Below are 55632 nucleotides of genomic sequence, written 5' to 3'. Positions count from 1 at the left end.
TTCCCTAGCCGGGGGCCTCGCGCATGAAAGCTGTGCCCGTCAGGGCTCCACCTGGGGTGGTGGCCGGGAGACGGGTGGGCGAGACAAACCGACTGGAGGGTTGCCGGGGCTTCAACGGGCCGTTTCCCTCTGCCCCTCTGGATGAGCGGTATTCGATTGTGAAGCGCGGTGGACTTTCGTTCCTGCGCTCCGACGCGGGCGGCACCCCGACGTGCATCGGGCATCCGCGTTGTTCAAGACTGTAACCGAAGGCCCGGACGCTTGGACCGGCCGTCCGAACCGCGAGATGGAGATCACGTGCTGGAAGAGGTGGAGCGCTGGCTGGACCGGCGGTCCTGGTCCGTGGCGGACCGGCCGCTGGAGCGGATCCTCGCCGCGAAGCGGAACACGAAGGTCAGCGTCGTCCTGCCGGCGCTGAACGAGGAGGCGACGGTGGGTGACATCGTCGCCGTGATCCGGCGCGAGCTCATGTCGGAGGCGGTACCGCTCGTCGACGAGCTGGTGGTGATCGACTCGGGCTCCACGGACCGTACGGCGGTGGTGGCGGCGGCGGCCGGGGCGCGGGTGGTCGCGCGGGACGCGATACTCCCCCGGATACCGGCCGTGCCGGGCAAGGGCGAGGTCCTGTGGCGGTCGCTGATGGTGACCACGGGGGACGTGGTGTGCTTCGTCGACGCGGACCTGCGGGACTTCTCGGCGGACTTCGTGTCGGGGATCGTGGGCCCGCTGCTCACCGACCCGGACGTGGACTTCGTGAAGGCGATGTACGACCGCCCGTTCGGAGACACCCCTGGTCAAGGGGGTCGGGTGACGGAGCTCGTGGCCCGCCCTCTGCTCAATCTGCACTGGCCGCAGCTGGCCGGCCTCGTACAGCCGCTGGGCGGCGAGTACGCGGCGCGCCGGTCCCTGCTCGAACGGCTGCCCTTCCCGGTCGGTTACGGGGTGGAGCTCGGGCTGCTCGTGGACGCGCTGCACACGGTGGGTCTGGACGCGCTCGCGCAGGTGGACGTGGGGGTGCGCAAGCACCGGCACCAGGACGGGCAGGCGCTGGGCCGGATGGCGGCGGCGATCTACCGGACGGCGCAGCTGCGGCTCTCGCGGGGACATCTGGTGCGGCCTCTGCTGACGCAGTTCGAGCGGGGCGAGAAGGGCTTCGAGCCGCGGACGTACGCGGTGGACACGGAGGAGCGGCCACCGATGGCCGACATCGTGGAGTACGCCCGCCGCCGCGTGGCGTAACGCCCCATGATGATCTGTTTTGCCTACATTGCCCTTTTATGCGCTTCAGACAACATCACCTGGGCAGGGTGCTCGCGGCCGTCGTGGCCGTCGGACTGACGGCGGGCTCGCTCGCGTTCACCGCGGCGGGGCCGGCCGCGGCGGACGTGGTCGAGCCGTTCGGCAAGCGGTACGGCGAATCGCTGTACGGCGACTTCACGACCATCGGGAACACGGTCATGGGCTGTCCGACCGCCCCCGCCGACCTGGCCGCCCGCTGTGCGCTCGCGGCGACCGGCCAGGGCGCGGACAACGACGACACCTTCGTGATGCGGCGGCTCGACGCCGGCGCCCTGGGGAGCGCGTACGGCTCCAGCACCGGCCGGGTGCGGATCCCGGCGGGCGCGGAGGTGGCGTACGCCCGGCTCTTCTGGGGCGGCAACGACGGCACGTACAAGGGCCCGAGCGGGGCGCAGCTGAAGCGCTGCGACATCTCCGGCGCCGACGTCGAGCGCTCGCCCGGCGACCCCACGACGACCGCCCCGGTGATCAGGGTCGGCACCGGCGCCGCGACCCCGGTCTCGATCGACAGCATGGTCGCCGACCCGGCCGACACCGACGGCCCGCACTACTACACGGGCGAGTCGGACGTGACGGCGGCGTTCGCGGGCACCTCGGGGACGGACGCACAGGTGGCCGTCGGCAACATCTGGGCGCCCGGCGGCAAGGGCTGCGTGGCGGGTTGGTCGCTGACCGTCGTCCACCGGTTCCCGGGCCCCGACCCGGTCCGCGCGCCCGAGCGGCGGAACGTGTACGTGTACGGCGGGCACGTCCTCCAGCGCTCCTCCTCCCCCGCGACCACGATCACCGTGGACGGCTTCCGCCGGAGCGGCGGCAAGGCGCGGGCGAGCGTCACCGCGTACGAGGGCGACCGGAACACCCCGGGTGACACCTTCCTCGTCGACGGCAGGAACGTCACCGAGGCCCACACGGGCAGCACCGGCAACTTCTTCATCAGCGGGGACGACGGTGCCGTCGCCCCCGACCTGGTCGACAACCTGAGCATCGACGCGAAGGCCTTCGACATCCCCGACGGCGCCGTCCCGCAGGGCGCCACCTCGGCCGATCTGACCTTCTCGACGCGCGGCGACACCTACGTGCCCTCCGCGCTGGCCTTCTCCGTGCCGGTCCCCGACCTGGAGATCACCAAGACGGCGAGCCCGCGCACGGTGAAGCCGGGCGACACGCTCACCTACACGATCACCGCGAAGAACGTCAGCGCGCACGACTACCCGAACGCCAGGTTCAGCGACGACCTGACCGGGAACCTCGACGACGCCGACTACCGGGGCGACGTGCGGACGGACCTGGGCACGGCGACCTACCAGGCGCCGAGGATCGGGTACGTCGGGACCGTCCCGGCCGGGAAGACGGCGACCGTCACCTACTCGGTGAAGATCAAGAACCCGCCGGCCGGGGACGGGCGGCTCCGCGACCGCGTGGTGGTCGAGACCCCCCGCTCCAACTGCGCGGCCGGCAGCGAGGACCCGGCCTGCGGGGCCGCCCCGGAGATCCGGAAGCCGAAGCCGAAGCCGAAGCCGACCCCCACGCCGACACCGACCCCGGTGGATCCGACCCCGACGCCGGCGGACCCCACGCCCACTCCCGTGGACCCGACACCGACCCCGGTCGAGCCCACGCCGCCCCCGGCCCCCGCCGATTCCGCCCCCGCGCCCCCGGCCCCGGGACCGCGCGGGAACGGCGGCGGCTCGATGGCCGAGACCGGCGGCAACGGCGAACGGCTGTGGCTGCTGGGCGCCCTGGGCCTCGCCCTCGCGGCGACGGGCCTGGTCGCGAAGGCGGCGATGCGCGGCCGGCGCGAGAACTGACGGCCGTCCGGAGGTCCGGCCACCCTCCGTGGCCGGATCCACCCGTCTCGTATACGTACGTTTGAGCGTTTACCGGACGGGCTAGGTTCGCCCCATGGCATCTGTGCTCGTGGCATCCAACCGGGGACCCGTCTCGTACGTGCGCGGGGAGGACGGTGAGCTCGACGCCCGCAGGGGCGGCGGCGGCCTGGTCTCCGGGCTGAGCGCCGTCTCCTCGCAGGACAGCCTGTGGGTGTGCGCGGCGCTCGGCGAGGGCGACCGGGAGGCCGTCCGGCGCGGCATCGCCGAGCCGGGCGTCCGGATGCTGGACATCGACCCGGAGGTGTACGCCGACGCGTACAACGGCATCGCGAACTCGGTGCTGTGGTTCCTCCACCACCACCTGTACGACACCCCCCGCGAGCCCGTCTTCGACGCGGAGTTCCGCCGCCTCTGGGAGTCGTACCGCGCCTACAACCGCGCCTTCGCCGAGGCCCTGGCCGCCGAGGCGGACGACGGCGCGGCGGTCCTGGTGCAGGACTACCACCTGGCGCTCGTCCCCGGGATGCTGCGGGAGCTCCGCCCCGACCTGCGGATCGGACACTTCACGCACACACCGTGGGTGTCCTCCGAGTACCTGCGCATGGTGCCGGACGACATCGTCGAGGAGCTCCTGTGGGGCATGCTCGGCGCCGACGAGCTGGGCTTCCACACCTGGGGATGGGCGTCGGCGTTCATCAGCTGCTGCTCCCAGCGCGACGACCCGACCGGGACGGCCCGGGGCGTGTGGCCGAGCGGCGACCCCTGGCACGGGGTGGAGTGGCGCCGCCACGGCGCGGGGAAGGGCCGCACCCGGGTCCGGGCGTACCCGCTGGGCGTCGACGGCGACGAGCTGCGGGCCCTGGCCCACCGCCCCGAGGTGGACGAGGCCCTCGCCCGGCTCCGCGCCGAGGTGGGCGGGCGCAGCACCGTCGTCCGCGTCGACCGCACGGAGCTCTCGAAGAACATCCTGCGCGGCCTCCTCGCCTACCGGGAGCTGCTCACCGTCCACCCCGAGTGGCGGGACCGGGTGGTCCACCTGGCCTCGGCGTACCCCTCCCGGCAGGACCTGCAGTCGTACCGCGCGTACACGGCCTCGGTGGCGGAACTGGCCGCCGAGATCAACGCGGAGTTCGGCACGGCGGACTGGCAGCCGGTGATCGTGTCCGTGGAGGACGACTTCACCCGCTCCCTCGCCGCGTACCGCCTGGCGGACGTGGCCCTGGTCAACCCGGTGCGCGACGGCATGAACCTGGTGGCGAAGGAGATACCGGTGGTCTCGGACGCGGGCTGCGCGCTCGTCCTGTCCACGGGCGCGGGCGCGTACAAGGAACTGCGGGAGGACGTCCTGGCGGTGAACCCCTTCGACGTGTCGGAGACCGCCGACGCCCTCCACACCGCTCTGACGATGCCCCTGCCGGAACGCGCCGACCGCACGAAGCGCCTCGCCGCGAAGGCGACGGCCCTGCCCCCGCAGCGCTGGTTCCTGAACCAGCTCGACGCGCTGCGGGAGGAGAGCTAGGAGCCGCCCCGCTCCGGGGCGGCGGCCCGCTCCGGGGAGGCGACCAGCCCGGTGGACCTGCTCGTACGGAAGGGCTGACGGGCCCGGCCCCGGCTCAGGCCTCCCCCCGTACCGCCGCCGCCAGCGCCCCCAGGAACTCCACCACCCCCGGCGGGCCCGGCACCGCCAGGTCCCCGCGGTCGGCCAGCTCCGGGACCTCCGTCGAGCCGCTGCAGACCAGCAGGCCCGGGGTGCCGTCGGAGCGGAGCTTCTCGACGGCGGCGAAGGCCGGCAGGTCACCCAGGTCGTCGCCCGCGTAGAGCACGGACCCGGCGCCCACCTCCCGTACGTACTCCGCGAGCGCGACGCCCTTGTCCATGCCCGGCGGACGCAGCTCCAGGACCATGCGGCCGGGCTCCAGGACGAGGCCGTGGTGGGTGGCGAGGTCGCTCAGCGGGCCCTTGAGGGCCTCGAAGGCGCCCTCCGGGTCGAGGGCGCGGCGGGTGTGGACGGCGACCGCGCGGCCCTTCTCCTCGATCCAGACGCCCGGCCAGGCGCCGGCCCGGTCGAGGAAGCCGGGGAGCTCGGCGCGGACGGAGGCGACGCCCGGGTGCGGGGCGGCGGCCCGGACGGTGCCGGTGACCGCGTCCCAGCGTTCGGCGCCGTAGTGGCCGAGGACGACGAGGTGCTCCAGGCCGGGGACGCCGGCGAAGCCGCCGTACCGGACGGCGACCCCGGCGGGGCGACCGGTCACGACGGCGACGGAGGCGACCTCGGGCGCGAGCGCGGCGAGCGCCTCGACGGCGCCGGGGTGGGCGCGGGCCCGTTCGGGGTCGGGGACGATCTCGGCGAGGGTGCCGTCGAAGTCGAGGGCGACGACGGCCTTCTCGGGCCGCGCGAGCAGCGCGGCCAGACCGTCGCGGCCGGCGGATGTGGTCGGATGCGGGAGACTGACCATACTCCCGACCCTACCCACGCACGCCGCCCACGTCAGGGCCGCGAACAAGACGGGAGCGCTACCGCCTCTTCCGCTTCTCGTCCCGCACCCGTCGCAGCCGGTTCACCGTCACCGGATCGTGGGCGAGGGCCCTGGGGTCGTCCAGGAGGGCGTTGAGCACCTGGTAGTAGCGGGTCGGGGAGAGTCCGAGGGTCTCGCGGACCGCACGCTCCTTGGCGCCGGGCCCCGGCCAGGAGCGGCGCTCCACGGCGAGGAGGGCCCGCTCGCGCTCACCGAGCCCGCCCTCGTCACCGCTGTCCGCCGCTTCCCGCTCCTCGGTCATGCGACCAACCTATTATCCAGCGCTCCTCGACGCCGTGGCCGCCCGGTCGCGCGAACGCCTACTCGGCGCTCTCCGCCGCCGTCGCCGCGCGTCCGATCGCGCCGAGGACCTCGGCGGGGACCCCGGCCGGGGTGACGGCCTTGCCGATGTTCTGCTTGACGTTCTCGCTGACCTTGGCCCAGGACGTCTTGCCGACCGGCGGGAGCTGGCTCTCCGGGAGCGTCTTGAGGAAGACGCGCAGGTTGGCGTGCTCGGGCTCGGTCTCCATGCGGGTGGAGGCGGTGACGGTGACCGGCAGGAGGTCGTTGTCGCCGGCGAACTTCAGGACGTTCTCGTCGCTGAAGACGAAGTTGAGGAAGTCGCCGATCTCCTTGCGGTGACCGTTCTGCTTGAAGCCCATGATCCAGTCGGCCACGCCCATGGCGGCCTCGGCGTGGCCGTCGGCGCCCGGGAGCGGGACCTGGCCCACCTCGACGCCCTTCTTGGCGGCTTCCTTGAGGAGCGAGGGGTGGCCGTTGAGCATGCCGACCTCGCCGTTCGCGAAGGCGGCGAAGGCGGCCTTGCGGTTGAGCTTGCCGGGGGCGACGGGCCCGGTGAGGCCCTTGCCGACCAGCTTGTTCTTGAGCCAGTCGAAGGTCTTGATGTTGGCGTCGGAGTCGACCGCGTAGTGGTCGGTGCCGTCGGTCCAGCCACCGCCGCCGCTGAGCATCCACATCAGGGCCTCGGCCTGGGCCTCCTCGGGGCCGAGGGGCAGCGCGAAGGGGGTGCGGACACCGTTGTCCTTCAGCTTCTCGGCGGCCTCGGCGAGCTCGTCCCAGGTGGTGGGGGCCTTGGCGCCGGCCTCGTCGAAGAGGGACTTGTTGTAGAACAGCGGCCGGGTGGAGGCGACGAAGGGCAGCCCGTACTGGATCCGCTTGTGCTCCCCGGCGTCGACGAGCGGCGCGAGGAAGTTGGACTGGACGGGTATGGAGAGCAGCTCGTCGGCGGCGTAGAGCTGGTCGGCGGCGGCGTAGTCGGCGTAGGCGCCGATCTGCGCGATGTCGGGGGCCTTGTCGGCCGCGACCATCTCGGCGACCTTGCGGTCGACGTCGTCCCAGGACTCGACCTGCACCTCGACCTTGACGCCGGGGTGGCCGGCCTCGAAGGCGGTGACGAGGTCGGCCCAGTACTTCTTGGTGGTGTCGCCGCCGGTGAGGTCGTAGTCGGCCGCGACCAGTCTCAGGGTCACGTCGCCGGAGTCGCCTCCGAGCGAGCCACAGCCGGCGACCGTGGCGGTCAGTCCGAGTGCGGCGACGGCCGCGGTCAATCCAAGGAATCGTCGCCGCTCCACGGCTTCATCCACCTTTTGCTCGTCGTTGAGCTGCATCGAGCCGCACGTTTGCTCTGCGCAGGGCCGTAAGTCTCTCGCGTGCGCGGGTATGAGGTCTACACCACTCGGGTATCACTTCCGCAACGTCACCGGGACGATGGGCCCCATGACGGGACCCGAATTTGTATCCGTACGCAACAATCCTCGGCAGTGGACTAGACCTTTTGGGTCCCCCAGGGCCAAACTGTCACCCGTGAGACACGTCATCGCCCTGGATGTGGGCGGCACCGGCATGAAGGCCGCCCTCGTCGGGGCGGACGGCACCCTGCTCCACGAAGCCCGCCGCGCCACCGGACGCGACCGCGGCCCCGAGGCCGTCGTGGAGACGATCCTCGGCTTCGCAGCCGAGCTCCGCGCCCTCGGCCAGGAGCGCTACGGCGAGCCCGCGGCGGCCGCCGGAGTCGCCGTCCCCGGCATCGTCGACGCGGAGAACGGCATCGCCGTCTACGCCGCCAACCTCGGCTGGCACGACGTTCCCATGCGCGAACTCCTCAGCGGCAGACTCGACGGCATCCCCGTCGCCCTCGGCCACGACGTCCGCACCGGCGGCCTCGCCGAAGGCCGCATCGGCGCGGGCAACGGAGCCGACCGCTTCCTCTTCGTGCCCCTCGGCACCGGCATCGCCGGCGCCATCGGCATCGGCGACCGCATCGAGGCCGGCGCCCACGGCTACGCCGGCGAGATCGGCCACATCGTCGTCCGCCCCGGCGGCACCGTCTGCGGCTGCGGCCAGCGCGGCTGCCTGGAGCGGTACGCCTCCGCCTCCGCCGTCTCCCAGGCCTGGGCCGAGGCGAGCGGCGACCCGAAGGCCGACGCGGCCGACTGCGCCAAGGCCGTCGAGTCCGGCGACGCCGCCGCCCTCCGGATCTGGCAGGACGCCGTCGACGCCCTCGCGGACGGCCTGGTCACGGCCCTCACCCTGCTGGACCCCCGCACGCTCATCATCGGTGGCGGACTCGCCGAGGCCGGGGAAACCTTGTTCACACCACTTCGGGCCGCGGTGGAGGAGCGAGTCACGTTCCAGAAGCTGCCCGCCATCGTCCCGGCGGCCCTCGGGGACACCGCCGGATGCCTGGGCGCGGGCCTCCTCGCCTGGGACCTGCTCGCCGACCGGCGCCCCCAGCGCCCCACCGACTCGGAGGTTTCCGCCTGATGGCCGATCACCAGGTTCTCGCCGGCGCACACGTCGTGCTGCCCACCGGAATCGTCGAGAACGGACGTGTGATCGTCGACGGCGAGCGCATCGTCGGGGCCGTCCCCGAAGGCGCCGAGACCCTCGACCTGACCGGGCACTGGCTCGTCCCCGGCTTCGTCGACATGCACAACCACGGCGGCGGCGGCGCGTCCTTCACCTCCGGCAGCGTCGACGAGGTCCTCAAGGGCGTCCACACCCACCGGCTGCACGGCACGACCACCGTCGTCGCCTCCTTCGTCACCGGCGAGATGGACTTCCTCACCCAGCGGGCCGGGCTGCTCTCCGAGCTCGCCGAACAGGGCGAGATCGCCGGCCTCCACTTCGAGGGCCCGTTCATCTCCCCCTGCCGCAAGGGCGCCCACGACGAGACGCTGCTCCGCGACCCCGACCCGGCCGACGTCCGCAAGCTGATCGACGCCGCCCGCGGCCAGGCCAAGATGGTCACCCTCGCCACCGAACTGCCCGGCGGCATCGACTCCGTACGCCTGCTCGCCGAGCACGGCGTGATCGCCGCCATCGGCCACACCGACGCCAGCTACGAGCAGACCGTCGAGGCCATCGACGCCGGCGCCACCGTCGCCACCCACCTCTACAACGCGATGCCCGCCCTCGGCCACCGCGCGCCCGGCCCGATCGCCGCCCTCCTGGAGGACGAGCGGATCACCGTCGAGCTCATCAACGACGGCACCCACCTCCACCCCGCCGCCCTGGAGCTCGCCTTCCACCACGCGGGCCCCGAGCGCGTCGCCCTCATCACCGACGCCATGGACGCCGCCGGGTTCGGCGACGGCCGCTACATGCTCGGCCCCCTGGAGGTCGAGGTGAAGGACAGCGTCGCCCGCCTCGTCGAGGGCGGCTCCATCGCCGGCTCCACCCTCACCCTGGACCGCGCCTTCAAGCGCGCCGCCACCATCGACGGCCTCCCCGTCGAGTCCGTCGTCCAGGCGATCTCCGCCAACCCGGCCCGACTGCTCGGCGTGTACGACCGCGTCGGCTCCCTCGACCCCGGCAAGGACGCCGACATCGTGGTCCTGGACGCCGAGTTCAACCTCAAGGGCGTCATGCGCAAGGGCGAGTGGATCGTCGACCCGAAGGCCTGAGCACGCTTCTGATCAGGAGTCACACGGAACGGCGGTGGGCCGGGGGTCTGGGCCAACCGCCTTTCGTTTGGCATGATCAGTGCCCGTCGGAGCGCGCGTTCCGCAGGACTTCACACGGAGTACGGGGGTTGGTCGGATGATCCTCACGGTCACCCTCAACACAGCGATGGACCTGACCTACCGGGTCCCCGCCCTCACCCCGCACGCCTCCCACCGGGTCACCCAGGTCATCGAGCGCCCCGGCGGCAAGGGCCTCAACGTCGCCCGGGTGCTGGCCGCGCTCGGCCACGAGACCGTCGCCACCGGCTTCGCGGGCGGCGCCACCGGTGCCGTGCTCCGCGAGCAGCTGGCCGCGACCCCGGTCCGCGACGAGCTCGTCGAGACCGCGGGACCCACCCGCCGTACCGTCGCCATCGTCGACACCGCGAGCGGCGACACCACCCAGCTCAACGAACCGGGCCCCACCGTCACCGCCGCCGAGTGGACCGTCTTCCGCACCCGCTTCACCGCGCTCCTCGACGGCGCCACGGCGGTCGCCCTCTGCGGCAGCCTCCCGCCGGGCATCCATGTGGGGGCGTACGCGGAACTCGTCCGCCTCGCCCGTACGGCCGGAGTCCCCGTCCTCCTCGACACCAGCGGCGAACCCCTCCGGCGCGGCATCGCCGCCCGCCCCGACCTCGTCAAGCCCAACGCGGACGAACTCGCCCAGCTCACCGGCACCCGCGACCCGCTGCGCGCGACCCGCGAGGCACGGGGCCGCGGCGCCCGTACGGTCGTCTCCTCGCTCGGCCCCGACGGCCTGCTCGCCGCGACCCCGGAGGGCCTGTGGCGCGCGGCCCCGCCGGCAGCCGTGAAGGGCAACCCGACGGGCGCGGGCGACTCGGCCGTCGCCGGCCTGCTGTCGGGCCTGGCCGACGACGCCCCCTGGCCCGACCGCCTCTCCCGCGCGGTCGCCCTATCGGCGGCGACGGTGCTCTCCCCGGTGGCCGGCGAGTTCGACCCGACGGCCTACGAGGAGCTGCTGGCGCAGGTCCGCGTCACGGCAGTCACGGCCTGAGGACCCTGCCATTCGAGCCAGACACCGGCCTCTTCCTGCCGACATGACTACCTATCGCGGCCGACGCGCATTCGTTCGAACGTGTGAGCGAGGATCACGAGAAATCGTTCGCACTACACCAGGAATGCGCATGCCAAAGAAGGCCATGACCACTGCGGGAGTCCTCGTTTCGGCACTCGCACTATCTCTGTCGACGGCCGGGTCGGCTCACGCCGCCGACGGCTTCACCGTCGTCCGCGGCTGCGGCACGACCGGCGCATACGGGGACATGTCCGCGACCAACTGGCACGGACCCGACGCCACGATTCCCATCAAGTTCACTCTGACCGACACGGTCGGCGACGGAAACAGCGTCCGGATCCGCCTGGTCTCGAAGGACGTCTGGGGCAAGATCCACTACTGGCCATGGCGTACCAACTCCCAGGGCCAGGGCAGGACCACCACCTGGAACACCACGGCCTCGCACCAGAACGGCCTCTTCGACATCGGGATCCAGGTGGCCCGCGTCAACAGTGACGGCAGCACGAAGAACCACTGCACCGACTGGTAGGCGTCCGAGCCCTGTCACCCGCGTGACCCAGGACTACGCCCGAGAGGCCGCCGGACCCGTGCGGGCCGGCGGCTGCGGCGGCCCGGCGGTCACCGACCGGTCTTCCCCGCCTCCAGGTAGACCTGGTCCAGGATCGCGTCGCAGGAGTTCCCGGTCTCGCAGGAGATCTTCAGGGCGTTGTTCCCCTTGTCGAGGTCCACGTAGGCGTACGTGTACGTCCAGCCCTTCTCCCAGTCGCCTTCGGCGGCCTTGGCAAAGTTGGACATGTTCACCTCGCGCGGCGGCGCGCCGTTGACCGTAAGGGAGGTCTTGGCGTCCTTGCCGGGCACGCTGTAGATGATGCGCAGGGTGTACGCGCCGGACTTCGGCACCTCGACGGACCAGCTCGCCGAGCCGCCCTCGCCGTTGAAGGCCACGTAGGACCCGCCCGGGCCCTTCGCGCCCTTCACGGTCGTAGCGAGTGCCGCCGGGCCGCCCAGCTTCAGCGTCGCCGCGTCCTGCTTCGGGAGTTCGGCCGGGGTCTCGTCCGCGCTCGGCTCGGTGCTGGGCTCGTCGGACGGCTTCGCCGGCGCCGTCGCGGTGGTGCCGCCGGTGTTCGCCTGGTTGTTCTTGTCGTCGTCCTTGCCCGAGTTCGTGATCACCGCGGCCGCGATGCCCACCACGACGACCGCGACGACCGCGACCGCGCCGATGAGGATGCCCCGGGTGTTGGGGCCGCGACCGGAGCCACCCCCGTGGTGGTGCTGCGGCGGGGGTCCCTGCCGGGTCGGCGGGCCGCCGTAGGTCTCCGGGGCGGCGTACTGCGCCTGCGGCTGGCCGTACGGGGCCTGCTGCTGCGGCGGTACGTAGGGCTGCGCGTGCTGCTGGCCGCCGTGCCCGCCGTACTGGCGCTCGCCGACCGTCCTGACCTGGTTGTACGAGGTCCGGGGCACACCGGGCTGAGCCGCGGCGGGGCCGGGATAGCCGTAGCCGCCCCCGCCCGGGGGCTGGGCGCCCGCGGCCTGACCGTCCTCGTACAGGTAGCCGAACGGGTCGTCGTTCTCGGGCTTGTTCGCGCCGTCGTTACCGGCAGCCATCCGGGTTCCTCTCCATGCTCGCCAGCCGTCGCCGACCGGCCGAGCCTACCCCGAACGGACCAGCCCCCGAAGCGGCCCCGGGCGAGTCAGGAGCCTCAGCCGGCGCGCCGGTGGACCTTGGCGCGGGAGCGTTTCTCCACGTACATCCGCTGGTCGGCGGAGTTCAGGACCTCTTCCACGGTCATCCCGCATTCGGCCCATCCGATGCCGAAACTCGCCCCGACCCGAACCGCCCGACCGTCCACCCGGATCGGCGGAATGATCGCGTTGCGCAGGCGTACGGCCAGGTCGGCGGCGTCGGCCGCGCCGAGACCGTCGGCGAGGACGACGAACTCGTCACCGCCGAGCCGGGCGACCGTGTCACCGTCGCGGACCCCGGTCGTGAGCCGGCGCGCGACCTCGATGAGCACCGCGTCCCCGGTGTGGTGCCCGAAGCGGTCGTTGATCGACTTGAAGCCGTCGAGGTCGCAGAAGAGGACGGCGAGGCCCTTGGTGCCGTCGTCGATGTCACCGCCCGAGGGCGCCACCATGTGGACGTGGTGGTCGTACGGGCCGACGCCCGCCGGCTCGAAACCGAAGCCGTGCTCGTGTTCGTGCTCGTACGGCGACTCGTAGCCCGAGTGACCCGGGCCCCCCGAGCCGCCCGAGCCGGTGGAGTCGTATCCGGCGCCGTGCGCGGGGTGGCCGGGCTGATCGGCGTTCCCCTGGCCGTACCCCGACTCGTACCCCGTCCCGTAGCCGCCGTCCCGCCCCGACTCGTACACCCCGCCGTACCCCGCGGCCTGGTCGACCGACACGTGCGCCGCCGGGCGCTCGCACAGCCGGGCGGAGAGCCGGGAGCGCAGCTCGGCGCTGTTGGGGAGGCCGGTGAGGGCGTCGTGCGATGCACGGTGGGCGAGCTGGAGCTCGTGCCGCTTGCGCTCCTCGATGTCCTCGACGTGGGTGAGGAGGAATCGGGGGCCGTCGGCGGCGTCGGCGACGACCGAGTTCCGCAGGGACACCCACACGTAGGTGCCGTCGCGCCGCCCGAGCCGCAGCTCGGCCCTGCCGCCCTCGGCGGAGGTCCGCAGCAGCGTCCCTATGTCCTCGGGGTGGACGAGGTCGGCGAAGGAGTAGCGCCGCATGGCGGCGGCGGGCCGGCCGAGGAGCCGGCACAGGGCGTCGTTCGTGCGCAGGAGCCGGCCGTGCTGGTCGCCGCCCATCTCGGCGATGGCCATGCCGGAGGGGGCGTACTCGAAGGCCTGACGGAAGGACTCCTCGCTGGCGCGGAGCGCCTGCTGCTCCCGCTCCAGGCGGACGAGGGCACGCTGCATGTTGGAGCGGAGCCGGGCGTTGCTGATGGCGATCGCCGACTGGGAGGCGTACATCTGGAGCGCCTCCTGGCCCCAGGGGCCGGGGTGCCGGCCGTTGCGCGGACGGTCGACGGATATGACCCCGAGGAGCTCACGGCCGGAGCCGGGCGGGGGTCCCCCCGGGCGGGCGGAGCCGAGTCTGGGCGAGTACATGGGGGCGTAGAGGCGGTCGTGCGGGTGCCACTCGTCCTCGAAGCGGGGCGCGGGGCCGTCGGTGTGCCACTGGGGGACGTCGTCCTCCATCAGCACCCAGCCCTCGGTGTGCGGGATGAACCGCAGGTCGCCCCAGGCGGTCGCCATGGACAGGCGGCGGTCCCAGGAGGCGCGGGAGCCGACCCGGCCGGTGATCAGGGCCTCGGCGGCGGAGCTGCCGGCGAAGGCGGCGACGACGAGGTCACCGTCGGGGCGTACGAGGTTGACGCAGGCAAGCTCGTAGTTGAGACCGGCGACCACGCCGTCGGCGACGGTCTGCAGGGTGTCCGCCAGGCTGCGCGCAGTGTTGAGGTCCGCCACGACCTGATGCAGCTGCCGCAGGGTCGAGAGACGGACGTACGGCTCCGACTCGGTCTCCATCGCTCGCTCTCCCCGAGACCTCGACAGCAACTCCAGGGTTCTCATCGGCTTCGTGTTGCACAGTCACCGTTCGTATTGCACTGTCACTGCCACTGAATCACAGCGAGCTGCGCACCCGGTACACAGGGTCAGCAAATACTGGTCGCTGTGACTCAAGTCACAGCAGGTCATCGCGGGTCGCCGCCGGGCCGCCCCCGCCCCGGGCCCCGGGTCCTAGGACCGGCGGGGGTGGCGGCCTGGTCCCCGGGCCCGATGCGGCACCCGAACGGCCGGGACTAGCGTGCGAACGTGCTGCAGACGACCCCGACCTCGCCCCCCGTGTCCGATCTGGCCATCCCTCATGCTGAGGGGGTGAGCAACGACGAGTTCCGGGCGGCGATGTCCCGCCTCGCGGCCGGTGTGGTCCTGGTGACCGCGCACGACCCCGACGACGGCCCGCGCGGCGAGGACGTCGGCATGACCGCCACGGCCTTCGTGTCGGTCTCCCTCGACCCGCCCCTGGTCCTGGTCAGCCTGCGCAACGGCTCCCGCATGGACGACCTGCTCACCGACGTCCCCGTCTGGGCGGTGTCGATCCTCGGCGAGAACCAGCGGCACATCGCCGGGCGCTTCGCCATGAAGAACCGCGTCAGCGACCGGCTCCTCTTCGCCGACCTGCCCTACACCCGCGGCGAGGAGAGCGGCGCCCCGCTCATGGGCGGCGCGCTGGCGACCCTGGAATGCCGCACGGAGAGCCGGGTCGTGGCCGGTGACCACACGCTCGTGGTGGGCCGGGTCCTGACGGTGGACGCCGGGGCGGCGGGCGGCGGACCGCTGACGTACTACCAGGGGAAGTACCGGAGCCTGTCCTGAACCGCGACGGCACCGGCCTGCCGCCCCACGCCCGGACCGTGGCGCCCGGGCCCACGGCGGTACGGGGCGGGCTCAGCCCCAGTCGCCGGACCGGCGCGTCCGCTTCGTCTCCGAGCGCTGCTTCTTCTCACGCAGCCGCCGCTCGTTGATGCCGCGGGGGATCTTCGTCGGACGGCGGGGCTTCGGCGGCGGGGCCGTCGCCTCGGCGAGCAGCGCGGCGAGCCGCACCGCCGCCGTCTCGCGGTTGCGCCACTGGGAGCGGTGCTCCGAGGCGCGGACCGTCACGACGCCGTTCACCAGGCGGGTGGCGAGGCGCTCCAGGGCGCGGGCCTTCCACACCTCGGGCAGCGCGTCGGTGGCCGCGAGGTCGAAGCGCAGCTCGACCTGGGAATCGCTGGTGTTCACATGCTGACCGCCCGGGCCCGAGGAACGCGAGAAACGCCACTGGAGCTCGGCCTCGGGGAGCGAGACGGAGCCGCGGATGGGATACGGACCGGACATGCCCTCCATGTTCCCCGCAGGGGGCCATCGGAGTCATCCTGTTTTCGCCGGGAGCGCGCCGGGAACCGTCCGGGGGCACCACGCGTTTCACCAGGCGAAGACACCACGATGAAAGGGACTTTCCATGGCTGTGAGCCTGTCCAAGGGCGGCAACGTCTCTCTGACCAAGGAGGCCCCGGGCCTCGCCGCCGTCACCGTGGGCCTCGGCTGGGACGTCCGCACCACCACCGGCACCGACTTCGACCTGGACGCCTCGGCGATCGGCGTGGACGCCGCCGGCAAGGTCGCCTCCGACGCCCACTTCGTCTTCTTCAACAACAAGTCGACGCCGGACCAGACCATCGTCCACACCGGTGACAACCGCACCGGCGAGGGCGGCGGCGACGACGAGCAGATCAACGTCAACCTCGCGGCCCTCCCGCCGACCGTCGACAAGATCGTCTTCCCGGTCTCCATCTACGACGCGGTCAACCGCTCGCAGAACTTCGGCCAGGTGCGCAACGCCTACATCCGCATCGTGAACCAGGCCGGCGGCGCCGAGCTCGCCCGCTACGACCTCTCCGAGGACGCCGCCGTCGAGACCGCCATGGTCTTCGGCGAGCTGTACCGCAACGGCGCCGAGTGGAAGTTCCGCGCGGTCGGCCAGGGCTACGCCTCGGGCCTCGAGGGCATCGCCCGCGACTTCGGCGTCAACCTCTGACCGACGCCCCGCAGCACCCTTGAGCCCCGGCCGGGTTTCCCCGCCGGGGCTCTACCCTTGCGGCGTGATCGTCGAAGCCCTCACGCCCAAGGCCCTGGAGGACGGTGCGGCCCTCCCCGGCCCGCTGCTCACCGAACTCACCGCGCTGTACGCCTCGAACGAGGAGTTCCAGCACCTGAGCGGCGACTTCCCGGACCCGTCCGACATCCGGCCCGAGCAGGTCGCGGCCGCCCTCGCCGACGAACTCGCGCAGCCCACCGCCGAGGTCCTGCTCGCCCGCTCCGAGGGCCGGCTCGTCGCCGTCGCCGTCACCCTCGGCCGCCACCCCGACCCGGCGGAACCCGAACCGTGGCTCGGACTGCTCATGGTCCACGGGGACGAACGGCGCGCCGGCCACGGCCGCCGGCTCGCCGCGTACGTCGAGGACCGCTTCCGCACCGAGGGCCGTACGGGCCTGCGGCTCGCCGTCCTGGAGAGCAATCCGAAGGCCCTCGCCTTCTGGACCTCCCTCGGCTACGAGGAGACCGACCGCCGCCCGGACCTCGCCCACGGCCGCGCGTGCGTGGTCATGCGGAAGGCCCTGACCTGACCCCCGCCAGGGAGGGCGCGTGGGCCGCCGCCGGGCCCGTGGGCCGCCGCCGCTAAGGCTTCGCCGGCTTGCCGTCGCCGTACAGCCACACGTCCCACAGCTCGTCCAGATCGCGGCCCGCGACGCTCTCCACGTAGGCGGTGAAGTCGTCCGTGGAGGCGTTGGCGTGACGGTACTTCGCGGGCCAGCCGCGCAGGATCTCGCCGAAGGTCTCGTCCCCGACCGTCTCGCGGAGCTTGTGCAGCACCATCGCGCCCCGCTGGTACACGGGCGGGTCGAAGAGGTTCTCGGCGGTGGGCGGGGCGGCCGGCGGGAAGGCCCAGTTGGCCTCCTGGGCGAAGGCCCGCTCGAAGTGCGTCCGCGCGGGGACGTGCTCGTGGTCCTCCGTGTACAGCCACTCGGCGTACGTCGCGAAGCCCTCGTTCAGCCACAGGTCCCGCCAGCTCGCGGGCGACACCGAGTTGCCGAACCACTGGTGGGCCAGCTCGTGCACCAGGGTCGTCCGGTCGAAGGCGGCGGCCGGGAAGACGGGCCGCGTCTGCGTCTCCAGGGCGTACCCGAGCGTCCCGTCCTCGGTGACGATCGCACCGGCCGTGGAGAAGGGGTACGGCCCGAAGCGCCGCTCCTGCCGGGCGATGATCTCGGGGATCTCACCGCGCAGCGGGGCGGTCGCGGCGGCGATCGGGTGTTCGGCGGCCGTGAGCACGGGGACGGTGCCGGAGCCGGGTGCGGCGGTCGCCGTCTCGTACCGGCCGATCGCGACCGTCGCGAGATAGCTCGCCATCGGCTCGGCCGCGCGCCACTCGGTCGTCACCCGGCCGTCCGCCTCCGTCCGGCGGGCCGTCCTGACCCCGTTGGAGAGCCCTTCGAGTCCGGCCGGGACGGTGAGCGCCAGCTCGTACGAGGCCTTGTCGGAAGGGTGGTGGTTGCCCGGGAACCAGGTCATCGAGCCCGCCGGTTCGCCCACCGCCACGGCACCGTCGTCGGTGCGCAGCCAGCCCTCCTGGGAGCCGTCGGCGTCCGTGACCGGCTCGGGCACGCCCCCGTACGCGACGGTGGTCCGGAACTCCGCGCCCTCGCGGATCTCCTCGCGCGGCCTGAGCGTCAGCTCGTTCCCGGCGCGGTTGACCGCGGCGGGCGCGTCGTCGACGGACGCCCCCTCGACGGCGAGCCCGGCGAGGTCGAGGTTGAAGGCGCTGAGGTCCTGGGTGGCGCGGGCGGTGATCTCCGCCGTGCCGTCGAGCCGCCCGGACCGGGGGTCGTACGCGAGGGTGAGGGCGTAGTGGCTGACGTCGTAGCCGCCGTTGCCCAGCTTCGGGAAGTACGGGTCGCGCAGCCCGGCGGCCCCAGGCGTCCCCCGGACGCCGCCGGTGGCCTCCGTACAGCCGCCCGCGAGGAGTGCGAGGGCGGTGAGGGCGGCGGCGAGGCCGCCCGCGGCTGCTCCGGTCCGGTGGTGCCGGTCCGTCCGGTTGCGCTGGGTCACGTACCGATCCTAAGCAGGGCCGACACGGAAAGGGCGACGGCGCCCGGCGGGGGATCCGGGCGCCGTCGCCGGCTGGGACCGCTGCGGCGGTTACTTGCCGAGGGCGGCGACGCCGGCCTGGGCGAACTTCTCGTCGAGGTCGCCCGAGGGGGCGCCCGCGACACCGATGCCCGCGATGGGCGCGCCCTTGGCGGTCACCGGGGCGCCGCCGGCGAGGAAGAGGGTGCCGGGGATGTCCTTGAGGGTCGGGGCGTTGGTGAGGCGCTTGGCCAGCTCGGAGGTCGGGGCGTTCCAGGAGACGGCGGTGAACGCCTTCTTCTCGGCCGACTCGTAGGACTGCGGGCCCGCGCCGTCGCCGCGGAGGGTGACGAGGGTGTTGCCGTTGCGGTCGACGACGGCGACGGAGACGCGCTGGTTCTCCTTCTCGGCGGCGTCGAGCGTCGCCTGCGCGGCCTTGGTCGCGGCCTCGATCGTCAGGTGCGTCGACTGCTGGAGGTTGTCGTTGCCGGCGTCGGCGCGGACCACGGCGGCGGGGGCGGCGGCCGGGGCGGAGGCGTTCGCGGAGACCGCGCCGAAGGTACCGGCGGCGACGACAGCGGCGGCGGCGGCACCGAAGAGGATCTTCTTCATGAGGAACTCCGTGAGGGTGGGGAGGGAGGGACTGCGAGGAGAAGGGAGCGAGCCGAGGTGAACCGTGTGGGTGGTCCGTTCCTTCGCTCTGCAACCCATCCTGTGGCCGGAACCCGGGCCGCACGGTCCACGGTCCGGCTGCCCTCCTCACGCACACTGGAGGACGGCCGGGTCAGCCGATCGGCTGATGCCCCCGTGGTCCCCCCGGGCCAGGATGGACAGATACCCACAGGTCAGGAAGGTGAGAACGTGGCACGGCCGACGGAGACCGAGCAGGACCCCGACGCCACCTGGCTGGCGCGGGTCATGCACATCGCCTTCTTCCTCCTCCTCGGCGCCTCGCTCGCCCGCTTCCTGCTGCGCCACCCCTGGGAGGACCGCAGCCCCTGGATCGTCGCCCTCTCCGGCGCCCTCGCCTCCCTCTACCTCCTCGGCCCCGTCGTCGGGACCCGCGCCGCGCCCCGCCGGATCGCCTGGCTGAGCACCGTCGTCGCCGTCTGGATCGTGCTCGTCGTCCTCGCGCCGAGCTTCGCCTGGTGCGCGGTGCCGCTCTTCTACACGGGCCTGCGCACCCTTCCGGCGCGGGCCGCGCTCGGCCTGGTCACGCTGCTCACCGCGTTCGTCGTGTTCGCGCAGGTGCAGCTCGCGCACGGGGGCTGGGACCCGAACCTGATCGTCGCCCCGCCGGCCGTCGCCGCCATCGCCACCGGCGTCTTCGTGTACTCGGACCGGCAGGCGGCCCGCCAGCGGGCGCTCATCGACGACCTCATCCGCACCCGGCGCGAACTCGCCGCGATCGAGCGCCGCGAGGGCACCCTCGCCGAGCGCCAGCGGCTGTCGATGGAGATCCACGACACCCTGGCGCAGGGCCTGTCCAGCCAGCAGATGCTGCTGCAGGCCGCCGACCGCACCTGGGACAGCGACCCGGGCACCGCCCGCCGCCATGTCCGTACGGCCGAGTCGATCGCCGAACGCAACCTCGCCGAGGCCCGCCGCTTCGTGCACGACCTGGCGCCCGCCGACCTCGCCGAGGGCGGCGGTCTCGAAGAGGCGCTGCGCGGCCTGGCGGCCCGCGAGTCGACGGCGTTCCGGGTCGACGGGACCGCCGTCCCGCTCCCCGAACGGGTGCAGTCGGCGCTCCTGCGGATCGCGCAGGGCGCCCTCGCCAACATCCGCGAGCACGCCGGCGCCGACTCCGCCGCGCTGACCCTCACCTACCTCGACGACCAGGTGGTCCTGGACATCGCCGACGACGGCCGCGGCTTCGACCCGGCCGACAGGCCCGGCGGGGTACGGGGCCACGGGCTGCCCGCGATGCGCGTGCGGGCCCAGCAGCTGGGCGGCACGCTGACCGTCGAGTCCACCCCGGGCGAGGGCACGGTGCTCTCGGCCGCGATCCCGCTCCCGAGCACCCCACCGAACCGGCACGCGAACCCGACCCCGGACCCGCACGCGGACCCGGCCCCGGACCCGCATGCGGACCCGACCCCGGACCCTCGCCCGCACGCGGACCCGCCGCCGAACCCTCCCTCGAACCCGCCCTCCCAGGAGTCGTGATGTCCGTACGGATCCTCCTCTGCGACGACCACGTCGTCGTCCGCGCCGGCCTGCTCGCCCTGCTGGGCAGCACCCCCGACATCGAGGTCGTCGGAGAGGCCGGCAGCGGCGAGGAGGCCGTCGCGATGGCGGCCAAGCTGAAGCCGGACGTCGTCCTGATGGACCTCCAGCTGGGCGCGGGCATCGACGGCGTGGAGGCGACCCGCCTGATCGCCCCCACCGGCGTCCACGTCCTCGTCCTCACCACGTACGACACGGACGCGGACATCACCCGCGCCATCGAGGCCGGCGCCACCGGCTACCTCCTGAAGGCCGAGCGGCCGGAGGAGCTGTTCGCCGCCATCCACGCGGCCGCCCAGGGCCGCACCGCCCTCTCCCCGCCGGTCGCCAGCCGGGTCATGGACCGGATGCGCGGCGCGGCGGGCCCGAGCCTCACGGACCGGGAGCGGGACATCCTGGGCCAGCTCGGGCGGGGCCTCGGCAACCGCGAGATCGCGCGGGCGCTGTTCATCAGCGAGGCGACGGTGAAGACGCACCTCGGCCGCATCTACGCGAAGCTCGGCGTCGACACGCGCGCGGGCGCCGTCGCGGTGGCGAAGGAACGGCGCCTGCTGCCGTAGGCCGCGCTTCGTGCGCACCCGGGGGCCCACCACTGCTACTGTGCGTTGCCGTTCGACAGCACGGTGTCATGCCTCAGGCCCGGTCAGTCCAGTGGGAGCGCACGTGAAGCTCGCGATCGTCGGCGGCGGACCCGCCGGCCTCTACCTCTCGATCCTGCTGAAGCGGCAGGACCCCGCCCATGAGATCACCGTGTACGAGCGGAACCCCGAGGGTTCCACGTACGGCTGGGGTGTGACGTACTGGGCCGGGCTCCTCGACAAGCTGCGCGCGGGCGACCCCGAGTCGGCGGCCGCCGTCGCCGAGGCCTCGGTGACCTGGACCGACGGGGTCGCGATCGTCCGCGACGAGCGCACCGTCCACCGGGGCGACGCGGGCTTCGGCATCGGGCGGCGCCGGATGCTGGCGCTGCTCGCCGACCGCGCCGCAGAGCTCGGCGTGCGCGTCGAGTTCGAGCACGACATCGCGGGCCCGGACGCGCCCGAGCTGGCCGGCGCGGACCTGGTGGTCGCCGCCGACGGCGTCAACAGCGTGCTCCGCGAGGCCCACCCCGAGCACTTCGGCAGCGCGGTCACCAGCGGCCGCAACCAGTACATCTGGCTCGGCACCACCAAGGTCTTCGACTCCTTCAGCTTCGCCTTCAAGGAGACCGAACACGGCTGGGTCTGGTGCTACGCCTACGGGTTCAGCGGCGAGCGTTCGACCTGCGTCGTCGAGTGCTCCCGGGAGACGTGGACCGGCCTCGGCCTCGACACGCTCGGCGAGGCCGACAGTCTCCACCTCCTGGAGAAGCTGTTCCACGACCTCCTCGACGGGCACGAGCTGATCGGCCGCGACCGGGCCGACGACGCCGCCCAGTGGCTCACCTTCCGCACCCTCACCAACCGGGTCTGGCACCACGGCAACGTCGTCCTCCTCGGCGACGCCGCCCACACCACGCACTACTCGATCGGCGCGGGCACGACCCTGGCCCTGGAGGACGCGCTGGCCCTGGCGGACGCGCTGCGCGCGCACCCCGACCTGGACACGGCGCTCACCACGTACGGGAAGCGCCGCCGCGCCGAGCTCGTGTCCGCGCAGAGCGCCGCGCGCTACAGCGCCCAGTGGTACGAGAACCTCCCCCGGTACATGTGCCTGGAGCCGGCCCGGATGTTCGCGCTCCTGGGCCAGCGCCACTCACCGCTGCTCCCGCACATCCCGCCGCAGCTCTACTACCGGATCGACCGGGCCGCCGAACAACTGGAGCCGCTGCGCCGCCTCAAGCGCTGGCTGGGCCCGCGGGTGGCCCGCGCGGTGCACGGCCGCCGCTGAGCACCTCTCGCCCGTCCCGGCGGTGGACCGCGACCAGGGCCACCGCCAAGGCGCAATGGCGCGCCTCCTCAGCGAGCCGGACGCCCACGACCGGGTGCGGCCGGGTGCGGCCGGGTGCGGCGGGGTGCGGCGGGGTGCGGCCGGTGATCCTCGCGTACGAGGTGGGCCCGGCGCCGTGGCACCATCGGTTCCGTGCTCGACATCGGCTACTCCCTCTCCCGTCGCTTCCCCGACCCGCCGCAGACCGACTACCGCCACGCGGACGTCCACGCCCTGCGCCACGACCTGTTCTGCGGGGACGTGTACCTCGCCGACACCAAGACGGACCGCGAAGTGTCCACAGCCTGGGGATGGGTGCCGGTCCTCGACTTCGCCTGGGCCCTGTGCGACATCGTCGAGCAGATCGACCAGGACCCGCGCGGCAACCGCGCCTCCCAGCCGCAGTACGCCGAGCTCGACTTCACCGAGTCCTCAGACCGCATGCTCTTCGAGCGCCGCTTCGGCTGGGTGGACGTCGAGGCCGACTGGATGCCGGGCGACGAGCCGCCGCTCACCTTCAACCACAAGGTGCTCCGCCGCGAGGCCCGCGACTTCCTGCACGACCTGATCGCCGACCTCACGGACATGCACGAGGGCCTCGCCGACAACCCGGCCATCTGGTCGCTCCAGGCCCGCTTCCCCCGCCTGCCCTGACCCCCGCGGGGCCGGGCCCACCGCCATCCCGGGCCGAGGCCACCGCCCCGATCCCCCGGGCCGGGCCCACCAGCCCCCTACTCCTCCACCCGCACCCCCAGCTGCGCCGCGAGCACCGGCGCCAGGTCGAGGAGCTGGGCCGTCGAGATCACCGCGCCCGCGAGCGACTCGACCCCGCGCGCGATCTCCAGCCGCTGGACGCCTCTCAGGTCCACGTCCGTGAGCCGCGCCCCGCTGAAGTCCACGCCGGTGAGCACGCAGTCCACGAACTCCACCCGGTCGAGCCGGGCACCCCCGAAGTCGGGCTCGCTCAGCACACACCCCTCGAAGACGACGTCCTTCAGCTTCGCCGACCGCAGGTTCAGGTAGTCGCTCTTCCCTCCCCGTACGACCACTCTCTCCAGCACCGCCCCGTGCAGCTGCGCCCCGCCGAGCCGCGCGTCCACGAGCTCCACGTCCCGCAGCTGCGCCCCGGCGAGGACCGTCCCCACGCCCCGTACGCCCGTGAGCACCGAGTCGAGGAAGCGGGCCCCCGTCAGCCGCGCCTCGTCGAGCGCGCAGTCGCGCAGCGCGCAGTCCAGGAACCGCGCACCCTCCCCCGACTGGCCCGTGAGGTCGAGCCCGGTCAGTTCGAGGCCGTCGTAGTCCCCGTCCGGTTCGAGCCCTCCCTCGTACGGCTCCAGGGGAGGCAGCCGCAGCTCAGGCCGCCGCGCCCCCGCGACCGCCGTCTTCTTCTTCCGAGTCGTCGCCATGCCCCCATGGTGATGTACGCCACTGACAACGTCCCGATGTCACGAACGCGGCCCCGCCCCTCGTCCCCCTTGCGAGACCGGACACAGGGCCGACGAGAGGTCGACCCGATCGAGAGGGAGAGCGACATGCGGAAGCGGAAGCTCACGATCATCGGCGGCGGCTTCGCCGGACTGACCGCGGCCATCACCGCCGCCGAGGCGGGCGTCAAGGTGACCGTCCACGAGGCGCACCGGACGCCCGGCGGCCGGGCTCGCACCGCCGAGGGCCCCTACCTCACCAACGAGGGCCCGCACGCCATCTACGCCGGAGGCCCGCACTGGACCTGGCTCAAGCAGCGCGGGCTCCTCGGTGCGCTGGCCCCGCTGCCGGTCTCCGAGGCCCTCAGGTTCCGCTTCCACCGGGCCGGCGCCCTGCGCCGCACCCCGCCGCCGGGCATGCTCCGCCAGTCCCTCCGGGACGCCGGACGGGCTCCCGTGGACGTCGACTTCCGCACCTGGGCCACCGGGCTCGTGGGCGAGCGGGCCGCGCACGCGGCCGCCTCGTACGCGGCGGTCGCGACCTTCCACCACGATCCGGGCGCGCTCTCCGCCCGCTTCGTGCAGGAGCGGCTCCGCCGGGCCACCTCCGTGCCGCCCGAGGCGCGTTTCGTCCGCGGCGGCTGGGGCCGGCTGATCGAGCGGATGGTCGCCCGCGCGTGGGAGACGGGCGTACGGATCGAGACGTCGTCCCGTGTCGACAGCCTCGACGCCCTGCCGCTCCGGGAGGGGCCCGTGATCGTCGCGACCGCCCTGCCGGCCGCCGCCCGGCTGCTCGGCGACCCGACGCTGACGTGGGAGAGCGGCCGTACGGTCCTGTTCGACCTGGCGCTGCGCACCCGGAAGGGCGATCCGTTCGTGATCTCGGACCTGGACGCGCCGGGCTGGATCGAGCGCTTCACGGCCCAGGACCCCACGCTCGCCCCGGCCGGGGTCCAGTTGATCCAGACCCAGCTGCCGATCGGTCCGGGCGAGTCGAAGGCGGACGGGGTGGCCCACGCCGAACGGCTCCTCGACCTCGGCTTCCCGGGCTGGCGCGAGCGGGCGGTGTGGCGGCGGGACTCCCTGTGCCAGGGACGTACGGGAGCGCTCGACCGGCCCGGCACGACCTGGCGCGACCGGCCGGCCGTCGGCCGGGGCGACGGGGTGTACCTGGTGGGCGACCAGGTGGCGGCGCCCGGTGTGCTCGCGGAGGTGTCGTTCACGAGCGCGGTGGAGGCGGTGTCGCTGGCGCTGCGCTCGGATCGAGGTGTCCTGCGGAAGGGGCTTGACCTCAAGCATGCTTGAGGTCGGAGGCTGTTCCTCGTCGGACCACGACCGCCCACGCGACGAACGGGGAACACCATGCACGCCATCCGCCTCCACGCCTTCGGCCCCGCCGAGAACCTCACGTACGAGGAGACCCCGGACCCCGTACCGGGCCCCGGCCAGGTCCGCGTCAAGGTCGCGGCGTCCGGCGTGCACCTCCTCGACACCGCGCTCCGGGAGGGGATGCCGGGCCCGTTCCCGGCACCCGCCGAACTGCCCACGATCCCGGGGCGCGAGGTCGCCGGCACCGTCGACGCACTCGGCGAGGGCACCGACCCGGCATGGCTCGGCAGGCGGGTCGTCGCCCACCTCGGCATGAACCCCGGCGGATACGCCGAGCTCGCCGTCACCGACGCCGCCCGCCTCCACGCCCTGCCCGACCACCTCGGCGAGGCGGAGGCCGCCGCCATGATCGGCACCGGCCGCACCACCCTGGGCATCCTGCAGTTCACCGAACTCGGCCCCGACTCGGTGGCGATCGTGCCCGCGGCGGCCGGCGGCATCGGCACCCTGCTCGTCCAGTACGCCAAGAACGCCGGCGCCACCGTCATCGGTCTGGCCGGCGGCCCGGCGAAGGTCGCACGCGTCGAGGAGAACGGCGCCGACCTGGCCGTCGACTACAAGCGGCCCGACTGGCCCGAGAAGGTCCGCGCGTACCTGGGCGAGCGCACCGCCACCGTCGTCTTCGACTCGGTCGGCGGCGACACGGGCCGCGCGGCCGTCGACCTCCTCGGCAAGGGCGGGCAGCACCTCGTCTTCGGCTGGTCGGGCGCCGGACTCCACGACGGAGAGGCGCTCACCTTCACCCCGGAGGAACTCGCCGCGCGCGGCATCACGTCGGAGTCCGTCCTCGGCCCCGTCATGCTCCAGAAGGCGGGCGGCGACGTCCGCAACCTCGAACTCGCCGCCCTGGCCGCGGCGACCACGGGCACCCTCCGCCCCGCGGTCCACCGCTTCCCGCTCGCGGACGCGGCGGGCGCGCACCGCGCGCTGGAGACGCGCGGCACGACGGGCAAGGTGGTCCTGATCCCCTAGGTGCCCTGTCGATCAGGCGGGCACCAGGACACCCCCGCGTCTCTCAGACGGCCCCCCCGACCACGTCCCAGGAGTGCGCCTTGAACTCCTTCTGGAAGTCGGGGTGGTCCTCCCACATCCGGGCGACGGAGCGCAGCACGTCCCAGTTGTGCTCCAACGCCTGGTCCACCACCTGCCGAAGCTCCGGCGCCGACTCCCGCTTCTCCACGAGCCCGTTGACGGCGGAGGCGGCCTGCACGGTGTACCGCGCGGCACGCAGGGCCCGGGACGTGTCGTCCATCCCGAACCCGTGGTCACTCCCGTTCGCCGGATCGAAGAGCGGCGTCAACCGCGCCTCGATGAACGCCGTGATCCGCTGAAACCGCTGCGCAATATCCGTATCCATGCCCCCTTCCTACACCCCCGCCCCACCCAGCTCGGCCAGCGCCCCGTCCGTCAGCCGGTACACCGTCCACTCGTCCTGCGGACGGGCGCCGAGGGACTCGTAGAAGTCGATCGACGGCTTGTTCCAGTTCAGTACGGACCACTCCAGGCGCTCGTACCCGCGCGCGACGCAGATCCGGGCCAGTTCGGTCAGCAATGCCTTGCCGTGGCCTCCGCCGCGCACCTCCGGGCGGACGTACAGGTCCTCCAGGTAGATGCCGTGGACCCCGCGCCAGGTCGAGAAGTTGAGGAACCAGATCGCGAAGCCGACGACCTCCCCGTCCTCGGTCTCGGCGACGTGCGCGAAGGCGGCGGGGCGCTCGCCGAAGAGAGCCTCCTGGAGCTGCTCGGGGGTCGTACGGACCTCGTCGAGGGCCTTCTCGTACTCCGCGAGGTCACGGACGAGGGCATGGATGACGGGAACGTCGGCAGGCGTGGCTGTACGGATCATGGGCCAAGCCTGCCTCGGCCGCACCGGTCCTGGCCAGGGGATTCCGCACCGGATCCCGCGGACGCCTCACCCCCTCGCCGCCCGCAGGATCCGCGCCACCTCCACCTGCTCCGCGTCCAGCCCCGGCTCACCGTCCTCCACGTCCCACAGCCCGTTCTGCAGCACCCGCCCCAGCGTCCACGCCACCGCCCGCTGCCGGTCGCCGACGACCTCGGCGAGGAGGTCGAAGCGCCACAGGACGTCGGCCGGGTCGAAGCGGTCCATCAGGGCCGGCAGCAGGTCGAAGCCGGGGTCGCCCGCGAGCGGCTTGGGGTCGATCGCCAGCCACGGTTCACGCTCGGCCGCGAGGACGTTGTCGAGGTGCAGGTCCCAGTGGAGCAGCCGGTCGCCCGGCTCCCCCGCCACCTCCCGCACGGCCGCCGCGCAGTCCCGCAGCACCGCCGCGTCCTCCGCGCCGAGGCGTCCGACCGCGTCCGGCACGTCCGCGAGCATCCCGGCCGCGATGTCGCCGAGCCCCCGCAGCCCCTCCGGCGCCGGCAGCGCCACCAGCCGGGCGAGCAGCCCCGCCACGACGACCGTCGCCTCCCGCGTGTCGGCGACGGAGCTCAGCGGCCGTGCCTCGTCGAGCCGCTCCAGCAGCATCGTCCCCGTACCGGCGTCGTGGTCGAGGAGCCGCACGACACCGCCGCCGTCCCAGGCGCGCAGCCCGACCGGCTCCCCCTCGGTCTCCTCGTCGAGGATCTGCATCTTCAGCGCGGCCGGCGTACCGTCCGCGACCCGCTCGACGGGCAGCACCAGCGACGCCATGCCGTACATGGAAGGCCCCGTGACCCGCAGCCCCCACCGGTCGAGGAACTCCTCGGCCCGCTCCGGCAGGGCGGCGACGAACGCCCGCCCTGCCTCTCCGTTGTACTTCACCTGAGACGCGACAAGTCGGTCCGGTACGTGGATCACCCCACGACCCTAGACACCCGCGTCGCGCAGCGCCTCCGAGAATCGGGCCGCGTCGTACAGGGCGTCCCCGCCCGGCAGCCCCGCCCCGTCCACCAGGACGGTCGGGCACGGGGGTCGACGTACACCGTGACCGTGTGCGGAGCCTTCGCGTCACCGACGACGATCTCCGTGCCGTCCACGGCCGCGTGAAGCTGCGCGAGCACGTCCGTGTGCCCGCCGCCGAAGGACCCGTATCCACAGGACCAAGGCCCCCGGTAACCTCCCGCCCACGCACCCGGAAGAGGGATACACATGAGTACGGTCAACGGCGGCATCTCGTTCTGGTACGCGCAGGACGGCGCCCCCGATCCCCGCGAACCACTCCCCGGCGACACCACCGCCGACGTCTGCATCGTCGGCGGCGGCTACACGGGCCTGTGGACCGCCTACTACCTCAAGAAGGCCGTCCCCTTCCTCAACATCACCGTCCTCGAAGCGAAGTTCTGCGGCTACGGCGCCTCCGGCCGCAACGGCGGCTGGCTCTACAACGGCATCGCCGGCCGCGACCGCTACGCCAAGCTCCACGGCCACGACGCCGCCGTCCGCCTCCAGCAGGCCATGAACGCCACCGTCACCGAGGTCCTCGACGTCTGCGAAGCCGAGAAGATCGAGGCCGACCAGCACCGCGGCGGCGTCCTGGAGGTCGCCCTCTCCCCCGCCCAGCTGGCCCGCCTCAAGGACTTCCACGCGGTCGAGATCGCCTTCGGCGAGACGGACCGGGAGATGTACGGGGCCCGCGAGACCTCCGACCGCATCCGCGTCACCGGCGCCGTCGGCTCCTCCTGGACCCCGCAGGGCGCGCGCCTGCACCCGGTGAAACTGGTGAAGGGCCTCGCGGCGGCCGTCGAGGCGCTCGGCGTCACCATCCACGAGTCCACCCCGGTCACCGAGATCAAGCCGAAGCACGCGGTCACCCCGTACGGCACCGTCCGCGCCCCGTACATCCTGCGCTGCACCGAGGGCTTCACAGCCTCCCTCGCCGGCCAGCGCCGCACCTGGCTGCCGATGAACTCCTCGATGATCGCCACCGCGCCGCTCACCGACGCGCAGTGGGAGTCGATCGGCTGGGACGGCCGCGAGACCCTCGGCGACATGGCGCACGCCTACATGTACGCCCAGCGCACCGCCGACGGCCGCATCGCCCTCGGCGGCCGGGGAGTCCCGTACCGCTTCGGGTCGAAGACCGACAACGACGGTCGCACCCAGCCGCAGACCATCGAGGCGCTCCGCGACATCCTGGTCCGCTTCTTCCCCCAGCTGGCGGGGGTACGGGTGGACCACGCCTGGTCCGGCGTCCTCGGCGTCCCGCGCGACTGGTGCGCCACGGTCACCCTGGACCGCTCGACCGGCCTGGGCTGGGCGGGCGGCTACGTCGGCTCGGGCGTCGCGACGGCGAACCTCGCGGCCCGCACCCTGCGCGACCTCATCCAGCAGGACTCGGGCCAGTCGGGCCCGACCGACCTCACGGCCCTCCCCTGGGTGAACCACAAGGTCCGCAAGTGGGAACCCGAGCCGCTGCGCTGGCTGGGGGTGCAGGCGATGTACGCGGCGTTCCGGGGCGCGGACCGCCGCGAGGCGACGGGCCACGCGGCGACGACGGACAGGGTGGCGACCCTGGCGAACCGCCTGAGCGGCCGCTGAGGGCTGGGGGGGGAGGGGCGAAGGGGGCAAGGAGAGGACCACGGCGAGGGCCACGGCGAGGGCCAAGGAGAGAGGCCGAAGCGAGGGCCAAGGCGAAACGCCAAGGAGGAAGGCCGAGGAGAAAGGCCGAGGAGAAACGCCCCTTCTCCTCCCCTCCCCCTCCACCCTCCTCACTCCACGTCGATACCGAAGTCTCCGACGAGCTCCTCAAGGCCGCCCCGGTACCCCTTCCCGCCGAGGACGAAGTCCCAGTCGCCGCCGGCGCGCCGCCGGAAGGAGCCGAGGACGAGCGCGGTCTCGCCGGTCCGGCCGTCGGAGACGACGAGCCGGTCGAGCTCGGCCCCGGAGTCGTCGCGCAACCGGATGCCGGCGTCGGTGAACCCCGCGAGGTCGGCGTCCGGATTGACCTCGGGGTCGACGGCGGCGACGAGCACGAGCCGGTCGGCGGACGGCGGCAGGGCGTCGAACCCGACCCGGACGGCGGCCCGGTCGCCGGGCGGGGCGGCGACCATGGCGACGGAACCGTCGGGCGTGGACGGGTTGTTGAAGAACACGAACCACTCGTCACCGAGCACCCGCTGCCCGGAGCAGACGAGCGCGCAGACGTCGAGGGCGGCGGACCCGGCCCAGTCCATCCCGAGGAGGTTGAAGTCGGCGTCGGCCTCGGCGGTGGGGGCGGCGACGGGTGCGACCGACGTGACGGGTGACGCGGGCGACGACGCGGGCGCCGTCCCGGTCCCCAGCCGCCCGCGGAGCCCGTGCTGGTGCAGCAGATCGACGAGCTCGACGCCGGAGATCAGGGTCAGCGGCTTGCCGTTGGCGAAGGTGTAGGAGCCGGGCCCGAACCCGGACGTGGTGACGAGGACGCCCTTGTTGGCGCCGGCGCCCTGCACGGTGCCGAAGAGGTCGCGTACGGCGGACGGCGGGACCGTGTTCCGGTACCGCTTCACCTGGACCAGGATGGAACCGCCGCTGATGGGGTCGGGGTCGAGGGCCTCGACGTCGACGCCGCCGTCGTTGGACCGCTGGGTGGTGACGGCCTGCAGGCCCCGGGCGCGGAAGAGCTGGGCGACGAGCCTCTCGAAGGCGATGGGGTCCATGGCGAGCAGATCGGGCTCGTCGCCGTCCCCCTGCACGACGACCTCGGCCCCGACCTGCTCGGGGGTCCACAGGGGGGCGACAGCCGCGCGTTCGTCGGGCTTGGCGGAGAGCCGCCCGCCGAGGGCGCCGGTCACGCACTCGACGGCCCCGACGAACTCCAGGTTGAGCCGCTCGAAGACGTCCCGCCCGACGGCGACGGAGGCGACGCACACCCGCCCGGCGAGCCCGGTGGCGGGATCGACGCCACCGACGTACCCGTTGAGGGTGACGGCCTCCAGGGCGCCGGAGCGATCGGCTCGGAAGAGCTCGTGCAGGGCGAGGAGAACGCTCTGGGCGAGCACGTCGCGATAGAGGGCGCGCCGCTGGGTGACGGGCCGGGGCACGTCCTTCTCCTGATCGGTACTGGGAAGGTACTTGACGCCCTTGGCCTCGGGGACGACGTCGTACCCGGGCAGGTCCCAGTCGAGGACGAGCCGGCGCCGGCCGGGCTCGTAGGCGGCGGACACCTCGCGGGGAAAGCCCTCGGGCCAGGCGGTGGACGCGAAGAGCACGGCGGAGAAGAACTCGACGACGGTCTCGGGGTCCCCGCCGCCGAGGGCGACCTCGGTCCCGGCGACCCCGCGGTTGTGCGCGCGTATCTCGGCGAGCCGCGCGGCGGCCCACTCGTCGTACGCCCGCCGGTAGGCGGCGAGTTGCTCGACGCGCCGCGCCTCGGCGGCCTGGGCGGCGTACCAGTCCCGCTCGAACCGGGCGCGCGCGTCCCGCTCGGCCTGGGCCCGCCCGGAGGCGGTCCAGGCGGCCTCGGGCTGGTAGAACCGCTGGTCGGGCATGGGCACGGGCTCCCCGAGGGGCCCGGGCGAGAACGGCTCGACGGTCTCGGCCGTCCGCAACGTGTCGACGCTGAAGGCGGGCGCCCGGCACCCGGCGGCCAGCAACCCTTCGAGCACCTGCACGCGCGCGTCCAACTCCTGGGTCCGCCGCAGGGCATCGGCCTCGCGCTGCTGCCGGTAGGCGGCCTTCTGCTCCCGCTGCATCCGGGCGACGTCCCGCTCGTACGCCCGCTGCACCCGCTCGGCATCGCGCTGCTGCCGCAGCACGGCCTGGTGCTGTCCCTCCCGCTGCCGCTGCGCCACCCGCTGCTGCTCGGCCCACACCCCGATCAGCCCCCCGGAACGCCGCCCCATCAGCCCCACCCCTCCCGCAGAACACCCCAACCACCAGTACGCCCCCCGTAACGACCAAGTGTCCCGGACCAGGACGGTCCGGGACACACGAACGACGAGCACGGATGCGACACGACGAGCAACGGGGGACACGGGCGCGGTACGACGGGGACGGGCACGGCGCGACGGACACGGGCGCGATACGACGGACACAGGCGCGGTACGAGGAGACCGTGCGCGCCCGGCTCAGGGCTGCTCCGCCTGTTTCAACAGCCCTTTGACGGACACTTCCGAGTTGACCGAGACCCAGCCGAGGCCGTACCTCTCGGCCTCTCTCTGCGTCTCGTCATCGTCCAACTCCGCGTACATCTCATCGATCGACGGGCTCTTCTCACGCCCCGTGAGATTGATCGAGGTGACCATGCCTTCCGTCACTTCCGTCGGCGACCAGAACGCCACCACGTATCGCGGCTTGCGCGTCACGTTGATCAGGTTGGTGTTGTAGCGCACTCTGCTGTGGTAAATGACGTACTCGCCACAGTCGTCGGGTGCGCAGCGCCCACCGTCCGCCTCGACCCAGGACGGGTCGGCGTAGAGGTCGTCGTCGAGCTTTCCGCGATCCTGCCGCAGGAAGGTGAACGAAAGAACGGCGTCCAGCGTCTCGAACTTCGTGTCCTTGGGAAGAGTGATCATCCGCTCCATCTTGAACTCCTCCCCGATGTCCAGGGTCGACCAAGGCCCCTGGAACTGCCCGGATGCAATGATCTCGGATGCGATTCCACCCACGAAGGCCTGCGCATCGCTGTTCCAGTAGATCTCCCCCTCGTCAGCCTTCCACTCCTCCATCCCCTGGCCGTCCGGGACGAATTCCGCCACGTTGCCAGTGACCGTGTAGTCGTCGACGACGAGGTACACGGGGATTCCACCGGCATTCTTCGCGTAGAGCTTCAGCGGGACATGGAGGTAAGGCGAGCCGGCATCCGTCAGCGGTTTCCCGAACTCTGCTCTCAGGACGAAGTGCAGCGGGGCGGCGATGGGTTGGTAGAGAATCGAGTAGCCCAGACTGACGGCTGTCAGTGTTGCCGTGATGGTGACACCCGCCGCGAACTTCCTGGGATGCGGAATCCCTCGCCACACCTTTTCGCCGATGAGGACATGGAGGGCCCACAGCGACCAGAGCCACAGGCCGACGAAGACCACGACCGTACGGATGAACTCGTGTTCCTGCAGCCACAGGAACAGAAGAAGAGTCGTGGTGGCCAACGCCATGAGCACGCCGAGCAGGACCAGGGCTCCGGACAGCTTGACCTGTCGGCGGCCCCAGTGGTCGACGACCGCGGGCAACGCGGCCGCCTGGACCACGCCGGCCAACAGGAACAGAACACCCACCAGCCGTTGCGCGAAGGTCAGCGCCCCCAGCGCGTCGGCCCAGCCGATCACGAAATGGAGCCCTGCCGAGCCGAGCAGCCCGACGATCATGAGGCTGATGACCAGGCGCCGCCTCCATCCCCGGTCGTCGGGCCAGAAGCTGCTGTCACCGCCACGCCAGTGAACGCGCGAGCGGTCGTCGAGATCCATGTCGTCGGGGTAGCCCAGGCGGCGGAGCACCTTGCGCAGCTCACGGAGCGACCAGGCGCTGCCCACCGTCTTGCCATGAATGGTGATCCGACGCAGACCGCGCCGGTCAGGCGGCTCGACGACCACCCAAGGTCGTATGCCCATGGCCCCAGCCTCGACGCCCCACCCGGCATGTGCACGCCGAACTGCTGCGTTGGACTGAATCGAGACGCCCACCGCCGGGCGGCCACAGGGGCCGCGCCACCCGAGGACCTCCACCACTCTGAGCACTCACCCGATCACCGAACGCTAGGATCGCGGGCGCCGCCGCAGCCTCGCGGCGGACCGAGAGAGGGGCACCTGAATGGCCATCATCGTCACCTTCGACCTCCCTGGCGCCGGTCAGGAACTGTACGACGCGGTCATCGAGCGCGTGACAGACGGGCAAGGCTTCACCCAGTTCGCAGACCTGGGAAGCCCGGGCCTCGTCTCGCACGCAGCGGGACCCGTCGACGGAGGGTTCCGCGTGACCGAGGTCTGGGAGAGCGCGGAGGCCCTCGAAACCCACGCGAAGACCTTCGGCCCGATCCTGGCCGACCTCGGCCACGCCGACGTACAGCCCACGATCATCCCGGCACACAACGTCGTGGTCCGGTAGAACCGTTCGCCCTCACCCGTGAATACAACGGGGAGCACGGGGCCCTGGCCGGGCTTCGTGGTGCAGCCGGGGGCGCCGCCGGGCCCCGCCGGGCGCCGGTTCGGTGCCCCGCTTTGACAGCACTGCGGGGGTGGAGAAGAGTCGAGAGTGTGCGGGCGGGGGACGTACCCGGATCGGAGGCCCCCGATGCCCACCCCTGACCGTAGCCGCGCACTGGAACACGTAGTCGTGGTGATGTTCGAGAACCGGTCGTTCGACAACCTGCTCGGACGGCTGTACGAGCCGGGTGAGGTCGCGGCCTTCGAGGGGGTCCACGGCAAGGAGCTGTCGAACCCGATCCCGGACTGGGCCGAGGACCGCTCGGGCGGGCAGCCCGTGCCGTAGGGGATCGCCGAGACGATGGACACGCCGAACCCGGATCCGGGCGAGGAGTACCAGCACGTCAACACCCAGCTCTTCGGAGTGATCGACCCTGAGGGGAACCGGGGAGTGCTGGCCGAGAGGATGGCCGCCCCCTTCAACGCTCCGCCGGCAGGACGAGCCCCGACGATGGACGGCTTCGTCACCGACTACATCAGCGCGTTCCGGGCCGAGATGGGCCGACAGCCCAAGTACCACGAATACGCGCAGATCATGGCGGGGTACACCCCGGACCAGCTGCCTGTGATGTCCACACTGGCACGCGGCTTCGGCACCTTCGACCACTGGTTCGCCGAGGTCCCCTCCCAGACGTTCACCAACCGCTCCTTCTTCCACGCCGCGAGCGCGTCAGGCTTTGTCGTCAACGCTCCGTACCCCACCTTTCCGCTGGAGAACGACGCCGAGACGATCTTCGAGCGTCTGGATGCCGCCGGTCTGACCTGGCGGGTCTACGTGGACGCGCCGAGTTCGATCCCGTTCACCGGGCTGATTCACGGCCCGCGGCTGCGTCATCGGTTCGCCACCCACTTCGTCACCACGGACCGCTTCCTGGAGGACGCCGCCGCCGGCGCACTGCCCACCTACTCCTTCGTCGAGCCCAACCTCTGGCACGGCCACAACGACATGCACCCGCCGGAATCGGCGCTGCTCCACGGGACTCCCTTCGACGCCCTTCGTCTCTGCTGGGCGGCGAGGCATTGCTGGCGAAGATCTACGACGCCGTCCGCTCGTCGACGTCGACGGAAGGGTCGAACGCGCTCAACACGCTGCTGATGGTCGTCTTCGACGAGCACGGCGGAACGTACGACCACGTGCCCCCGCCCGCCACCGTCGCCCCGGACCCCGGCGCGCCGCCCGGGCAGATGGGCTTCGCCTTCGACCGGCTCGGCGTCCGGCTGCCCGCGATCGCGATCTCGGCCTGGCTGCCCGCCCGCACCGTCGTCACCGGTGTCCACCACCACACCTCGGTGATCCGCACCCTCCGTGAACGCTGGAACCTCGGCCCGCCCCTCACGGCCCGGGACGCCGACGCCCCCGACCTGGCCGCTCTCCTGAGCCTCGACCAGCCTCGTGACCCGCAGGATTGGCCGGACGTCACCGCACAGCCGGTTCCCGCGTTCGACCAGGACCTGGTGCCGCCTGACGCGCCGCTCAACCCCCTGGCCACCGCCTTGTTCCACGGCTACCTCGCCCTCGTCGAACAGCTGGGCGCCACCGTGCCCGCGATCGACGAGAAGGCGCCGCTCAAGGGCCGGGAAGCCCTGTCGCTCGTCCACGAAAGCGCACACACCCTCTTCCCGGGCCTGCGACCAGCGTCAGGCTGACCCGCAAGGAGCGGTAGTCACGCAGACGGACACGCATGGCGGCGGGTCTTCCTGTGCGGAAACCCTCGATGCGGACGATCCCCGTCCCGTCGTCCGGAGGTGCGTGGCAAGATCGGGTGATGGCAGACGAGTATGTGCGGTTCCAGTCGGCCACGCCCGACGAACGAGGCCATTTCAAGGGCGTGTTCGGTCTGGTCAACAACCTCGCCCGCGATGGACGGCTGACGGCCGAGCAGAATCGGTTCCGACGCGAGAACAATGCCTGGTACGACGCCGCGTACACGGACCCGTCCACCGTCGACCCGAGCGTGTATGACCCAGCCGTCAACGCGGGAGCCACGGCCTGGTTCAAGCCTTCGGCCTCGCACCTCATCGAGCGCGTGGCGGGCTACCTGGAGATCCTCGCTGCGCACGATGTGGACTGCCACGAAGTGAAGTCGACAGCCCCCGGGCGAGTGGTCTACGAGGACGAGGTGCAGATCGTAGTCGTCCCTCACGCGCACTGACGTGGCAGGCGCATTCCCAGACGGCCCGCCTGCGCCCCCACCGCAACACCCCACGGCCCCACGCCCCGACTGACTGAAGCACCGCAGACCGGAGGACCGCACCCGCGAGCGGAACGAGAGCGAGATTCGGCTGCACATCAAGCCGACTACGGCGCCGGGACACAGCGGTGAATGACGAGCTGACCCGCCACGACGCCCCGGAGCACCCCGCCCTCACCGCGGCCGAGGTTTACGCCGCGGCTGAGGTCTACGCCGCGGCCGACGCCATCCGGCCGCACCACCGCGTACCCGTCCTCCTCGCCGCCTTCCGCGGCAAGGGCCGTGATCATGCGAAAGGACCGGCGCCGGGAAATCCTCACCCTGCGCCGGCCCTTCACCTGGAGCCCCCTGTCGGGTTCGAACCGACGACCCCCGCTTTACAAGAGAGGGAGGGCAGCCATAGGCCTGACCTGGACTGTTGCATAGAGCGCGGATCTACGGACGTAGAACTGTTGACGCCCCTCGTTCCCCGTGACTCCCCGTGGGAACTGGCACGGATGTGGCACGCCCGGGCTTGTCAGGGAGGGGCGCTACCGGATGGGACTGGGCGCTGTGGTGACGGTATTGCGCTGCTGGGCAACCGCTTCAGCCAGCAGGCCCGCGATGGCCAACGCATCCATGTACATGCTGGCTGTTTGGCTAGCGCCGGCGGACACGAGAATGACAGCCACGACCACGATGATGTACCAGCGCTTCCACTGTGGGATTGACACGACCTGCAGTGCAGGGATCAAACTCATACTGAGCCTCCATAGGTTCACGGCCCTGCCCTAACCGCTCTCGCCGGGAAGCCTGCGCGGTGGGGCGGGGCTGCTTGATGGTTGCTCCATGCTGAGCCAGTGCTCCAGCCCCTGACAACGGAAGGCCGATTGCCGTTCCAGACCTGCCATCTGCCGCTTCTCAGAACTGCTAGCTTCCGGAAAATCGGTCGAGGCGATCCGACGACCAGCCGCAACGCTCCCTTCCATCCGGAAACTCGGTCGAAGTCGCGATCAAGATAAATAACGGCATCACGCCCACAATCTCCCCACAGTGGAACGATATAGACATTTAGCCTTTGCGATTTATTTACTCAAGTAGGGGCGGTTGATGCGTATAAGCGCCTTTTGGGCCTTAGGTCTTCGGCAGGGCCGGAGCTGCCATACCTATGCGCTCATCGATTTCCCAATCCTCATCTGGCCTACAGGCGAACTGCACGCCGTGGCGTGAACACGGGCTTGGCCTCCCGACGGCACGCTCATCAGCCACGGTGGTGCCGGTACCGACGCGGAGCGACCACGCCGGCCTTCGTCACATCGCGGCAGTAGCTGCTCCCTGCCCGCCCACTCCCAGTGGTGCGGTCGCCTCACGCTCCTGTCAGTCGTGACGGCGGAGGTACGGCGTTCGGCCCCCGCCGAGCATTACGCCCTTGGCCGGGGCCCATGGATCCCCGGTCCGGTGGGCCGGAGTCGCCGTGGCCCTGGCGGACGCTCGCCCTGTCGGCGCACTGCGTCAAGGATCTCCAGCGGCGAACGGCCGCCACCGTGATCGCGTCGTCCTCAATGTCGAGGTGTCACATCAGGAGGCCGGTGAAGGCCAGCACTGTGCCGGCCTCGTTACGGGGGCCCTTCTCGGGGTGCTCCGCACGGGGTTCGTCAGAGCGTCACGGTGACCCCCCGGGGCCCTCGCCCGAGTCCGTGGCCGGAGGTGACTGCGCGATGTCTCTGGACCTTGCGAGCAGCTCCAGGTAGGCCGTGACCTGGTCTTGCCCTGGAGGAAGCTGCTGGATCGCGCGCTCCGTACGACGCTGCAGGGCAAGGAACGTCTGGTTCTGTTGCCGCCGCATCTCAAGCTCCGCGAGTTCTAGATTCTGCGCTGACCTCTCCCTTCTCCAAGCGCGGAACTCTGACGTCGCAGGCAGTGCGGCCGCAGTGAAGAGGACGACCAGGAACACCAGCCACCACGGACTGTCTGCCAAGTGGGCGGCGAAACCTGCACTGCCACTAAGGGGAACCGAAGACAGGGGCAATCGCATGGCACACCTCTCCGAGCCCACGTGGGCTCTTTGGCTAGCTCACGAGGGAGGAGGGGCGAATCTGGGCATGAAAAAAGCCCGAGCGAGGGCTCGGGCTCTGGAGTGCGAGGCGTGATCAGTGACTGAGCACGCTTTGATCTTCGTTAGCCGATTCGGCCGCGTGGTTCAGGGGGGACTGGCGGCGCCTGGCCTGGGATGCGCTCCCCCGTCCACTCATCTACTGCAGCTGGGGAGAGCTCTAAGAGGTCATACCGAACTTTTCCCCGCCCCCGGCCGTACGTAGTGATTCGCCCTTCGCTGGCCCATCGGCGAATCGTGCTCTCGGGGCGCCCTGTGTAGTAGGCGGCGAGATCAATACTGATGAGGATTGCGTCGGATGGCTGGCTCATCGTTCCCCCGAACAGCAGCGACAGAGGTAGGAGGCATACAGCCAAGAGCATGAGAGTGACGCAGTATGGGGAACGTTACGCTCGGGCAGGTCAGAGCGTCAAGAGTCCACTACGCAGGCCGAGTTGGTTCAGCCGACTACATGAGATTGGTTGAGAGATTCCCGTGAGGCAGGAGTCTGCTTCGTAGCAGGACGCGGGCCAGAAAGCAGAAACGCCCTCTTCACGAGAAGAGAGCGATTGATGGCATGCCGGAACTGACCCCAGCGTCGCACGTCTTGGCCTTGGAGGCAACCATGGCCGGGGAACGCAGTGTGATCCTCGGCTTACCCACGCGCCCTTCCCGACAACGGCCCTCAACTCCCATCCCGTCTGCCGTCGACCCACACGTATGTGGAGCGGGCGCGGTGCCGGGCGTCCAGGTGGAGCGCGCCACTGTACGAACGACCTGGACGCCCGGTGCCGTGTCTGCTCGGCTCTGCCTGGGTCGACGGCAGACGGGATGGGAGTTCCCCACCGCCACATCCCACCGGCCGGCACCCGCGTACGGCCCCCTCCATCCCGGAGCCTGAGCGCCCCCGCCGGAGGCATTGTCCTGAGCCGCACTCACGTACCCGCCTCGGCCACCTCGTGGGTTCGTCACCCATCAACCCGAGCCGTCAGGCGTGCGGACGGCGGCCGGGCTGGAGCGGGGCGCAGACAGGAGCGCAGGCCCGGACGACGGGCCGCGCGCGCCGCGCCGTGCGCGGCGGGTGCCTTGATGAGGTAGAGAAATCTGTAACAGCTACCTCGACTGTGCCGGCTAGGACCTGTCCGGCCGATCATGGTCGTGTTCCATCGGGCAGAATGCCCTGGGTGAATGCCTGGATGACCATGGCGGATGCCCTGAAGTTCGAGAGCCCCTGGACACCCGCTCACCAAGCTGTGGAGTTGAGCGAGCATGCCACGCTCACGCGCGTCCTCGACGAGGGGGCCGACGCTGACGAGGTCTGCTGCCGGATGACTCTGTTGATGCACGCCATCGACACAGAAGTCGACGTCGCCAATCAGTCGGGGGAGCCGATCGACAGTGCACTGACCGCGGTCCTCCTGGCGTACGGTGCTGATCCGCATCTCGCGGTCAACGGCGAAACTGCCTACGACTGGGCCCGCGAGCTCCGCCACGACATGGCAATCAGGCTGATGGATCGGTTCAGCACCCGCCAGGCCAAGTTGAAGGCCCGGTTCAGAGCCATCCGTAGGCGGTAGCTTTTGCCGATGGTCGCCGGTCAGTTCCTAGGCGTTGGGCCTGAGAGCGGTGCCCTCGCTGTCCCGTAGCAAGCGGCTTGCGTATCCGCCCGTGGAGAGCCGGTCGTATGCGTCGAGCACGTCGCCTGGGACTTGCTGGCTGATCATGAAGCCCTGAGCCGGATAGACCAGCAATCGCTGTAGGGCTCCCACAAGCATGTCGATGACCAAGCGGGCGTCTCCGATGGAGTCGACGTAGTCCCGGAGCGTCATCGGACTTGAAGCGCTGACGATCTCGACGTCTGGCCACAGCTTTCGTGCCGTGGCGTACGCCCGTCGTCCCTCGTACGGCTTGCTGATCAGCAGGACTGAGGAAACGGTGATGCCGGCCTCGGTCAGGAGGTCCCGGGAGCAGCGGATGTTCTCACCCGTGTTCCGGGCTCGCGGCTCCACCATCACGGCTGAGGCGGGCACGCCCAGCTCGATCGCTCGCTCCTTGTAGTGCACGGCTTCGCCGCGGGGCATGCGTTCGCGTGTCGTCGGGCTGGTCGCCCCGGTGAACACGAGAAGCGGCGCCATGCCGCGTTTGTACAGATCGGCGGCTTCGGCCACTCCCAGGTCGTGGCTGCCGAGGCCGATCGCCACCTGGTCCGCCGTGCCCAGTCCGAGCTGCATAACGGCAAGCTGGCCGACAAGGCACCGAAGTCCGCCGCCGGCGTCCGGCCGGTCGCCTTCCCGGCCGAACTCGTCCCCGAGCTGGCGCACCACCTGGAGCACTTCGCCGGGGCCGGACAGGACGGCCACCTCTTCAAGGGTCCCCGCGGCGGCCTCCTCCGCCGGAGCAACTTCCGGGACGACTGGACCGCCGCTCGCGCCGCCGCCGGCGTCTCCGATGACGTGCACTTCCACGACCTCCGGCACACCGGAAACACCCTCGCCTCCAGTGCCGGGGCCAGCACGCGCGAGCTGATGACACGGTGGGCCACAGCACCACCCGGGCCGCACTGATCTATCAGCACATGACGAGTGACCGTGATCAGCACATCGCAGGGAAGCTCGGAGAGATGATCCGCCAGGCCCGTGAGGAAGGGCCTTCTGGCACGTAGGTGGCACGCCCGTGATCATGCGAAAGGGCCAGCGCCGGGGAATCATGCCCCTGCGCCGGCCCTTCACCTGGAGCCCCCTGTCGGGTTCGAACCGACGACCCCCGCTTTACAAGAGCGGTGCTCTGGCCAGCTGAGCTAAGGAGGCAGCGAGTGCAGTGTAACCAACCTCGTCCCGGTGACGGTCGGAAATCTCACCCCGGGTGGAGTGCTGACAGATGCCGCGGCGCCAGGTAGCGTCACGTGCAGTTCATCCAGGTGGACTAGACCTCAATCCTTCCTTTACTCGGATCGTCCGGCACGTTCCTGCCGGTGAAGGGACACATCACCATGGCTTCCGTCACTTTCGACAAGGCGACCCGGGTGTACCCCGGTGCCACCAAGCCCTCCGTCGACCAGCTCGACATCGAGATCGCCGACGGCGAGTTCCTCGTCCTCGTCGGGCCCTCCGGCTGTGGCAAGTCGACCTCCCTGCGCATGCTCGCGGGTCTCGAGGACGTCAACGCCGGCTCCATCCGCATCGGTGACCGCGACGTCACGCACCTGCCGCCCAAGGACCGGGACATCGCCATGGTGTTCCAGAACTACGCGCTGTACCCGCACATGAGCGTCGCCGACAACATGGGCTTCGCGCTCAAGATCGCCGGTGTCAACAAGTCCGAGATCCGCACCAAGGTCGAAGAGGCCGCGAAGATCCTGGACCTCACCGAGTACCTCGACCGCAAGCCGAAGGCGCTCTCCGGCGGTCAGCGTCAGCGTGTCGCCATGGGTCGCGCCATCGTGCGTGAGCCGCAGGTCTTCCTCATGGACGAGCCGCTGTCGAACCTCGACGCCAAGCTCCGCGTCTCGACCCGTACGCAGATCGCCGGCCTCCAGCGCCGCCTCGGCATCACCACGGTCTACGTCACCCACGACCAGACCGAGGCCCTCACCATGGGCGACCGCGTCGCCGTCCTCAAGGACGGTCTGCTCCAGCAGGTCGACTCGCCGCGCAACATGTACGACAAGCCGGCCAACCTCTTCGTCGCCGGCTTCATCGGCTCCCCCGCCATGAACCTGGTCGAGGTCCCGATCACCGACGGCGGCGTCAAGTTCGGCAACAGCGTCGTCCCGGTCTCCCGTGACGCCATCGCCGCCGCTTCCGCCAACGGCGACACCACCGTCACCGTCGGCGTCCGCCCCGAGCACTTCGACGTGCAGGGCCCCACCGGCAAGGACGGCCTCGCCGTCACCGTCAACGTCGTCGAGGAGCTCGGCTCCGACGGCTTCGTGTACGGCTCCACCCGCGTCGGCGGCGAGGACAAGGACCTGGTCGTCCGCGTCGGCGGCCGTGACGTCCCCGCCAAGGGCACCACGCTGCACGTCGTCCCGCGCGCCGCCGAGCTCCACGTCTTCTCGACGTCGACCGGCGCCCGTCTCAGCGACTGACCCTCAGGCGACCGACCCTCAGCCGGCTGACGGCTGACAGCTGAGCCTGGCCGAACGGCCCCGTATCTCTTGCAGATGCGGGGTCGTTCGTCTTGCTGGAGGACCCGAGGACACGCGCGGGGGTTTACCGGGAGAAGCCCGGCATTACCGGCCCACCCCCACCTCCGCGTCAACACGGAATTCGAAAAGCCGCCTCGAACCATCCCCCGCGAGAGTGACTAAATGTCGCCATATCACTACCGGCCGCTACGCTCGCCTGCGTGACGCCTACTGCCCGCCGAATCGGCCGCTCTCTCGCCCTCGTCCTGCCCGTCGTCCTGGTGCTCTCGGGAACGCTCGCGGTGTCCGCCGTGCCGTGGGCCGGCGAGGACGCCGGGACCCAGCTGACGGCGTCCTCCTCCGAGGTCTCCGTCCGGGCCAAGTCCCGTGCCCCGCAGGACATTCTGCGTGACCAGCTCCTCGCCGAGCTCCAGGAGAAGGACCCCGGGGTCGCCCTCACGCACCTCCAGCGCGAGGTGGAGAACCGGCCCTCCCTCGCCAAGCACTGCATGTCCATCGCCCGTTCCCTCGGCCGCGCCGCCGTCGAGCAGTACGGCCCCTCCCGCGCCCAAAGCTTCTCGCGGCCGGTCTGCGACACCTCGTACGCCACCGGCGTGATGCGCGCGAGCTGAGCGACGACACTGAACCACGACGCGCGTCCGGCCGTCGGGCGTCCGACCGCCGGACGTACGGGGCGCCTATCGTTCCCCGTATGCACACCACTCCGACGCAGGCCGTGGTCCTGGCGGGCGGCCAGGGCTCACGGCTCCGCCCGTACACCGACGACCGCCCCAAGCCGATGGTCGAGATCCCGGGAACCGGGACCCCGATCATCGGCCATCAGCTTTCCTGGCTTGCCGCCGAGGGCGTGACCGACGCCGTCGTCTCCTGCGGCCACCTCGCCGAAGTGCTCCAGGAGTGGCTGGAGAGCGCCGACCTCCCCCTCAAGGTGACCACGGTCGTCGAGACCGAGCCCCTGGGCCGCGGCGGAGGCCTCAAGTACGCCGCCGCGCATCTGCCCGCCCCGGGCCAGCCCTGGTACGCCACCAACGGCGACATCTGGACCCGCTTCTCGCTGCGCGAGATGGCCGCCTTCCACGACGAGCGCGACGCCCTCGCCACCCTCGCCCTGGCCCGCCCCCGCATCCCGTGGGGCGCCGTCGAGACCGACACCTTCGGCCACATCACCGACTTCATCGAGGCGCCGCCGTCGCCGTTCCTCATCAACGCGGGCGTGTACGTCTTCTCCGCGGCCTTCACGGAGCTCCTCCCGGACCTGGGCGACCACGAGCGCACCACGTTCCCCCGGCTCGCCCGAGAGCGCCGGCTGGCCGGCTTCCCGCTGCCCCAGGGGGCCTACTGGCGGGCCATCGACACCGCCAAGGACCTCACCGAGGCCGCCAAGGAGCTTGCCGCGCAGCGGGGATGACGCCCCCGCACACGCCGGAGGGGCGGCACCGCGTTCTCGCGGTGCCGCCCCTTCCGTGTCCGTGACCGTGACCGTGTCCTGACCGGAGGTCCGTACGGCCGAAAACCGTTCCGTCCGTACGTCCAGAAACCGTTCCGTCCGTACGTCCAGAAACCGTTCCGTCCGTACGTCCGGAGGCCGTTCCGTCCGTACGGGCGGCCCTACGGAGTCCTCAGCCCAGCAGTCCGCCGATCGGGTTCTTCGCCCCGCCCGACGTCGAGCTGCTCTCCGACGGCGTGCCCGTCGAACCGGTCGAGCCGCCGCCCGAGCCGCCGCCCGACGTGCCGCCGCCGGTGCTGCTCGGGGTGTCGCTGGTGGACGGCGGGGGCTCCGGGTCCGACTGCGTCGGCGTACGGCTGCTGCCGCTGCTCCCGGTGCCGGTGCCCGTGCCCTGCGTGGCCGTCGGGCGCTGCTCCTGCGTCCGGGTGGCCTCGCGGGTGGTCTCGGTGGGCCGGGTCGCCTCCTGCGTCTTCTCGCGCTCGGCCGGGGCCTCGCTGGTCGCGGCGGGCGCGGGCACGGTGGACGACGCGGTCTTGGAGGGGGCCTGGCGCTTCGGCTCGGTGGGGAGCGGCCGACCCGGGAGGTGGTTGATCGGGTCGTCGTTGGGGCCGGGGACGGTGACCATCTCGGTGGAGCGGACGGCGCCGCCGAGGACGGAGCCGATGAGGAGGGTGAGGCCGACGACGACCGCTGCGACGAGGGTGCTGCGGCGCATGACGCGGCGGCGCAGGTCCCACAGGTCGGCGCGCGGGCCGAGGGTGCGCCAGGCCTCGCCGGCGAGGCGGCCGTCGATCGAGTAGACGGGGGCGCCGGCGATGATCAGCGGGGACCAGGCGGCCAGGAAGATGATGTCGGCGGAGTCGTAGACCGGGACGGTCTTCCAGCTGACCGTCAGGAGCAGCGCGGCGGAGAGGAGGGCTCCGACGACGGCGGCGACGCGCTGCCAGAGGCCGAGGACGGTGAGGACGCCGACGACGACCTGGAGGAAGGCGACGGTGAGTCCGGCGCCGACCGGGTGCTGGAGGGCGAAGTCGCGGAGGGGTTCGGCGAGGGGCCAGGGGTGCAGGGAGTTGAGCCACTTGACCATGGAGCCGCGCTCGCCGCCGTCGAAGTAGACGGGGTCGCAGAGCTTGCCCATGCCCGCGTAGATGGAGATGAAGCCGAGGAAGACGCGGAGCGGGAGGAGGACGACGCCGAGGTTCATCCGGCGGCCGGGGTAGTAGGCGTGCCGGACGGTGTCCTGCCCGTGGCGCTGCGCGGGCCGGGACTCCGTGGTCTCGTCCTCGTACGCCGCCGAGCCGGAGCCTTCGGTCTCGGGCCGGAGCTCGTACAGGTCGTCGTACGCGCCCTCGGCGCGGCGCATCGGCGGCAGCAGGGGGCCGGAGTCGGCGGTCACCACGGGGGTGGGCATGGTGTCGTCGATGCGCGGGATGGCCTGGGTGGAGCCCCCGTCCATCCCGGGGTGGCCGCGGAGGCCGCCGTCACGACCGCCGCGGCCGACCGCCGGCTCGAGCGTGGAGACGGAGGACTCCCGTACGGCCTGGAGGAGGCCGGTCGCGCCCGGCGACGACTTCCCGGTCCATACGACGGGACGACGGCGCGGTCCGCCCGCTCCTGCCCCGGCCCCGGAGAGGGCTGCGGTGCGGGCGCCGGCGCCGATCTTCGGCTGCGGAGCCGGCGCGAGCCGCACACGGAAGCTGGCGTGGTTCACGATCACCTGGGCGGGATCGGAATCCACCTTGACCATGCTCAACGCGGGCTGATCGTCGAACCCCGGCCGGGGCGTTCTGGTGTCCACACTCATCTAACCGAGTGATCTGGGTTTAGGACACTGCCTTGACGGCTCGCAAATGTCCGAGACCCGTCAAGATCACGCCACGGCCGGGGCCGGAAGTACTACCGGCCAGGTGTCAGCGGGCCATCCGGCGGCGGGCCGCCTCGTAGAGCACGACACCGGCCGCGACACCGGCGTTCAGCGACTCGGCGCCGCCCGGCATCGGGATGCGGACGAGGAAGTCGCAGGTCTCGCCGACGAGGCGGGACAGGCCCTTGCCCTCGGAGCCGACGACGATGACGACCGGACCGCCCAGCTCCTCCAGCTCGTGCACCTCGCGGTCACCGTCGGCGGCGAGGCCGACGACCGTGACACCGGCCTTCTGGTACTGCTCCAGGCAGCGCGTCAGGTTGGTGGCGCGGGCGACCGGGGTACGGGCGGCGGTGCCGGCCGAGGTCTTCCACGCACCGGCGGTCATGCCGGCGGCGCGGCGCTCGGGGACGACGACACCGTGGCCGCCGAAGGCGGAGACGGAGCGGACGACGGCGCCGAGGTTGCGCGGGTCGGTGACGCCGTCGAGGGCGACGATCAGCGGGTCGTCGTGGTCGTCGAACGCGGCGGTGACGAGGTCCTCGGGGTGCGCGTACTCGTACGGCGGGACCTGGAGGACGAGACCCTGGTGGTTCAGGCCGTTCGTCATCCGGTCGAGCTCGGGGCGCGGCGCCTCCATGATGTTGATGTTGCCGCGGCCGGTGGCGAGGTTCAGGGCCTCGCGCACGCGCTCGTCGTTGTCGATGAACTGCTGCACGTACAGCGTCGAGGCCGGCACGCCGTCGCGCAGGGCCTCGAAGACCGGGTTGCGGCCGACGACCATCTCGGACTGGCCCTTGCCGCCGCGGCGGACGACCGGCTTGCGCTTGGCCGCGTTCCGGGCCATGGCGTTGTTGACGCGGAAGGCCTTGTGGCCCTTGCGGGCCTCGGCCTTGGGGGTCGGGCCCTTCCCTTCGAGGCCCTTGCGCCGCTGGCCACCGCTGCCGATCGTCGCACCCTTCTTGTTGGACGTGCGACGGTTCCTGCGCTGGCTGTTCCCGGCCATGACTACTCTCATCCTCGGTGTTGCGTACGGAGGCGCACTCGCCCTCGTACAAGGTCTGTAACTGAAGTGTGCCGCCCGGAGGCCCGAGCGGCACGTCTTCTAACGGTTGCCCAGCGTCCAGCGGGGTCCGTCGGGGCTGTCCTCGATGGCGAGGCCGGACTGGTTGAGCTGGTCGCGGATCGCGTCCGCGGTCGCCCAGTCCTTGCGCTCGCGCGCCGACTCGCGCTGCTGGAGCACGAGCCGTACGAGGGTGTCGACGGCGCCGTGGAGCTCGTCGCCGCCACCGCTCTCCTCGGCCCAGTGCGGGTCGAGCGGGTCCAGGCCGAGGACGCCGAGCATGGCCCGGACCTCGGCGAGGCGGGCGATGGCCTCGTCCTTGTCGTCCGCGGCGAGGGCGCTGTTGCCCTGCCGGACGGTGGTGTGGATGATCGCGAGCGCGTGCGGCACGCCCAGGTCGTCGTCCATGGCCTCGGCGAAGGCCGGCGGCACCTCGGCGGCGGGGGCGACGTCCTTGCCGGCCTTCTCGGTGGTGCGCTGGACGAAGCCCTCGATCCGGGCGAACGCCGACTCGGCCTCGCGCAGGGACTCCTCGCTGTACTCGATCATCGAGCGGTAGTGCGGGGTGCCCAGGTAGTAGCGGAGGACGATGGGGCGCCAGTTCTTGACCATCTCGGACACCAGCACGCTGTTGCCGAGCGACTTCGACATCTTCTCGCCGCTCATGGTGACCCAGGCGTTGTGCACCCAGTACTGGGCGAAGGAGTCGCCGAAGGCCTTGGCCTGGGCGATCTCGTTCTCGTGGTGCGGGAAGATCAGGTCGAGGCCGCCGCCGTGGATGTCGAAGGCGGAGCCCAGGTACTTGTGGGCCATCGCCGAGCACTCCAGGTGCCAGCCGGGACGGCCGCGGCCCCACGGGGTCTCCCAGTCGGGCTCGCCCGGCTTGGTCGCCTTCCACATGGCGAAGTCGCGCGGGTCGCGCTTGCCGGAGACGCCCTCGTCGGGCTGGCGGAGGTCGTCGATGTCCTGGTTGGACAGCTCCAGGTAGCCCGGGAAGGAGCGCACGTCGAAGTAGACGCTGCCGTCGGCCTCGTACGCGTGGCCGCGCTCGATGAGGCCGCGCATCATCTCGATCATCTCGGGGACGTGCCCGGTGGCGCGGGGCTCGTAGCTGGGCGGCAGGCAACCGAGCGCGTCGTAACCGGAGTTGAACGCGCGCTCGTTCTCGTAGCCGATGGACCACCAGGGGCGGCCCTGCTCGGTGCCCTTCCTGATGATCTTGTCGTCGATGTCGGTGACGTTGCGGATGAACGTGACGTCGTAGCCGCGGTAGGCGAACCAGCGGCGCATGATGTCGAAGTTCAGCCCCGACCGGATGTGGCCGATGTGCGGGGCCGCCTGGACGGTGGCACCACAGAGGTAGATCGAGACCTGGCCCTGCGTGAGCGGGGTGAAGTCACGGATCTGCCGGGCGCTGGTGTCGTACAGGCGAATAGTCACCACTCCAGGGTAGTGGTCGTGTGGTAGTGCCCCGATACCTGTTCGCCGTCTCCGATGACGTTTTTCACCGGTACCGGTGGATGCCGGTACCGGTGAACGTGACGATGGACGCTCCGGAACGCGGTTACGCGCGTGCCACCGGGTACACGAGGGCCGTCGCCAGCGCGGCGAGGCCCTCCGCGCGGCCCGTCAGACCGAGGCCGTCCGTCGTGGTGCCGGAGACGGAGACCGGTGCGCCGGCCGCTTCGCTCAGCGCCTTCTGCGCCTCGTCGCGCCGCTTGCCGACCTTGGGGCGGACGCCGATGACCTGGACGGCGATGTTGCCGATCTCGTAGCCCTCGGCGCGGACGATCCGGGCGGCCTCCGCGAGCAGGGTGACGCCGGAGGCGCCGGAGTACTCGGGGCGGGAGGTGCCGAAGTGGGCGCCGAGGTCGCCGACACCGGCGGCTGAGAAGAGCGCGTCGCAGGCGGCGTGGGCGGCGACGTCACCGTCGGAGTGCCCGGCGAGGCCGTATCCGCCGTTCTCGTCGGCGTCCCAGAGGAGGCCCGCGCACCAGAGTTCGCGGCCCTTCTCGAAGGCGTGGACGTCGGTACCGATGCCGGTACGGGGGAGGTTCATCGGCTCAGAAGCCATCGTTGGCCCTCCTGCGGGCGAGTACGGCCTCGGCGAGGACGAGGTCGAGGGGGCGGGTCACCTTGAAGGCCTCCTCGTGGCCGGGCACGACGACGACGGGCGCGCCGAGCCGCTCGACCATACCGGCGTCGTCGGTGGCGCCCTCGCCGGTGAGGGCGATGGTGGCGTGGGCGTCGACCAGGGTGTCGTGGTCGAAGCCCTGGGGGGTCTGGACGGCGCGGAGCCGGGCCCGGACCGGGGTGGCGACGACCTGCTCGGGGTCGCCCGGCTTCTCGGCCGGCTCGACCTCCTTGACGGTGTCGGCGACGGGCATCGCGGGGACGACGGCGACGGCCCCGTCCCGTACGGCCTCGATGACCGCGTCCACGGTGTCGACGGGGACGAGCGGGCGGGCCGCGTCGTGGACGAGGACGATGCCGATGCCCTCGGGGAGGGCGTCGAGCCCGAGGCGTACGGACTCCTGGCGGGTCTCACCGCCGGGTACGACCAGGTAGTCGGTGCGCTCGGGGAGGGCGTGGGCGTCGAGGAGGTTCTTGACCTCGGCGGCGCCGTCGGGGGGTGCGACCACGACGACGAGCGAGACCGCGCGGGAGGCGGCCATCGCGCGGACGGCGTGGATGAGCATGGGGGTGCCGTTCAGCGCGCGCAGCGCCTTGGGGGCGCCCGGGCCGAGGCGTACGCCCCGTCCGGCCGCCGGGATCACCACGGCGGTACGAGGAGGACGCGCTTCGTCTGACATCGGTTGCACTCCGGCAGGTTTGTTTCCGCGGCCGACATGGGTATGGCCTCACCGTGCCGGACGCTCCGCCTTGACCGGGCCCTTTCCGTGACGACGGTCGAGGCGTTGACGCCCGCGCACAGGGGTTCGGACGTAACAGGGGGAACGAGAGCATACGGACATGAACGCGCGTACGCGAAAGTGCGTACAGGAACATGCGTGCTGTCGCGGTCGTGCGGGGTCGCAGGGGTGAGTCGTGCGATGGCGCAGGGGTGAGACGCCGCCGTGGTGACCGTCTCAGTGTCGAGGCGTCGCCGAGGGGAATCACCGCACTCGTGAAATGCCGCAGCGCCCGGCGGCAGCACTGTGTGGATCACAGCACGCCGACGGGCACCGCGGCATCGCTTCACTTGGTAGCGCGCTCGGATGTCGTCAGAGCACGCTCAGGACGCGAGGACCTCGTCGAGGAGAGCCTCGGCCTTGTCCTCGTTCGTGTTCTCCGCGAGGGCCAGCTCGCTGACCAGAATCTGCCGAGCCTTGGCGAGCATGCGCTTCTCACCGGCGGAGAGACCGCGCTCGCGCTCACGCCGCCACAGGTCGCGGACTACTTCGGCGACCTTGATGACATCGCCGGAGGCGAGCTTCTCGAGATTTGCCTTGTAGCGACGGGACCAGTTCGTCGGCTCTTCTGCGTACGGCGCGCGCAGCACCTCGAAGACCCGGTCCAGCCCGTCCTGACCGACTACGTCGCGAACACCGACGAACTCCGCATTGTCCGCCGGCACACGAACCGTCAGGTCGCCCTGCGCGACCTTGAGCACCAAGTAGGTCTTGTCCACGCCTTTGATCTGGCGAGTTTCGATGGCCTCGATCAGCGCGGCCCCGTGATGGGGATAGACCACGGTGTCGCCAACCTTGAACGTCATGTGACAGGTACCCCTTCCGTGGCTATCCAGGGTAACACGGATACGGCTTCTTCTGAATGGCGTTTTCGCAGGTCAGGGCATATCTCGGGGCTTGACAACAGCGACACGAACGTGCTGCGGAGGGCTTCCGGAAGGCGGTATTCGCAGGTCGGAGCGGCTGTGCGGACGGAGAGAAACGCGCACGTTACACCTACCCGAAGCCTCTCAAGAGGGGGCCGATGCCCCGTTTTGTCGGGTTCGGCGTGGCCTTCCCAACGTACTCCGTTCGAGGATCGTCCACCCGTACGGATGCATCGCGGGGTGATTCCGTAATTGATCAGCGGACGCCGGTCGGCGTTTTTCCGGAGGTACGGCTCCGGGGAATGCGGGGCGGGCCTCGAATTGATCAAGGCGGTTATGTGAACAACAGGTCAATGGGTCGTGATCCAGCCACGACGGCCGGTGCGTGGCGAGAACGGCGGGGGCGTGCGGGGGCGCCCGGGAACCGTCCCGGGAGCCGAGCCCTGAGCCGAACCGGGATCGCCCTCGGGTACCGCGCCCGGACCGCCCTCGGGCCACGCCCGGACCACGCCCCGAGACCCCGTGGCCGGTAAGGGGCGGGTCGGGTGCGGGACGGGGAGTGCGGCTCGGTAACCTGAGCGCGCTGACACACCCTTAGTCGGTCTTAGCTGGTCTAGTCGGTCTTTGGTACCGAAGCAGTCCGAAGCCTGTCCGTAGCCCGTCCGTACGTCCTAGGAGATGCCGCCGCCGTGAGCCGCAGCCTTCGACGCGGCGCCCTCGCCGCCACCGCCATCGTTTTCTCCATCGCCGCGCTGTCCGCCTGTGGTGCGGGCAACGACGCGCAGACGCTCGGCATCAAGCCGGACAACGCCGCCGTCACCGTGGACGACGTCAAGATCCAGAACGCTCTGGTGATCACCCAGCCCCTGGACGTGGCCAAGGGCCCGGCCGTCGTCTCGGCCACCGTCTTCAACAACGGCCGGCTGCCCCAGACGATCCAGTCCATCACCCTGCCGGGCAGCAACACCACCGTGGCGCTGAAGCCCGCCACGGGCGCCGGCCCGGTCGTCGTCCCGGCCAACGGCTCCGTCGTCATCGGCGGCGAGGGCAACGCCTCCGCCGTCATCGAGAACGGCAGCGAGGCCACCCGCGACGGTGACGCGCAGAAGGTCGTCTTCAAGCTCAGCCGCACCGGCGACGTGGGCCTGAACGCCTTCGTGGTCCCGGCCACGAGCTACTTCAAGGACTTCGGCCCGGCGATCATCCCGGCGCCCCCGGGCACCCAGCCGACCGCCACGGCGACGCCCTCGGGCCCGGCCGAGGGCGAGCACGGCGGCGAGCCGTCGGGCGAGGCGAGCCACGCGGCCGGCCACTGACCGTACGCACATGTGAAGGGCGCCCTCCCCGGCGGGGAGGGCGCCCTTCACATGTATCAGGCTGCCCGGTCACCGGCCGCCGCACCGGACACCGGTCACCGCACCGGACTCCGTCCGGCCTCGTGCGCCCCGGCCGATCTACCGCTCGCGGCCTCGCGGGTCCCCGGCCGGTCTACGGCTCGAACTTGTAGCCCAGGCCCCGGACCGTCACCAGGTAGCGCGGCGCGCCCGGGTCCGGCTCGATCTTGGCGCGGAGGCGCTTCACGTGGACGTCGAGGGTCTTGGTGTCACCGACGTAGTCCGCGCCCCAGACCCGGTCGATGAGCTGCATACGGGTCAGCACGCGGCCCGCGTTGCGCAGCAGCATCTCCAGGAGGTCGAACTCCTTCAGGGGCAGGTCGACCTTGCCGCCCGCGACCGTCACCACGTGGCGGTCGACGTCCATCCGGACCGGGCCGGCCTCCAGGGCCGCGGGGGTGACCTCCTCCGGCTCACCGCGGCGGCGCAGGACCGCGCGGATCCGGGCGACCAGCTCCCGCGAGGAGAAGGGCTTCGTCACGTAGTCGTCGGCTCCTATCTCCAGCCCGACGACCTTGTCGATCTCGCTGTCCTTGGCCGTCACCATGATGACGGGGACGTTCGAGCGGCCGCGCAGCTGACGGCACACCTCGGTACCGGGGAGCCCCGGAAGCATCAGGTCGAGTAGGACGAGGTCGGCCCCGTTGCGCTCGAACTCGTCGAGGCCGTCGGGCCCGGTCGCCGCTACTGCGACTTCGAAGCCCTCCTTGCGAAGCATGTAGGACAGGGCGTCGCTGAAGGATTCCTCATCCTCGACGACAAGCACTCGGGTCACGGAAGGACCTCCGGGGCAGGAAGCGGTTCGGTCATGAGATCAGGGGTGGGGGAGGCGGGCCGGCGGTCCCGTACGGCGCCCGCCTCGGGCAGCCGCAAGGTGAAGGTGGAGCCCTGACCCTCGGTGCTCCAGACGGTGACCTCTCCGCCGTGGGAGGCGGCCACGTGCTTGACGATGGCCAGGCCGAGTCCCGTGCCGCCGGTGGCACGGGAGCGGGCCGGGTCGACCCGGTAGAAGCGCTCGAAGATGCGTTCGCGGTCCCGCTCGGAGATGCCGATGCCCTGGTCGGTCACGGCTATCTCGATCAGGTCCCCGCCCGGCGCCGCGATGTGGCGGGCGGCGATGCCCACCCTCGTACGGGCCGGAGAGTAGTTGACGGCGTTCTCGACCAGGTTGCCCAGGGCGGCGGCGAGCTGACCGCGGCTGCCCCAGACGTAGAGGTCGGCCGCGCCCCCCGACACCATGGTGATCTGCTTGGTGGAGGCGGGCTGCCGGGAGCGGTCGATCGCCTCGGCGACGAGTTCGTCCACGGACACGGGCTCGGAGTCTTCCAGCGGGTCGTCGTTCTGCACGCGGGAGAGGTCGATGAGCTCCTGTACGAGATTGGTGAGGCGGGTCGCCTCGATCTGCATGCGGCCGGCGAAGCGGGTGACCGCCTCGGGGTCGTCCGAGGCGTCCATGACCGCCTCGGAGAGCAGGGAGAGCGCGCCCGTCGGGGTCTTGAGCTCATGGCTCACGTTGGCGACGAAGTCGCGCCGTACCGCTTCGATACGACGGGCCTCGGTGAGGTCCTCGACCAGCAGCAGCACGAGGCGCGAGCCCAGCGGGGCGACCCGGGCGGAGACGGCGAGGGCCTCGCCGCGTCCGGTGCCGCGCCGGGCCAGGTCCAGCTCGACCTGCCGTATCTCGCCGTCCCGGCGGGTGTCACGGGCCATGTTGAGCATGGGCTCGACGGCCAGTTTCCCGCCGCGGACCAGGCCGAGTGCGTACGCCGCCGAGCTGGCCTTCACCACGGAGTCGCTCTCGTCGAGGACGACCGCGGAGGAGCGCAGCACGGACAGCACGGTGTCGACACCGGGCGGGAGCACGGCGTCGGTGTGCAGAGAGGTACGGGTGGGTCTCGCCTGGTCGCGCTCGCTCCAGCGGAACGCCAGCATGGCGATCACGCCGGTGCACACGCCGGCGATCGCGGCCAATGCGGCGACCGCCGCGTTCACGTCCATGCCTCCCAGGTTATGCGGGTGCGAGGACTCTCTCCCAGCCGTCCGAGTGGCTCCTCGAACACTCGTCGCTCAGAGTTCACCCCGAGGACCTGGTTGGTTCACATGCCCCGGGAGGGGCTGCGGCTTACGTCGCCCAGAGTTCACCTTGGGGAAAGTATTGATTCATGTGTGCGGGTGGAGCCGGACGCGTGAGGGGCTGAAGGTGGGAGCGTGGGGATCCGAGGCCCCCATCCGGACCCCGGAGCTTTGCCGAGCTTTGCGTAGAGAGGGACATCCATGCGGGACGCGTACCACGAGGAACTGGACTCGATCGGCGAGAGCCTGGTCGAGATGGCCCGGCTCGTCGGGTCGGCGGTCGGGCGCGCCACCACGGCGATGCTCGACGCGGATCTCAAGCTCGCGGAGAGCGTGATCGCCGCCGACCAGAAGGTCGACGATCTCCAGCACGAGCTGGAGGCCCGGGCGATAGCGCTGCTCGCGCGGCAGCAGCCGGTGGCGACGGACCTGCGCATCGTCGTGACCTCGCTGCGCATGAGCGCCGACCTGGAGCGCTCGGGCGACCTGGCCCAGCACGTGGCGAAGCTCGCCCGCCTGCGGTTCCCCGAGACCGCGGTGCCGCGGGACCTGCACGCGACCATCCTGGAGATGGGACAGCTGGCGCAGCGCCTGATGGCGAAGGCGGCCGAGGTCATCATCACGAAGGACGTCGACCTGGCGCTCCAGCTGGAGCAGGACGACGACGAGATGGACCTGCTGCACCGGGCGCTGTTCCAGCACCTGATCGACGACCGCTGGAAGCACGGCATCGAGACGGCGGTCGACGTGACGCTGCTCGGCCGCTACTACGAGCGGTTCGCCGACCACGCGGTGTCGGTGGCCAAGCGGGTGGTGTACCTGGTGACGGGTGAGCACGCGGACGAGCTCCAGGCGGCGGACGCGCCGGTCGAGGGCGCGTAGCGCACGGGCGCCGATGCGCCGTTGATGCGCCGGTCCGGGTGGGCATGCAATGGGGGGAGGCGATGTGCGCCTCGAAAGGGAGGGACCCCCATGGCCGAATCCCCCGACACGACCGTGATCGACTCCGGGGCGGAGGCACCGCGTGAGGCGGTGCACCTGCCCCTCCTGGGCGCCTGCGGGTGCGGCTCGGGCTGCGGCTGCGGCTGCCAGTCGGGCGGCCCGTGCCAGTGCGGCGGCTGCTCGGGCTGATCGGGTGGGCGGAGGGGTGGGGGGGGGGGGGCCCCCCCCCCCCCCCCCCCCCCCCCCTAAGTACACAAAACCCACCCGCGGGTGGGCCCGGGTGTAACCCCGCGGAAGGAAACCCACAACGGCGGATAAATCGCCCCGGCCCGC

Annotated in this window: 52 protein-coding genes, 2 tRNA genes, 1 pseudogene and 1 riboswitch (1 of these 56 only partly in view); of the genes and pseudogenes, 29 read left to right on the top strand and 26 right to left on the bottom strand. The window is 71.5% G+C overall.

What is annotated here, in order from left to right; genetic code table 11:
- Positions 1-148, bottom strand: a riboswitch (SAM riboswitch) (it extends 50 nt beyond the left edge of the window).
- Positions 149-297: 149 nt separating this feature from the next.
- The 3 genes from ACIP84_RS29375 (at position 298) to ACIP84_RS29365 (ending at position 4647) form a co-directional block, all read left to right on the top strand.
- Positions 298-1239, top strand: coding sequence for a glucosyl-3-phosphoglycerate synthase (locus tag ACIP84_RS29375; protein ID WP_401801795.1), 942 nt, complete (start codon positions 298-300; stop codon positions 1237-1239).
- Positions 1240-1277: 38 nt separating this feature from the next.
- Positions 1278-3107: a hypothetical protein gene (locus ACIP84_RS29370; RefSeq protein WP_401801792.1), complete on the top strand. Its 1830-nt coding sequence runs from the start codon at positions 1278-1280 to the stop codon at positions 3105-3107.
- Between the two features lie 94 nt (positions 3108-3201).
- Entirely contained in the window at positions 3202-4647 is a 1446-nt protein-coding gene (locus ACIP84_RS29365) for a trehalose-6-phosphate synthase (RefSeq protein WP_401801789.1), read from the top strand.
- Between the two features lie 94 nt (positions 4648-4741).
- Here ACIP84_RS29365 and otsB read toward each other — a convergent pair whose 3' ends face one another.
- From otsB to ACIP84_RS29350, 3 genes are read right to left on the bottom strand one after another with little or no spacing between them, the layout of a single operon-like run.
- Entirely contained in the window at positions 4742-5584 is an 843-nt protein-coding gene (gene otsB / locus ACIP84_RS29360; protein WP_355963949.1) for a trehalose-phosphatase, read from the bottom strand.
- 58 nt (positions 5585-5642) lie between these two features.
- A complete protein-coding gene (locus ACIP84_RS29355; RefSeq protein WP_355963951.1) occupies positions 5643-5906 on the bottom strand; it encodes a DUF3263 domain-containing protein in 264 nt (87 codons plus the stop codon).
- A gap of 58 nt (positions 5907-5964) precedes the next feature.
- Positions 5965-7272 carry an ABC transporter substrate-binding protein gene (locus tag ACIP84_RS29350; protein WP_401801786.1) on the bottom strand — a complete coding sequence of 436 codons (1308 nt, stop codon included), beginning with the start codon at positions 7270-7272 and terminating at the stop codon, positions 5965-5967.
- 196 nt (positions 7273-7468) lie between these two features.
- On the opposite strand from ACIP84_RS29350, the gene ACIP84_RS29345 reads away from it, so the two are divergent.
- The 4 genes from ACIP84_RS29345 to ACIP84_RS29330 all read left to right on the top strand — a co-directional run bounded on the left by ACIP84_RS29345 (position 7469) and on the right by ACIP84_RS29330 (position 11177).
- Positions 7469-8428 carry an ROK family protein gene (locus ACIP84_RS29345; protein ID WP_073911562.1) on the top strand — a complete coding sequence of 320 codons (960 nt, stop codon included), beginning with the start codon at positions 7469-7471 and terminating at the stop codon, positions 8426-8428.
- Positions 8428-9570: an N-acetylglucosamine-6-phosphate deacetylase gene (gene nagA / locus ACIP84_RS29340; RefSeq protein ID WP_355963955.1), complete on the top strand. Its 1143-nt coding sequence runs from the start codon at positions 8428-8430 to the stop codon at positions 9568-9570. Before ACIP84_RS29345 ends, nagA begins: the two co-directional genes overlap by 1 nt.
- A gap of 136 nt (positions 9571-9706) precedes the next feature.
- Positions 9707-10627 carry a 1-phosphofructokinase family hexose kinase gene (locus ACIP84_RS29335; RefSeq protein WP_401801783.1) on the top strand — a complete coding sequence of 307 codons (921 nt, stop codon included), beginning with the start codon at positions 9707-9709 and terminating at the stop codon, positions 10625-10627.
- A 130-nt stretch (positions 10628-10757) separates the two neighbouring features.
- On the top strand, positions 10758-11177 hold the full coding sequence (locus ACIP84_RS29330) for a hypothetical protein (protein ID WP_401801781.1): 420 nt from the start codon (positions 10758-10760) through the stop codon (positions 11175-11177).
- Between the two features lie 89 nt (positions 11178-11266).
- Here the strand turns inward: ACIP84_RS29330 and ACIP84_RS29325 are convergent, their stop codons facing one another.
- Positions 11267-12253, bottom strand: coding sequence for a carbohydrate-binding protein (locus ACIP84_RS29325; protein WP_401801779.1), 987 nt, complete (start codon positions 12251-12253; stop codon positions 11267-11269).
- 95 nt (positions 12254-12348) lie between these two features.
- Positions 12349-14178 (bottom strand): diguanylate cyclase CdgB, encoded by a 1830-nt coding sequence (cdgB, locus tag ACIP84_RS29320; protein WP_401801776.1) that lies wholly within the window; start codon positions 14176-14178, stop codon positions 12349-12351.
- A gap of 288 nt (positions 14179-14466) precedes the next feature.
- Here cdgB and ACIP84_RS29315 point away from each other — a divergent pair, with 288 nt between their 5' ends.
- On the top strand, positions 14467-15030 hold the full coding sequence (locus ACIP84_RS29315; protein ID WP_355963961.1) for a flavin reductase family protein: 564 nt from the start codon (positions 14467-14469) through the stop codon (positions 15028-15030).
- A gap of 72 nt (positions 15031-15102) precedes the next feature.
- Here the strand turns inward: ACIP84_RS29315 and arfB are convergent, their stop codons facing one another.
- Positions 15103-15540 (bottom strand): alternative ribosome rescue aminoacyl-tRNA hydrolase ArfB, encoded by a 438-nt coding sequence (gene arfB, locus ACIP84_RS29310; RefSeq protein WP_355963962.1) that lies wholly within the window; start codon positions 15538-15540, stop codon positions 15103-15105.
- A 115-nt stretch (positions 15541-15655) separates the two neighbouring features.
- Between arfB and ACIP84_RS29305 the strand changes: the two genes are divergently transcribed.
- Both ACIP84_RS29305 and ACIP84_RS29300 read left to right on the top strand, forming a co-directional pair.
- Positions 15656-16231 carry a TerD family protein gene (locus ACIP84_RS29305; RefSeq protein WP_030321928.1) on the top strand — a complete coding sequence of 192 codons (576 nt, stop codon included), beginning with the start codon at positions 15656-15658 and terminating at the stop codon, positions 16229-16231.
- A gap of 64 nt (positions 16232-16295) precedes the next feature.
- Complete coding sequence (locus ACIP84_RS29300; protein WP_401801772.1) at positions 16296-16820, top strand: GNAT family N-acetyltransferase; 525 nt, start codon at positions 16296-16298, stop codon at positions 16818-16820.
- 52 nt (positions 16821-16872) lie between these two features.
- Here the strand turns inward: ACIP84_RS29300 and ACIP84_RS29295 are convergent, their stop codons facing one another.
- Positions 16873-18303 (bottom strand): M1 family metallopeptidase, encoded by a 1431-nt coding sequence (locus tag ACIP84_RS29295; protein WP_401801769.1) that lies wholly within the window; start codon positions 18301-18303, stop codon positions 16873-16875.
- 90 nt (positions 18304-18393) lie between these two features.
- A complete protein-coding gene (locus tag ACIP84_RS29290; RefSeq protein ID WP_401801767.1) occupies positions 18394-18933 on the bottom strand; it encodes a heme-binding protein in 540 nt (179 codons plus the stop codon).
- Positions 18934-19182: 249 nt separating this feature from the next.
- On the opposite strand from ACIP84_RS29290, the gene ACIP84_RS29285 reads away from it, so the two are divergent.
- From ACIP84_RS29285 to ACIP84_RS29270, 4 genes are all read left to right on the top strand, one after another.
- On the top strand, positions 19183-20490 hold the full coding sequence (locus ACIP84_RS29285) for a histidine kinase (RefSeq protein ID WP_401801764.1): 1308 nt from the start codon (positions 19183-19185) through the stop codon (positions 20488-20490).
- Positions 20490-21110, top strand: coding sequence for a response regulator transcription factor (locus ACIP84_RS29280; protein WP_030323137.1), 621 nt, complete (start codon positions 20490-20492; stop codon positions 21108-21110). The genes ACIP84_RS29285 and ACIP84_RS29280 overlap by 1 nt, the downstream gene beginning before the upstream one ends.
- Before the next feature lie 103 nt (positions 21111-21213).
- Positions 21214-22419 carry an FAD-dependent monooxygenase gene (locus tag ACIP84_RS29275; RefSeq protein WP_401801761.1) on the top strand — a complete coding sequence of 402 codons (1206 nt, stop codon included), beginning with the start codon at positions 21214-21216 and terminating at the stop codon, positions 22417-22419.
- 192 nt (positions 22420-22611) lie between these two features.
- Entirely contained in the window at positions 22612-23112 is a 501-nt protein-coding gene (locus ACIP84_RS29270) for a hypothetical protein (RefSeq protein ID WP_318208550.1), read from the top strand.
- A 77-nt stretch (positions 23113-23189) separates the two neighbouring features.
- Here the strand turns inward: ACIP84_RS29270 and ACIP84_RS29265 are convergent, their stop codons facing one another.
- Complete coding sequence (locus ACIP84_RS29265) at positions 23190-23864, bottom strand: pentapeptide repeat-containing protein (protein ID WP_401801758.1); 675 nt, start codon at positions 23862-23864, stop codon at positions 23190-23192.
- 126 nt (positions 23865-23990) lie between these two features.
- On the opposite strand from ACIP84_RS29265, the gene ACIP84_RS29260 reads away from it, so the two are divergent.
- Positions 23991-25187 carry an NAD(P)-binding protein gene (locus ACIP84_RS29260; protein WP_401801756.1) on the top strand — a complete coding sequence of 399 codons (1197 nt, stop codon included), beginning with the start codon at positions 23991-23993 and terminating at the stop codon, positions 25185-25187.
- 57 nt (positions 25188-25244) lie between these two features.
- Positions 25245-26243 carry a zinc-binding dehydrogenase gene (locus tag ACIP84_RS29255; RefSeq protein WP_401801753.1) on the top strand — a complete coding sequence of 333 codons (999 nt, stop codon included), beginning with the start codon at positions 25245-25247 and terminating at the stop codon, positions 26241-26243.
- Positions 26244-26286: 43 nt separating this feature from the next.
- Here ACIP84_RS29255 and ACIP84_RS29250 read toward each other — a convergent pair whose 3' ends face one another.
- From ACIP84_RS29250 to ACIP84_RS29240, 3 genes are all read right to left on the bottom strand, one after another.
- The gene (locus ACIP84_RS29250; protein WP_401801751.1) at positions 26287-26628 is read right to left on the bottom strand and encodes a hypothetical protein; all 342 of its coding nucleotides are present in this window, start codon (positions 26626-26628) and stop codon (positions 26287-26289) included.
- Between the two features lie 9 nt (positions 26629-26637).
- A complete protein-coding gene (locus tag ACIP84_RS29245) occupies positions 26638-27117 on the bottom strand; it encodes a GNAT family N-acetyltransferase (protein WP_355964411.1) in 480 nt (159 codons plus the stop codon).
- Between the two features lie 66 nt (positions 27118-27183).
- The gene (locus tag ACIP84_RS29240; RefSeq protein ID WP_355964410.1) at positions 27184-28071 is read right to left on the bottom strand and encodes an aminoglycoside phosphotransferase family protein; all 888 of its coding nucleotides are present in this window, start codon (positions 28069-28071) and stop codon (positions 27184-27186) included.
- Between the two features lie 291 nt (positions 28072-28362).
- On the opposite strand from ACIP84_RS29240, the gene ACIP84_RS29235 reads away from it, so the two are divergent.
- On the top strand, positions 28363-29751 hold the full coding sequence (locus ACIP84_RS29235) for an NAD(P)/FAD-dependent oxidoreductase (RefSeq protein WP_401801748.1): 1389 nt from the start codon (positions 28363-28365) through the stop codon (positions 29749-29751).
- Between the two features lie 170 nt (positions 29752-29921).
- Here ACIP84_RS29235 and ACIP84_RS29230 read toward each other — a convergent pair whose 3' ends face one another.
- Together ACIP84_RS29230 and ACIP84_RS29225 are read right to left on the bottom strand one after the other, a co-directional pair.
- Entirely contained in the window at positions 29922-32036 is a 2115-nt protein-coding gene (locus ACIP84_RS29230; RefSeq protein ID WP_401801746.1) for a restriction endonuclease, read from the bottom strand.
- A 225-nt stretch (positions 32037-32261) separates the two neighbouring features.
- Complete coding sequence (locus ACIP84_RS29225; protein ID WP_401801744.1) at positions 32262-33719, bottom strand: hypothetical protein; 1458 nt, start codon at positions 33717-33719, stop codon at positions 32262-32264.
- Positions 33720-33936: 217 nt separating this feature from the next.
- Between ACIP84_RS29225 and ACIP84_RS29220 the strand changes: the two genes are divergently transcribed.
- The 4 genes and pseudogenes from ACIP84_RS29220 (at position 33937) to ACIP84_RS29205 (ending at position 36481) form a co-directional block, all read left to right on the top strand.
- Positions 33937-34230: a hypothetical protein gene (locus tag ACIP84_RS29220; protein WP_401801741.1), complete on the top strand. Its 294-nt coding sequence runs from the start codon at positions 33937-33939 to the stop codon at positions 34228-34230.
- A gap of 186 nt (positions 34231-34416) precedes the next feature.
- Positions 34417-35424, top strand: a pseudogene (locus ACIP84_RS29215) (alkaline phosphatase family protein).
- Positions 35349-35975, top strand: coding sequence for an alkaline phosphatase family protein (locus ACIP84_RS29210; RefSeq protein ID WP_401801740.1), 627 nt, complete (start codon positions 35349-35351; stop codon positions 35973-35975). Before ACIP84_RS29215 ends, ACIP84_RS29210 begins: the two are co-directional and overlap by 76 nt.
- A 119-nt stretch (positions 35976-36094) precedes the next feature.
- Positions 36095-36481: a hypothetical protein gene (locus ACIP84_RS29205; RefSeq protein ID WP_401801738.1), complete on the top strand. Its 387-nt coding sequence runs from the start codon at positions 36095-36097 to the stop codon at positions 36479-36481.
- Positions 36482-36859: 378 nt separating this feature from the next.
- On the opposite strand, the gene ACIP84_RS29200 is transcribed toward ACIP84_RS29205, so the two are convergent.
- Positions 36860-36927 (bottom strand) — tRNA-Thr (locus tag ACIP84_RS29200).
- A gap of 123 nt (positions 36928-37050) precedes the next feature.
- Positions 37051-37260, bottom strand: a complete 210-nt coding sequence (locus tag ACIP84_RS29195; protein ID WP_401801736.1) for a hypothetical protein — start codon at positions 37258-37260, stop codon at positions 37051-37053.
- 2515 nt (positions 37261-39775) lie between these two features.
- On the opposite strand from ACIP84_RS29195, the gene ACIP84_RS29190 reads away from it, so the two are divergent.
- A complete protein-coding gene (locus ACIP84_RS29190) occupies positions 39776-40168 on the top strand; it encodes an ankyrin repeat domain-containing protein (RefSeq protein WP_401801734.1) in 393 nt (130 codons plus the stop codon).
- Between the two features lie 27 nt (positions 40169-40195).
- Here the strand turns inward: ACIP84_RS29190 and ACIP84_RS29185 are convergent, their stop codons facing one another.
- Positions 40196-40792 carry a YdcF family protein gene (locus tag ACIP84_RS29185; RefSeq protein ID WP_401801733.1) on the bottom strand — a complete coding sequence of 199 codons (597 nt, stop codon included), beginning with the start codon at positions 40790-40792 and terminating at the stop codon, positions 40196-40198.
- Here ACIP84_RS29185 and ACIP84_RS29180 point away from each other — a divergent pair.
- Positions 40769-41155, top strand: a complete 387-nt coding sequence (locus tag ACIP84_RS29180; RefSeq protein ID WP_401801731.1) for an integrase — start codon at positions 40769-40771, stop codon at positions 41153-41155. The genes ACIP84_RS29185 and ACIP84_RS29180 overlap by 24 nt on opposite strands.
- Positions 41156-41321: 166 nt before the next feature.
- Here the strand turns inward: ACIP84_RS29180 and ACIP84_RS29175 are convergent.
- Positions 41322-41398: transfer RNA gene (locus ACIP84_RS29175), tRNA-Thr, on the bottom strand.
- Positions 41399-41580: 182 nt separating this feature from the next.
- Here ACIP84_RS29175 and ACIP84_RS29170 point away from each other — a divergent pair.
- The 3 genes from ACIP84_RS29170 (at position 41581) to ACIP84_RS29160 (ending at position 44146) form a co-directional block, all read left to right on the top strand.
- The gene (locus ACIP84_RS29170; RefSeq protein WP_030323200.1) at positions 41581-42678 is read left to right on the top strand and encodes an ABC transporter ATP-binding protein; all 1098 of its coding nucleotides are present in this window, start codon (positions 41581-41583) and stop codon (positions 42676-42678) included.
- A gap of 260 nt (positions 42679-42938) precedes the next feature.
- The gene (locus ACIP84_RS29165; protein ID WP_355964403.1) at positions 42939-43349 is read left to right on the top strand and encodes a hypothetical protein; all 411 of its coding nucleotides are present in this window, start codon (positions 42939-42941) and stop codon (positions 43347-43349) included.
- An 80-nt stretch (positions 43350-43429) separates the two neighbouring features.
- Positions 43430-44146, top strand: a complete 717-nt coding sequence (locus ACIP84_RS29160) for a nucleotidyltransferase family protein (RefSeq protein ID WP_355964402.1) — start codon at positions 43430-43432, stop codon at positions 44144-44146.
- Between the two features lie 211 nt (positions 44147-44357).
- Here the strand turns inward: ACIP84_RS29160 and ACIP84_RS29155 are convergent, their stop codons facing one another.
- The 6 genes from ACIP84_RS29155 to ACIP84_RS29130 all read right to left on the bottom strand — a co-directional run bounded on the left by ACIP84_RS29155 (position 44358) and on the right by ACIP84_RS29130 (position 50830).
- Positions 44358-45989: a DoxX family membrane protein gene (locus ACIP84_RS29155; RefSeq protein WP_401801726.1), complete on the bottom strand. Its 1632-nt coding sequence runs from the start codon at positions 45987-45989 to the stop codon at positions 44358-44360.
- Positions 45990-46095: 106 nt separating this feature from the next.
- Positions 46096-47055 carry a 23S rRNA (guanosine(2251)-2'-O)-methyltransferase RlmB gene (gene rlmB / locus ACIP84_RS29150; RefSeq protein ID WP_319311170.1) on the bottom strand — a complete coding sequence of 320 codons (960 nt, stop codon included), beginning with the start codon at positions 47053-47055 and terminating at the stop codon, positions 46096-46098.
- A 99-nt stretch (positions 47056-47154) separates the two neighbouring features.
- On the bottom strand, positions 47155-48552 hold the full coding sequence (gene cysS, locus ACIP84_RS29145; RefSeq protein WP_355964400.1) for a cysteine--tRNA ligase: 1398 nt from the start codon (positions 48550-48552) through the stop codon (positions 47155-47157).
- A gap of 124 nt (positions 48553-48676) precedes the next feature.
- Positions 48677-49186, bottom strand: coding sequence for a 2-C-methyl-D-erythritol 2,4-cyclodiphosphate synthase (gene ispF / locus ACIP84_RS29140; RefSeq protein ID WP_355964399.1), 510 nt, complete (start codon positions 49184-49186; stop codon positions 48677-48679).
- Complete coding sequence (gene ispD / locus ACIP84_RS29135; RefSeq protein ID WP_401801721.1) at positions 49176-49925, bottom strand: 2-C-methyl-D-erythritol 4-phosphate cytidylyltransferase; 750 nt, start codon at positions 49923-49925, stop codon at positions 49176-49178. The genes ispF and ispD overlap by 11 nt, the downstream gene beginning before the upstream one ends.
- A 422-nt stretch (positions 49926-50347) precedes the next feature.
- Positions 50348-50830, bottom strand: coding sequence for a CarD family transcriptional regulator (locus tag ACIP84_RS29130; protein WP_003953493.1), 483 nt, complete (start codon positions 50828-50830; stop codon positions 50348-50350).
- Between the two features lie 749 nt (positions 50831-51579).
- Between ACIP84_RS29130 and ACIP84_RS29125 the strand changes: the two genes are divergently transcribed.
- A complete protein-coding gene (locus tag ACIP84_RS29125; protein ID WP_355964397.1) occupies positions 51580-52206 on the top strand; it encodes a DUF461 domain-containing protein in 627 nt (208 codons plus the stop codon).
- 172 nt (positions 52207-52378) lie between these two features.
- Here the strand turns inward: ACIP84_RS29125 and ACIP84_RS29120 are convergent, their stop codons facing one another.
- Positions 52379-53059 carry a response regulator transcription factor gene (locus tag ACIP84_RS29120; protein WP_015035162.1) on the bottom strand — a complete coding sequence of 227 codons (681 nt, stop codon included), beginning with the start codon at positions 53057-53059 and terminating at the stop codon, positions 52379-52381.
- The gene (locus ACIP84_RS29115) at positions 53056-54282 is read right to left on the bottom strand and encodes an ATP-binding protein (protein WP_355964396.1); all 1227 of its coding nucleotides are present in this window, start codon (positions 54280-54282) and stop codon (positions 53056-53058) included. Before ACIP84_RS29115 ends, ACIP84_RS29120 begins: the two co-directional genes overlap by 4 nt.
- A 276-nt stretch (positions 54283-54558) precedes the next feature.
- On the opposite strand from ACIP84_RS29115, the gene phoU reads away from it, so the two are divergent.
- Complete coding sequence (gene phoU, locus ACIP84_RS29110) at positions 54559-55239, top strand: phosphate signaling complex protein PhoU (protein WP_355964395.1); 681 nt, start codon at positions 54559-54561, stop codon at positions 55237-55239.
- Positions 55240-55329: 90 nt separating this feature from the next.
- The gene (locus tag ACIP84_RS29105; RefSeq protein ID WP_355964394.1) at positions 55330-55488 is read left to right on the top strand and encodes a hypothetical protein; all 159 of its coding nucleotides are present in this window, start codon (positions 55330-55332) and stop codon (positions 55486-55488) included.
- Positions 55489-55632: the final 144 nt, after the last annotated feature.

The sequence above is a fragment of the Streptomyces sp. NPDC088707 genome (assembly GCF_044752725.1).
Lineage (GTDB): Bacteria > Actinomycetota > Actinomycetes > Streptomycetales > Streptomycetaceae > Streptomyces.
This window is presented reverse-complemented; position numbering and strand designations above follow the sequence as displayed.

What these genes read in the sequence shown, in the direction of transcription:
- ACIP84_RS29115 (WP_355964396.1), bottom strand. Translation starts at nt 54,282, where the DNA reads ATGGACGTGAACGCGGCGGTCGCCGCATTGGCCGCGATCGCCGGCGTG.
- cdgB (WP_401801776.1), bottom strand. Translation starts at nt 14,178, where the DNA reads ATGGAGACCGAGTCGGAGCCGTACGTCCGTCTCTCGACCCTGCGGCAG.
- ACIP84_RS29235 (WP_401801748.1), top strand. Translation starts at nt 28,363, where the DNA reads ATGAGTACGGTCAACGGCGGCATCTCGTTCTGGTACGCGCAGGACGGC.
- nagA (WP_355963955.1), top strand. Translation starts at nt 8,428, where the DNA reads ATGGCCGATCACCAGGTTCTCGCCGGCGCACACGTCGTGCTGCCCACC.
- ACIP84_RS29370 (WP_401801792.1), top strand. Translation starts at nt 1,278, where the DNA reads ATGCGCTTCAGACAACATCACCTGGGCAGGGTGCTCGCGGCCGTCGTG.
- ACIP84_RS29280 (WP_030323137.1), top strand. Translation starts at nt 20,490, where the DNA reads ATGTCCGTACGGATCCTCCTCTGCGACGACCACGTCGTCGTCCGCGCC.
- ispF (WP_355964399.1), bottom strand. Translation starts at nt 49,186, where the DNA reads ATGGCTTCTGAGCCGATGAACCTCCCCCGTACCGGCATCGGTACCGAC.
- ACIP84_RS29265 (WP_401801758.1), bottom strand. Translation starts at nt 23,864, where the DNA reads ATGGCGACGACTCGGAAGAAGAAGACGGCGGTCGCGGGGGCGCGGCGG.
- ACIP84_RS29365 (WP_401801789.1), top strand. Translation starts at nt 3,202, where the DNA reads ATGGCATCTGTGCTCGTGGCATCCAACCGGGGACCCGTCTCGTACGTG.
- phoU (WP_355964395.1), top strand. Translation starts at nt 54,559, where the DNA reads ATGCGGGACGCGTACCACGAGGAACTGGACTCGATCGGCGAGAGCCTG.
- ACIP84_RS29250 (WP_401801751.1), bottom strand. Translation starts at nt 26,628, where the DNA reads ATGGATACGGATATTGCGCAGCGGTTTCAGCGGATCACGGCGTTCATC.
- ACIP84_RS29205 (WP_401801738.1), top strand. Translation starts at nt 36,095, where the DNA reads ATGGCAGACGAGTATGTGCGGTTCCAGTCGGCCACGCCCGACGAACGA.
- ACIP84_RS29170 (WP_030323200.1), top strand. Translation starts at nt 41,581, where the DNA reads ATGGCTTCCGTCACTTTCGACAAGGCGACCCGGGTGTACCCCGGTGCC.
- ACIP84_RS29245 (WP_355964411.1), bottom strand. Translation starts at nt 27,117, where the DNA reads ATGATCCGTACAGCCACGCCTGCCGACGTTCCCGTCATCCATGCCCTC.
- arfB (WP_355963962.1), bottom strand. Translation starts at nt 15,540, where the DNA reads ATGGAGGGCATGTCCGGTCCGTATCCCATCCGCGGCTCCGTCTCGCTC.
- ACIP84_RS29195 (WP_401801736.1), bottom strand. Translation starts at nt 37,260, where the DNA reads ATGAGTTTGATCCCTGCACTGCAGGTCGTGTCAATCCCACAGTGGAAG.
- ACIP84_RS29290 (WP_401801767.1), bottom strand. Translation starts at nt 18,933, where the DNA reads ATGAAGAAGATCCTCTTCGGTGCCGCCGCCGCCGCTGTCGTCGCCGCC.
- ACIP84_RS29330 (WP_401801781.1), top strand. Translation starts at nt 10,758, where the DNA reads ATGCCAAAGAAGGCCATGACCACTGCGGGAGTCCTCGTTTCGGCACTC.
- ispD (WP_401801721.1), bottom strand. Translation starts at nt 49,925, where the DNA reads ATGTCAGACGAAGCGCGTCCTCCTCGTACCGCCGTGGTGATCCCGGCG.
- ACIP84_RS29325 (WP_401801779.1), bottom strand. Translation starts at nt 12,253, where the DNA reads ATGGCTGCCGGTAACGACGGCGCGAACAAGCCCGAGAACGACGACCCG.
- ACIP84_RS29130 (WP_003953493.1), bottom strand. Translation starts at nt 50,830, where the DNA reads ATGACGTTCAAGGTTGGCGACACCGTGGTCTATCCCCATCACGGGGCC.
- ACIP84_RS29255 (WP_401801753.1), top strand. Translation starts at nt 25,245, where the DNA reads ATGCACGCCATCCGCCTCCACGCCTTCGGCCCCGCCGAGAACCTCACG.
- ACIP84_RS29305 (WP_030321928.1), top strand. Translation starts at nt 15,656, where the DNA reads ATGGCTGTGAGCCTGTCCAAGGGCGGCAACGTCTCTCTGACCAAGGAG.
- otsB (WP_355963949.1), bottom strand. Translation starts at nt 5,584, where the DNA reads ATGGTCAGTCTCCCGCATCCGACCACATCCGCCGGCCGCGACGGTCTG.
- ACIP84_RS29220 (WP_401801741.1), top strand. Translation starts at nt 33,937, where the DNA reads ATGGCCATCATCGTCACCTTCGACCTCCCTGGCGCCGGTCAGGAACTG.
- ACIP84_RS29260 (WP_401801756.1), top strand. Translation starts at nt 23,991, where the DNA reads ATGCGGAAGCGGAAGCTCACGATCATCGGCGGCGGCTTCGCCGGACTG.
- ACIP84_RS29105 (WP_355964394.1), top strand. Translation starts at nt 55,330, where the DNA reads ATGGCCGAATCCCCCGACACGACCGTGATCGACTCCGGGGCGGAGGCA.
- ACIP84_RS29355 (WP_355963951.1), bottom strand. Translation starts at nt 5,906, where the DNA reads ATGACCGAGGAGCGGGAAGCGGCGGACAGCGGTGACGAGGGCGGGCTC.
- rlmB (WP_319311170.1), bottom strand. Translation starts at nt 47,055, where the DNA reads ATGGCCGGGAACAGCCAGCGCAGGAACCGTCGCACGTCCAACAAGAAG.
- ACIP84_RS29350 (WP_401801786.1), bottom strand. Translation starts at nt 7,272, where the DNA reads ATGCAGCTCAACGACGAGCAAAAGGTGGATGAAGCCGTGGAGCGGCGA.
- ACIP84_RS29335 (WP_401801783.1), top strand. Translation starts at nt 9,707, where the DNA reads ATGATCCTCACGGTCACCCTCAACACAGCGATGGACCTGACCTACCGG.
- ACIP84_RS29230 (WP_401801746.1), bottom strand. Translation starts at nt 32,036, where the DNA reads ATGGGGCGGCGTTCCGGGGGGCTGATCGGGGTGTGGGCCGAGCAGCAG.
- ACIP84_RS29155 (WP_401801726.1), bottom strand. Translation starts at nt 45,989, where the DNA reads ATGAGTGTGGACACCAGAACGCCCCGGCCGGGGTTCGACGATCAGCCC.
- ACIP84_RS29160 (WP_355964402.1), top strand. Translation starts at nt 43,430, where the DNA reads ATGCACACCACTCCGACGCAGGCCGTGGTCCTGGCGGGCGGCCAGGGC.